The 54,371-nt window shown below is 53.4% G+C and carries 72 protein-coding genes and 1 pseudogene (2 of these 73 running past the window's edge); 59 read left to right on the top strand and 14 right to left on the bottom strand.

All coding sequences use genetic code 11. From position 1 onward, the window contains the following. Positions 1-1,035 carry the 3' portion of a tRNA/rRNA methyltransferase gene (locus tag L3069_RS16965; RefSeq protein WP_023300740.1) on the top strand. The gene continues 51 nt to the left of window position 1, outside the view, so the window shows 1,035 of its 1,086 coding nt (coding positions 52-1,086); the start codon falls outside the window, past its left edge; the stop codon is at positions 1,033-1,035. A gap of 39 nt (positions 1,036-1,074) precedes the next feature. On the opposite strand, the gene ung is transcribed toward L3069_RS16965, so the two are convergent. Continuing rightward, positions 1,075-1,764, bottom strand: a complete 690-nt coding sequence (ung, locus tag L3069_RS16960; RefSeq protein ID WP_038416527.1) for a uracil-DNA glycosylase — start codon at positions 1,762-1,764, stop codon at positions 1,075-1,077. Positions 1,765-2,078: 314 nt separating this feature from the next. Between ung and grcA the strand changes: the two genes are divergently transcribed. Beyond that, entirely contained in the window at positions 2,079-2,462 is a 384-nt protein-coding gene (grcA, locus tag L3069_RS16955) for an autonomous glycyl radical cofactor GrcA (protein WP_022649048.1), read from the top strand. A gap of 52 nt (positions 2,463-2,514) precedes the next feature. Here grcA and srmB read toward each other — a convergent pair whose 3' ends face one another. Then, a complete protein-coding gene (gene srmB / locus L3069_RS16950; RefSeq protein ID WP_022649047.1) occupies positions 2,515-3,843 on the bottom strand; it encodes an ATP-dependent RNA helicase SrmB in 1,329 nt (442 codons plus the stop codon). Positions 3,844-3,975: 132 nt separating this feature from the next. On the opposite strand from srmB, the gene L3069_RS16945 reads away from it, so the two are divergent. After that, positions 3,976-4,713, top strand: coding sequence for a tRNA1(Val) (adenine(37)-N6)-methyltransferase (locus L3069_RS16945; RefSeq protein WP_023306727.1), 738 nt, complete (start codon positions 3,976-3,978; stop codon positions 4,711-4,713). On the opposite strand, the gene nadB is transcribed toward L3069_RS16945, so the two are convergent. After that, complete coding sequence (gene nadB, locus L3069_RS16940; protein ID WP_038416526.1) at positions 4,698-6,317, bottom strand: L-aspartate oxidase; 1,620 nt, start codon at positions 6,315-6,317, stop codon at positions 4,698-4,700. The genes L3069_RS16945 and nadB overlap by 16 nt on opposite strands. A 425-nt stretch (positions 6,318-6,742) precedes the next feature. On the opposite strand from nadB, the gene rpoE reads away from it, so the two are divergent. The 7 genes from rpoE (at position 6,743) to L3069_RS16905 (ending at position 11,803) form a co-directional block, all read left to right on the top strand. Beyond that, positions 6,743-7,318 (top strand): RNA polymerase sigma factor RpoE, encoded by a 576-nt coding sequence (rpoE, locus tag L3069_RS16935; protein WP_006176728.1) that lies wholly within the window; start codon positions 6,743-6,745, stop codon positions 7,316-7,318. Positions 7,319-7,349: 31 nt separating this feature from the next. Next, positions 7,350-8,000, top strand: a complete 651-nt coding sequence (gene rseA, locus L3069_RS16930; protein WP_022649044.1) for an anti-sigma-E factor RseA — start codon at positions 7,350-7,352, stop codon at positions 7,998-8,000. Further along, positions 8,000-8,953 carry a sigma-E factor regulatory protein RseB gene (rseB, locus tag L3069_RS16925; protein ID WP_022649043.1) on the top strand — a complete coding sequence of 318 codons (954 nt, stop codon included), beginning with the start codon at positions 8,000-8,002 and terminating at the stop codon, positions 8,951-8,953. The genes rseA and rseB overlap by 1 nt, the downstream gene beginning before the upstream one ends. Further along, the gene (gene rseC, locus L3069_RS16920; RefSeq protein ID WP_022649042.1) at positions 8,950-9,426 is read left to right on the top strand and encodes a SoxR-reducing system protein RseC; all 477 of its coding nucleotides are present in this window, start codon (positions 8,950-8,952) and stop codon (positions 9,424-9,426) included. Before rseB ends, rseC begins: the two co-directional genes overlap by 4 nt. A gap of 431 nt (positions 9,427-9,857) precedes the next feature. Next, positions 9,858-11,087: a site-specific integrase gene (locus L3069_RS16915; protein WP_039270062.1), complete on the top strand. Its 1,230-nt coding sequence runs from the start codon at positions 9,858-9,860 to the stop codon at positions 11,085-11,087. Between the two features lie 117 nt (positions 11,088-11,204). Then, the gene (locus L3069_RS16910) at positions 11,205-11,351 is read left to right on the top strand and encodes a hypothetical protein (protein WP_169804636.1); all 147 of its coding nucleotides are present in this window, start codon (positions 11,205-11,207) and stop codon (positions 11,349-11,351) included. Further along, the gene (locus L3069_RS16905) at positions 11,336-11,803 is read left to right on the top strand and encodes a type II toxin-antitoxin system YafO family toxin (protein WP_039270064.1); all 468 of its coding nucleotides are present in this window, start codon (positions 11,336-11,338) and stop codon (positions 11,801-11,803) included. Before L3069_RS16910 ends, L3069_RS16905 begins: the two co-directional genes overlap by 16 nt. 78 nt (positions 11,804-11,881) lie before the next feature. On the opposite strand, the gene xis is transcribed toward L3069_RS16905, so the two are convergent. The 8 genes and pseudogenes from xis to L3069_RS16865 form a co-directional block, all read right to left on the bottom strand. Then, on the bottom strand, positions 11,882-12,166 hold the full coding sequence (xis, locus tag L3069_RS16900; protein WP_039270066.1) for an excisionase Xis: 285 nt from the start codon (positions 12,164-12,166) through the stop codon (positions 11,882-11,884). A 46-nt stretch (positions 12,167-12,212) separates the two neighbouring features. Beyond that, on the bottom strand, positions 12,213-12,455 hold the full coding sequence (locus L3069_RS16895; protein ID WP_017692869.1) for a DUF4060 family protein: 243 nt from the start codon (positions 12,453-12,455) through the stop codon (positions 12,213-12,215). Beyond that, positions 12,442-13,146, bottom strand: a complete 705-nt coding sequence (locus L3069_RS16890) for a hypothetical protein (RefSeq protein WP_039270068.1) — start codon at positions 13,144-13,146, stop codon at positions 12,442-12,444. Before L3069_RS16890 ends, L3069_RS16895 begins: the two co-directional genes overlap by 14 nt. A gap of 34 nt (positions 13,147-13,180) precedes the next feature. Next, positions 13,181-14,339, bottom strand: a pseudogene (locus L3069_RS16885) (RecT family recombinase); the annotation flags it as partial. Continuing rightward, positions 14,305-17,280: a RecE family exodeoxyribonuclease gene (locus L3069_RS16880; RefSeq protein ID WP_039270070.1), complete on the bottom strand. Its 2,976-nt coding sequence runs from the start codon at positions 17,278-17,280 to the stop codon at positions 14,305-14,307. The gene L3069_RS16880 and the pseudogene L3069_RS16885, both read right to left, overlap by 35 nt. A gap of 140 nt (positions 17,281-17,420) precedes the next feature. Beyond that, positions 17,421-17,582: a YdaE family protein gene (locus L3069_RS16875; protein ID WP_039270072.1), complete on the bottom strand. Its 162-nt coding sequence runs from the start codon at positions 17,580-17,582 to the stop codon at positions 17,421-17,423. Positions 17,583-17,589: 7 nt separating this feature from the next. Next, a complete protein-coding gene (locus tag L3069_RS16870) occupies positions 17,590-17,787 on the bottom strand; it encodes a DUF1482 family protein (RefSeq protein ID WP_039270074.1) in 198 nt (65 codons plus the stop codon). Then, positions 17,787-17,993 (bottom strand): hypothetical protein, encoded by a 207-nt coding sequence (locus L3069_RS16865; RefSeq protein ID WP_039270076.1) that lies wholly within the window; start codon positions 17,991-17,993, stop codon positions 17,787-17,789. The genes L3069_RS16870 and L3069_RS16865 overlap by 1 nt, the downstream gene beginning before the upstream one ends. A gap of 120 nt (positions 17,994-18,113) precedes the next feature. Here L3069_RS16865 and L3069_RS16860 point away from each other — a divergent pair, with 120 nt between their 5' ends. Then, entirely contained in the window at positions 18,114-18,329 is a 216-nt protein-coding gene (locus tag L3069_RS16860) for a hypothetical protein (protein ID WP_039270078.1), read from the top strand. Positions 18,330-18,728: 399 nt separating this feature from the next. On the opposite strand, the gene L3069_RS16855 is transcribed toward L3069_RS16860, so the two are convergent. Then, the gene (locus L3069_RS16855; RefSeq protein ID WP_017693529.1) at positions 18,729-19,142 is read right to left on the bottom strand and encodes a helix-turn-helix domain-containing protein; all 414 of its coding nucleotides are present in this window, start codon (positions 19,140-19,142) and stop codon (positions 18,729-18,731) included. A gap of 120 nt (positions 19,143-19,262) precedes the next feature. On the opposite strand from L3069_RS16855, the gene L3069_RS16850 reads away from it, so the two are divergent. The 23 genes from L3069_RS16850 (at position 19,263) to L3069_RS16740 (ending at position 32,414) form a co-directional block, all read left to right on the top strand. Continuing rightward, a complete protein-coding gene (locus L3069_RS16850; RefSeq protein ID WP_236901890.1) occupies positions 19,263-19,493 on the top strand; it encodes a helix-turn-helix domain-containing protein in 231 nt (76 codons plus the stop codon). A gap of 2 nt (positions 19,494-19,495) precedes the next feature. Beyond that, the gene (locus L3069_RS16845; RefSeq protein WP_039270083.1) at positions 19,496-20,038 is read left to right on the top strand and encodes a toxin YdaT domain-containing protein; all 543 of its coding nucleotides are present in this window, start codon (positions 19,496-19,498) and stop codon (positions 20,036-20,038) included. A 15-nt stretch (positions 20,039-20,053) separates the two neighbouring features. After that, a complete protein-coding gene (locus L3069_RS16840; protein ID WP_032665960.1) occupies positions 20,054-20,302 on the top strand; it encodes a hypothetical protein in 249 nt (82 codons plus the stop codon). A 173-nt stretch (positions 20,303-20,475) separates the two neighbouring features. Further along, entirely contained in the window at positions 20,476-21,468 is a 993-nt protein-coding gene (locus tag L3069_RS16835) for a replication protein (protein WP_039270085.1), read from the top strand. After that, on the top strand, positions 21,452-22,144 hold the full coding sequence (locus L3069_RS16830) for a replication protein P (protein WP_039270087.1): 693 nt from the start codon (positions 21,452-21,454) through the stop codon (positions 22,142-22,144). Before L3069_RS16835 ends, L3069_RS16830 begins: the two co-directional genes overlap by 17 nt. An 11-nt stretch (positions 22,145-22,155) precedes the next feature. Next, the gene (locus L3069_RS16825; RefSeq protein ID WP_039270089.1) at positions 22,156-22,842 is read left to right on the top strand and encodes a DUF1627 domain-containing protein; all 687 of its coding nucleotides are present in this window, start codon (positions 22,156-22,158) and stop codon (positions 22,840-22,842) included. Between the two features lie 3 nt (positions 22,843-22,845). Then, entirely contained in the window at positions 22,846-23,106 is a 261-nt protein-coding gene (locus L3069_RS16820; RefSeq protein WP_039270092.1) for a DUF977 family protein, read from the top strand. Further along, on the top strand, positions 23,103-23,570 hold the full coding sequence (locus L3069_RS16815; RefSeq protein WP_053337477.1) for a hypothetical protein: 468 nt from the start codon (positions 23,103-23,105) through the stop codon (positions 23,568-23,570). Before L3069_RS16820 ends, L3069_RS16815 begins: the two co-directional genes overlap by 4 nt. A 184-nt stretch (positions 23,571-23,754) precedes the next feature. Continuing rightward, a complete protein-coding gene (locus L3069_RS16810) occupies positions 23,755-24,213 on the top strand; it encodes a hypothetical protein (protein WP_053337476.1) in 459 nt (152 codons plus the stop codon). Further along, the gene (locus L3069_RS16805; protein ID WP_039270094.1) at positions 24,213-24,470 is read left to right on the top strand and encodes a hypothetical protein; all 258 of its coding nucleotides are present in this window, start codon (positions 24,213-24,215) and stop codon (positions 24,468-24,470) included. Before L3069_RS16810 ends, L3069_RS16805 begins: the two co-directional genes overlap by 1 nt. Next, the gene (locus tag L3069_RS16800) at positions 24,467-26,446 is read left to right on the top strand and encodes a DNA cytosine methyltransferase (RefSeq protein WP_039270096.1); all 1,980 of its coding nucleotides are present in this window, start codon (positions 24,467-24,469) and stop codon (positions 26,444-26,446) included. Before L3069_RS16805 ends, L3069_RS16800 begins: the two co-directional genes overlap by 4 nt. A gap of 143 nt (positions 26,447-26,589) precedes the next feature. Beyond that, positions 26,590-26,823, top strand: a complete 234-nt coding sequence (locus L3069_RS16795; protein ID WP_006811588.1) for a DinI family protein — start codon at positions 26,590-26,592, stop codon at positions 26,821-26,823. A 404-nt stretch (positions 26,824-27,227) separates the two neighbouring features. After that, the gene (locus L3069_RS16790) at positions 27,228-27,827 is read left to right on the top strand and encodes a DUF1367 family protein (protein WP_017693509.1); all 600 of its coding nucleotides are present in this window, start codon (positions 27,228-27,230) and stop codon (positions 27,825-27,827) included. 5 nt (positions 27,828-27,832) lie between these two features. Further along, a complete protein-coding gene (locus L3069_RS16785; RefSeq protein ID WP_039270100.1) occupies positions 27,833-28,033 on the top strand; it encodes a hypothetical protein in 201 nt (66 codons plus the stop codon). A gap of 2 nt (positions 28,034-28,035) precedes the next feature. Next, a complete protein-coding gene (locus L3069_RS16780) occupies positions 28,036-28,317 on the top strand; it encodes a hypothetical protein (protein WP_017692886.1) in 282 nt (93 codons plus the stop codon). After that, positions 28,314-28,670 (top strand): RusA family crossover junction endodeoxyribonuclease, encoded by a 357-nt coding sequence (locus L3069_RS16775; RefSeq protein WP_039270102.1) that lies wholly within the window; start codon positions 28,314-28,316, stop codon positions 28,668-28,670. The genes L3069_RS16780 and L3069_RS16775 overlap by 4 nt, the downstream gene beginning before the upstream one ends. Continuing rightward, positions 28,667-28,804, top strand: a complete 138-nt coding sequence (locus tag L3069_RS16770; protein ID WP_039270104.1) for a YlcG family protein — start codon at positions 28,667-28,669, stop codon at positions 28,802-28,804. Before L3069_RS16775 ends, L3069_RS16770 begins: the two co-directional genes overlap by 4 nt. Further along, entirely contained in the window at positions 28,804-29,619 is an 816-nt protein-coding gene (locus L3069_RS16765; protein WP_039270106.1) for an antitermination protein, read from the top strand. The genes L3069_RS16770 and L3069_RS16765 overlap by 1 nt, the downstream gene beginning before the upstream one ends. A 567-nt stretch (positions 29,620-30,186) precedes the next feature. After that, positions 30,187-30,570: a hypothetical protein gene (locus tag L3069_RS16760; protein ID WP_151548461.1), complete on the top strand. Its 384-nt coding sequence runs from the start codon at positions 30,187-30,189 to the stop codon at positions 30,568-30,570. 274 nt (positions 30,571-30,844) lie between these two features. Next, positions 30,845-31,234, top strand: coding sequence for a phage holin family protein (locus L3069_RS16755; RefSeq protein ID WP_023306759.1), 390 nt, complete (start codon positions 30,845-30,847; stop codon positions 31,232-31,234). Next, positions 31,224-31,502 carry a phage holin family protein gene (locus L3069_RS16750; protein WP_023306758.1) on the top strand — a complete coding sequence of 93 codons (279 nt, stop codon included), beginning with the start codon at positions 31,224-31,226 and terminating at the stop codon, positions 31,500-31,502. Before L3069_RS16755 ends, L3069_RS16750 begins: the two co-directional genes overlap by 11 nt. Continuing rightward, positions 31,502-32,131, top strand: a complete 630-nt coding sequence (locus tag L3069_RS16745) for a glycoside hydrolase family 19 protein (RefSeq protein ID WP_039270113.1) — start codon at positions 31,502-31,504, stop codon at positions 32,129-32,131. Before L3069_RS16750 ends, L3069_RS16745 begins: the two co-directional genes overlap by 1 nt. A gap of 7 nt (positions 32,132-32,138) precedes the next feature. Next, a complete protein-coding gene (locus tag L3069_RS16740) occupies positions 32,139-32,414 on the top strand; it encodes a hypothetical protein (protein ID WP_039272084.1) in 276 nt (91 codons plus the stop codon). A 213-nt stretch (positions 32,415-32,627) separates the two neighbouring features. On the opposite strand, the gene L3069_RS16735 is transcribed toward L3069_RS16740, so the two are convergent. Then, entirely contained in the window at positions 32,628-33,179 is a 552-nt protein-coding gene (locus L3069_RS16735; RefSeq protein ID WP_039270116.1) for an ATP-dependent Clp protease proteolytic subunit, read from the bottom strand. A gap of 441 nt (positions 33,180-33,620) precedes the next feature. Between L3069_RS16735 and L3069_RS16730 the strand changes: the two genes are divergently transcribed. Next, positions 33,621-33,782, top strand: coding sequence for a hypothetical protein (locus tag L3069_RS16730; protein WP_023303625.1), 162 nt, complete (start codon positions 33,621-33,623; stop codon positions 33,780-33,782). Here L3069_RS16730 and L3069_RS16725 read toward each other — a convergent pair. Then, complete coding sequence (locus tag L3069_RS16725) at positions 33,765-34,229, bottom strand: retropepsin-like aspartic protease (RefSeq protein ID WP_023330226.1); 465 nt, start codon at positions 34,227-34,229, stop codon at positions 33,765-33,767. The genes L3069_RS16730 and L3069_RS16725 overlap by 18 nt on opposite strands. Before the next feature lie 217 nt (positions 34,230-34,446). On the opposite strand from L3069_RS16725, the gene L3069_RS16720 reads away from it, so the two are divergent. The 24 genes from L3069_RS16720 to L3069_RS16605 form a co-directional block, all read left to right on the top strand. Next, positions 34,447-34,665 carry a hypothetical protein gene (locus L3069_RS16720; protein ID WP_039270119.1) on the top strand — a complete coding sequence of 73 codons (219 nt, stop codon included), beginning with the start codon at positions 34,447-34,449 and terminating at the stop codon, positions 34,663-34,665. A 165-nt stretch (positions 34,666-34,830) separates the two neighbouring features. Beyond that, positions 34,831-35,346 carry a hypothetical protein gene (locus tag L3069_RS16715; protein WP_039025437.1) on the top strand — a complete coding sequence of 172 codons (516 nt, stop codon included), beginning with the start codon at positions 34,831-34,833 and terminating at the stop codon, positions 35,344-35,346. After that, complete coding sequence (locus L3069_RS16710) at positions 35,346-36,830, top strand: hypothetical protein (protein ID WP_057059785.1); 1,485 nt, start codon at positions 35,346-35,348, stop codon at positions 36,828-36,830. Before L3069_RS16715 ends, L3069_RS16710 begins: the two co-directional genes overlap by 1 nt. 4 nt (positions 36,831-36,834) lie before the next feature. Next, complete coding sequence (locus tag L3069_RS16705; protein ID WP_022651637.1) at positions 36,835-38,238, top strand: DUF4055 domain-containing protein; 1,404 nt, start codon at positions 36,835-36,837, stop codon at positions 38,236-38,238. A 1-nt stretch (position 38,239) separates the two neighbouring features. Then, on the top strand, positions 38,240-39,346 hold the full coding sequence (locus tag L3069_RS16700) for a phage minor head protein (protein ID WP_039270131.1): 1,107 nt from the start codon (positions 38,240-38,242) through the stop codon (positions 39,344-39,346). 3 nt (positions 39,347-39,349) lie between these two features. After that, positions 39,350-39,559: a hypothetical protein gene (locus L3069_RS16695; protein ID WP_039270133.1), complete on the top strand. Its 210-nt coding sequence runs from the start codon at positions 39,350-39,352 to the stop codon at positions 39,557-39,559. 107 nt (positions 39,560-39,666) lie between these two features. Then, the gene (locus tag L3069_RS16690) at positions 39,667-40,419 is read left to right on the top strand and encodes a DUF6651 domain-containing protein (RefSeq protein ID WP_039270135.1); all 753 of its coding nucleotides are present in this window, start codon (positions 39,667-39,669) and stop codon (positions 40,417-40,419) included. Between the two features lie 17 nt (positions 40,420-40,436). Further along, positions 40,437-41,573, top strand: coding sequence for a P22 phage major capsid protein family protein (locus tag L3069_RS16685; protein ID WP_039270137.1), 1,137 nt, complete (start codon positions 40,437-40,439; stop codon positions 41,571-41,573). Between the two features lie 39 nt (positions 41,574-41,612). Then, positions 41,613-41,858, top strand: a complete 246-nt coding sequence (locus L3069_RS16680) for a hypothetical protein (protein WP_063843875.1) — start codon at positions 41,613-41,615, stop codon at positions 41,856-41,858. Between the two features lie 2 nt (positions 41,859-41,860). Further along, on the top strand, positions 41,861-42,343 hold the full coding sequence (locus tag L3069_RS16675; protein ID WP_039270141.1) for a DnaT-like ssDNA-binding protein: 483 nt from the start codon (positions 41,861-41,863) through the stop codon (positions 42,341-42,343). 1 nt (position 42,344) lies between these two features. Further along, positions 42,345-42,698, top strand: a complete 354-nt coding sequence (locus L3069_RS16670) for a hypothetical protein (RefSeq protein WP_039270143.1) — start codon at positions 42,345-42,347, stop codon at positions 42,696-42,698. A gap of 1 nt (position 42,699) precedes the next feature. Continuing rightward, complete coding sequence (locus L3069_RS16665) at positions 42,700-43,299, top strand: hypothetical protein (protein WP_039270145.1); 600 nt, start codon at positions 42,700-42,702, stop codon at positions 43,297-43,299. Next, positions 43,289-43,735, top strand: a complete 447-nt coding sequence (locus L3069_RS16660; RefSeq protein ID WP_025759418.1) for a phage tail terminator-like protein — start codon at positions 43,289-43,291, stop codon at positions 43,733-43,735. The genes L3069_RS16665 and L3069_RS16660 overlap by 11 nt, the downstream gene beginning before the upstream one ends. Before the next feature lie 46 nt (positions 43,736-43,781). Continuing rightward, a complete protein-coding gene (locus tag L3069_RS16655; protein ID WP_039270149.1) occupies positions 43,782-44,714 on the top strand; it encodes a phage tail tube protein in 933 nt (310 codons plus the stop codon). A 143-nt stretch (positions 44,715-44,857) separates the two neighbouring features. Then, positions 44,858-45,670: a DUF1983 domain-containing protein gene (locus L3069_RS16650; protein WP_053337475.1), complete on the top strand. Its 813-nt coding sequence runs from the start codon at positions 44,858-44,860 to the stop codon at positions 45,668-45,670. A gap of 64 nt (positions 45,671-45,734) precedes the next feature. After that, entirely contained in the window at positions 45,735-46,073 is a 339-nt protein-coding gene (locus tag L3069_RS16645; protein WP_039270151.1) for a phage tail assembly chaperone, read from the top strand. Between the two features lie 17 nt (positions 46,074-46,090). After that, the gene (locus L3069_RS16640; RefSeq protein ID WP_016247126.1) at positions 46,091-46,378 is read left to right on the top strand and encodes a DUF1799 domain-containing protein; all 288 of its coding nucleotides are present in this window, start codon (positions 46,091-46,093) and stop codon (positions 46,376-46,378) included. Next, positions 46,378-49,533, top strand: a complete 3,156-nt coding sequence (locus tag L3069_RS16635) for a phage tail tape measure protein (RefSeq protein WP_063843874.1) — start codon at positions 46,378-46,380, stop codon at positions 49,531-49,533. The genes L3069_RS16640 and L3069_RS16635 overlap by 1 nt, the downstream gene beginning before the upstream one ends. A 56-nt stretch (positions 49,534-49,589) precedes the next feature. Continuing rightward, the gene (locus L3069_RS16630) at positions 49,590-49,976 is read left to right on the top strand and encodes a hypothetical protein (protein WP_127365414.1); all 387 of its coding nucleotides are present in this window, start codon (positions 49,590-49,592) and stop codon (positions 49,974-49,976) included. Positions 49,977-50,063: 87 nt separating this feature from the next. Further along, positions 50,064-50,414 carry a phage tail protein gene (locus tag L3069_RS16625; RefSeq protein WP_039270157.1) on the top strand — a complete coding sequence of 117 codons (351 nt, stop codon included), beginning with the start codon at positions 50,064-50,066 and terminating at the stop codon, positions 50,412-50,414. Continuing rightward, a complete protein-coding gene (locus L3069_RS16620; RefSeq protein WP_039270158.1) occupies positions 50,414-51,184 on the top strand; it encodes a phage minor tail protein L in 771 nt (256 codons plus the stop codon). The genes L3069_RS16625 and L3069_RS16620 overlap by 1 nt, the downstream gene beginning before the upstream one ends. A 12-nt stretch (positions 51,185-51,196) precedes the next feature. Next, positions 51,197-51,928, top strand: a complete 732-nt coding sequence (locus L3069_RS16615) for a C40 family peptidase (RefSeq protein WP_032621517.1) — start codon at positions 51,197-51,199, stop codon at positions 51,926-51,928. Beyond that, on the top strand, positions 51,916-52,515 hold the full coding sequence (locus tag L3069_RS16610; RefSeq protein WP_039270163.1) for a tail assembly protein: 600 nt from the start codon (positions 51,916-51,918) through the stop codon (positions 52,513-52,515). The genes L3069_RS16615 and L3069_RS16610 overlap by 13 nt, the downstream gene beginning before the upstream one ends. 55 nt (positions 52,516-52,570) lie before the next feature. After that, on the top strand, positions 52,571-54,371 hold the 5' portion of the coding sequence (locus L3069_RS16605; protein WP_039270165.1) for a phage tail protein. It continues 2,054 nt past the right edge of the window; 1,801 of the gene's 3,855 nt are visible here — the first part of the coding sequence; the start codon lies at positions 52,571-52,573; the stop codon falls past the right edge of the window.

The raw sequence follows: 54,371 nt of genomic DNA, 5'->3' as shown, positions 1-54,371 counted from the left end.
CGCAGTGATGATGACTCTGATAAACGCACCCAAAATCCGCGTACCGGAAAAGGTGGCGGGCGTCCGGCGTCTTCTCGTGCAGACGGTGGCCGTCGCCCCGCCCGCGATGACAGAAATAACCGCGGCGATGACCGCAAACGTGATGACCGTAAGCGTGACGATCGCAAACGCGATGATTTTGTCCGCGACGGTGGATCGCCATGGCGTACCGTTTCGCGCGCGCCCGGTGAAGAGGCGACCGAAAAAGCCGATCACGGCGGTATCAGCGGAAAAAGCTTTATCGATCCGGAAGTGCTGCGTCGTCAGCGTGCGGAAGAAACCCGTGTCTACGGTGAGAACGCCTGTCAGGCCCTGTTCCAGAGCCGCCCGGAGTGTATCGTTCGCGCATGGTTTATCCAGAGCGTGACCCCGCGCTTTAAAGAAGCGCTGCGCTGGATGGCGGCGAACCGTAAAGCCTACCACGTGGTTGACGATGCCGAGCTGACAAAAGCGTCCGGGACTGAACACCACGGCGGCGTCTGCTTCCTGATCAAAAAACGTAACGGCACCACCGTGCAGCAGTGGGTCAGCCAGGCGGATGCCGATGACTGTGTGCTGGCGCTGGAAGATGTGGGTAACCCGCATAACCTGGGCGCTATGATGCGTAGCTGCGCGCACTTTGGCGTGAAAGGCGTTCTGTTGCAGGATGCCGCGCTGCTGGAATCCGGTGCGGCAATCCGTACCGCGGAAGGCGGTGCTGAGCATGTTCAGCCGATCACCGGCGACAGCGTGCTGGAGGCCCTTGAGCAATTCCGTAACGCGGGCTACACCATTGTCACCACCTCAAGCCGCGCCGCTACGCCGCTGTTTAAAGCGACGTTGCCGCGCAAAATGGTGCTGGTGTTAGGTCAGGAGCGCGATGGTCTGTCTGATGCGGCACTCTCCAGCGCTGACATGAGCGTTTCTATCGACGGCACTGGCAACGTTGAAAGCCTGAACGTATCCGTTGCGACCGGCGTGCTGCTGGCCGAATGGTGGCGTCAGAACAAGGCATAAGCCTTATATGTGCCGGGCCTGACCCGGCACATTCAAACCCTACTCACTCTCTGCCGGTAACACAGGCATCCAGTCAATCGGCTTTTCGCCACGCTTTTCCAGCCACTCATTCGTCAGAACAAAATGGTTACTGCCAAAGAAACCGCGATGCGCAGACAGCGGCGACGGGTGCGGTGCTTTCAGTACGTGATGGCGCTGACGATCGATAATCGCCCCTTTCTTTTGGGCATGTGAACCCCAGAGTAAAAACACGACGCCTTCACGATGCTCATTGATCAGGCTGATAACCTTATCGGTAAAGGTTTCCCATCCCAGACTGGCGTGGGAGTGTGCCTGACCCGCCCGGACGGTTAATACGGTATTCAGCAACAGCACGCCCTGGCGCGCCCAGCTTTCCAGATAACCGTGATTAGGGCGGGTGAAACCCGGAATCGTTCCTTCCAGCTCTTTATACATATTCAGCAGAGAAGGGGGAATGGCCACGCCCGGACGCACGGAAAATGCCAGTCCGTGAGCCTGCCCGGGACCATGGTACGGATCCTGCCCCAGTATAACCACCTTCACGTCGCTCAGTTCGGTGTAGCGAAAGGCGTTAAATACATCTTTCTGCGGTGGATAAATTATCTGGCCGGCCTGCCGTTCAGCCGCAACGGTACTGAGGGTATTAATAAAATAGGGCTGCTGCTTCTCTTCTGCCAGCACGTCATGCCAGGTTAAAGGTGTTGTCATCTCGCTCTCCTGCGAATTTCATTCTCTGCCTAGCTTACCTGCTAATGCCTGGTGAGCAAAATTACCCGCGGAAAAGCGGCTAAGTGTCTCAATTTATGTTGAAAACCAGGCAGGGTAAGTTGAATTGGTAAATCATTAAAATTGATCTAAAACAAAAAATTCAGACCACACTCTTTATGTGGTTAGTGATTTTGTTGATTTAAATCAATAAATCACCCGGGTCTGAATGTTATATATACACACAACAAACAATGGTTTTACCAATTGGCCGCAAAAGGCCAGCATCAGTTAATGTAGCCTAAGGGAGGCAACACATGATTACAGGTATCCAGATTACTAAAGCTGCAAATGACGATCTGCTGAACTCTTTCTGGCTGCTGGACAGCGAGAAAAATGAAGCGCGCTGTGTAGTAGCGAAAGCAGGTTTTGCGGAAGACGAAATCGTTCCGGTGAGCAAACTGGGCGAAATTGAATACCGTGAAATTCCAATGCAAGTGCAACCAGAAGTGCGCGTGGAAGGTGGTCAGCACCTGAACGTTAACGTCCTGCGTCGTGAAACGCTGATGGATGCTGTTGAGAACCCAGAAAAATACCCGCAGCTGACCATCCGTGTGTCTGGCTATGCGGTGCGTTTCAACTCTCTGACTCCGGAACAGCAGCGCGACGTTATCGCCCGTACCTTTACTGAAAGCCTGTAAGGTTTCAGCTTCGGGGGTGGAATAAAAAAGCCGGGAATGTCCCGGCTTTTTTTTACTCTTCAGTTTTTGTCTCTGGCGCAGCAGAACTTGGCTTACGGCGCTTACCAATATTTTTGGTATCGCGGTGGCGCTGCTTCACGCGCGGCTTCTCTTTTTCTTTCTCTTTTCTCTCAGCACGTTTCGCGAGCGCTTTCTTGGACGGTTTACCCGTCATTTTTTCACTCGGTGCACGTGTCGTCGGACGAAGTTCGTCAATCACACGAGCTTTTAGCGGCTCATCAACGTAGCGGCCAATTTTTTGGAGCAGCAGATGGTCGTGCGCTTCTACCAGAGAAATAGCAATCCCTTTGCGGCCCGCACGGCCGGTACGACCAATACGGTGCAGGTAAGTATCACCGCTGCGCGGCATATCAAAGTTGATCACATGGCTCACGTCCGGGATGTCGATCCCGCGCGCGGCAACGTCGGTTGCAACCAGCACATTCACGCGACCATCGGTCAGGCGCTTAATCCCTTCGGTACGCTTAACCTGTGCCATTTCACCTTCGAGATAGCAGTTGTTGATGCCAGCGTTGCGCAGCATTTCTGCCAGCTCATGCACGCGCTCGCGTTTACGTACGAAGACGATGGTACGGGTTGCTTCTTCCTGCTTCAGCAGATGTTTCAGCAACTCAACCTTATGCTCAAGGTTATCTGCGCGGTAGTACCACTGGTGGATCTTCTTACGCTCACGCGTCGATGGCGTAGCGGACACTTCCACCGGATCTTCCAGCAGACGTTCGGCGAAATCTTTAATGGCATCCCCTTCAAGGGTTGCCGAGAACAGCATTGTCTGGTTACGCCAGCGCGTTTCACCCGCGATGTGTTCGATATCCTGGGCAAAGCCCATGTCCAGCATGCGGTCAGCTTCATCGAGAATCAGCGTTTCCACCGCCCGGCAGTCGAAGTTCTCTTCTTTTATGTATTGCAGCAGACGGCCTGTCGTCGCGACAACGATATCCTGGTTTTCGCTGAACACTTCGGCGTGGTTCATATACGCTACGCCGCCGGTGATGGTCGCGATATCCAGATGGGTGTTCGCCGCCAGCTCACGCGCGTGTTCGGCAACCTGCATCGCCAGTTCACGGGTCGGGGTCAGGATCAAAATGCGCGGCGGCCCTGATTTTTTACGCGGAAAATCGAGCAAATGCTGCAACACAGGCAGCAAGTAGGCTGCTGTCTTCCCCGTGCCGGTTGGCGCAGAACCGAGCACATCGCGGCCCTCAAGCGCAGGCGGAATGGCCGCGGCCTGAATGGCGGTCGGGCGTGTAAAGCCTTTACTCTCAAGAGCATTGAGCAGGCTTTCATCGAGTTCAAGTTCGGAAAAAGTCGTTACAGTCATGTTCTACCTCTGTGTGGGGCGCTGATTATAGACGTTACGGCTGTAATCTTCATCTGTTTGTATGGATATCGCTTTTCGACCACTTCGCTTTCCCCTATGCTACTCCAGTTTCACACAGAAGGTTGCCCTGACATGTCTCAACTCAAAGCGCAGTTGCGCCGCGATGGTTTTACGTTTAAACAATTTTTTGTGGCGCACGATCGTTGCGCAATGAAAGTCGGTACAGACGGTATTTTACTGGGTGCATGGGCCCCTGTCGCAGGTGTAAAACGCATTCTGGATATTGGTACGGGCAGCGGACTTCAGGCGCTGATGCTGGCGCAGCGTACCGAAGAACACGTCACGATCGACGCCGTTGAGCTTGATCCTCAGGCGGCCCAGCAGGCAAGCGAAAACGCTGCCGATTCTCCGTGGGCAGAACGGATCAGGGTGGAATGCGCCGATGTCCTGACCTGGGCACCGGAGCAGACTGCGCGTTACGATTTGATCGTCAGCAATCCGCCGTATTTCACGCCAGGTGTGGAGTGTGGAACGCCGGAACGCGAGCAGGCACGTTACACCGGCTCGCTCGATCACAAGGCGCTACTGACCAGCGCGGCGGAACTCATCTCGGAAGAGGGATTTTTCTGCGTGGTCTTGCCCGAAAGCACGGGTAACACCTTCATTGAGATCGCTCGGGATATCGGCTGGAGTTTGCGTCTTCGTACCGATATTTCGGATACGGAAGGTCGCTTACCGCACCGTGTGTTGCTGGCGCTCTCGCCGAAAGAGGGGGAGTGCTTTACCGACAGGATGGTTATTCGCGGGCCAGACCAGCGTTATTCCGAAGATTACACTGCCCTGACCCAGGCCTTTTATCTGTTTATGTGAACCTGCGGCGTCAACACCGACGGGCCGGACGTTTCCAGCGGGTCGGGATAGTCCAGCGTATAATGCAGGCCACGACTCTCTTTGCGCATCATCGCACAGCGTACAATCAGCTCGGCAACCTGCACAAGGTTGCGCAGCTCCAGCAGATTATTGGAAACGCGGAAGTTGGCGTAATATTCATCAATTTCCTGCTGCAACATCATGATGCGGCGTAACGCGCGTTCCAGACGCTTCGTTGTGCGTACAATCCCGACATAATCCCACATGAGAAGCCGCAGCTCGTGCCAGTTATGCTGGATAACAACCAGTTCGTCCGGGTTCTCTACCCGACTTTCATCCCATGCTGGCAGGTGCGTTGTTGGACGTGCATAGGGCATGCGTTTGGTTATATCTTCCGCAGCCGACCACCCATACACAAGACACTCCAGCAATGAGTTTGATGCCATGCGATTCGCACCATGCAGGCCGGTGTAACTGACCTCGCCGATCGCATACAAACCATCCACGTCGGTACGACCATGATCGTCAACCATCACCCCGCCACAGGTATAGTGGGCGGCAGGCACAATCGGCACCGGATCGCGGGTTAAATCGATACCCAGACTCAGCAGCTTTTCATAAATCATCGGGAAGTGCTGGCGAATAAAGTCTGCCGGTTTATGGCTAATGTCCAGATACATACAGTCCACGCCAAGCCGCTTCATCTCGTGGTCAATGGCGCGGGCCACGATATCCCGCGGGGCAAGTTCACCTCGGGGGTCGAAGTCCGGCATAAACCTGGAACCGTCCGGTCGCTTGAGATACGCGCCTTCGCCGCGCAACGCTTCAGTTAACAGGAAGTTACGTGCCTGCGGGTGGAACAGGGCGGTAGGATGGAACTGATTAAACTCCATATTCGCTACGCGGCAGCCTGCGCGCCAGGCCATAGCGATACCGTCTCCGGAGGCGATATCCGGGTTAGTCGTGTACTGGTAAACCTTGGAGGCGCCGCCGGTCGCCAGCACAACGGCTTTAGCCTGGCAGGTTTCCACCTTCTCTTTATTCCGATTCCACACCCATGCGCCGACAACACGGCGCGTGCCGGGCAGGCCAATTTTATCGGAAATAATCAGGTCGACGGCGTTACTGCGCTCCAGCACCCGAATATTGGGATGGCTGAGGGCTTTGCTGACCAATGTGGTTTCAACCGCTTTTCCTGTTGCATCAGCAGCGTGCAGAATACGGCGATGGCTGTGCCCGCCTTCACGGGTCAGATGATAGCTCTCTTCACCATTAGGCTGAACCTGCGTATCAAACAGCACGCCCTGGTCGATAAGCCATTGCACGCAGTGGCGGGCATTGCTGGCGACAAACTCTGCGGCATGCTCATCCACGATCCCGGCACCGGCAATCAGAGTGTCTTCTACGTGTGAGGCAATGCTGTCCGTTTCATCAAACACGGCGGCAATACCGCCTTGTGCATAGAAGGTGGAACTTTCGCTCATCGGCCCTTTACTCAGCACGATTACGTTCTGATGTTCCGCCAGGCGCAGCGCGAGGGAGAGGCCAGCAGCACCGCTGCCGATAATCAGTACATCACAATGGAGTTCAGGCGTTGTATTCATGATGTTTGTTTAATTTACTAAACATGGTCTGGGCAGAATAGCATTGTGATGCGAGTTATCGCACGTTTTTTTTGAAGCGTGTTGCAATGACTAAACGGATGGCCGGAAGTTAAATCATCGCTAAATGACTGGAATTATTTTGCGAAGCAGATCGTTAGCTTCAGATTTTGTGGTGAAATAAAGCCTGTGTTGCGTTACTCTTCTGACGATAAAGTTAATGATTCTTGTCAGAAAGCGGGTGCGTATCGTGAACAGACTTATAATGAGAGAAAATGAACGGTCTGCGGCGCGATGAACAAAAACAAAGGCGTTACGGAACTTATTGAAGAACAGACGCTCTAATTCGGTGCTTGCTCAAAGTGCAATGTTGTTAGAGTGGCGTTTCGATAACGCGTGGAATTTGGTTTGGGGAGACATTACCTCGGATGAGCGAGCAGTTAACGGACCAGGTCCTGGTTGAACGGGTCCAGAAGGGAGATCAGAAAGCTTTTAACCTACTGGTGGTGCGCTACCAGCATAAGGTAGCGAGTCTGGTTTCCCGCTATGTACCGTCAGGCGATGTTCCTGATGTGGTACAAGAGTCTTTTATTAAGGCCTATCGCGCGCTGGATTCATTCCGGGGGGATAGTGCTTTTTATACCTGGCTGTATCGTATTGCAGTCAATACGGCTAAGAATTATTTGGTTGCTCAGGGGCGTCGTCCGCCTTCAAGTGATGTTGACGCTATCGATGCAGAAAACTTCGAAAGTGGCGGCGCGCTGAAAGAAATTTCGAACCCTGAGAACTTAATGTTGTCAGAAGAACTGAGACAAATCGTTTTTCGCACGATCGAGTCGCTCCCGGAAGATTTACGCATGGCAATTACGTTACGGGAGCTGGATGGCCTAAGCTATGAAGAGATAGCCGCCATCATGGATTGTCCGGTCGGCACGGTTCGTTCACGAATTTTCCGTGCGCGAGAAGCCATTGATAATAAAGTTCAACCGCTTATCAGGCGTTGACGATAGCGGGATACTGGAAAAGGTATTAGGCATGCAGAAAGAAAAACTTTCCGCTTTAATGGATGGTGAAATGCTGGATAGTGAGCTGCTCGATGAGTTGTCTCATTCTCCCGAAATGCAACAGACCTGGGAGAACTATCATCTTATCCGCGACACTCTGCGGGGTGATACCAGCGATGTTCTCCATTTCGATATCTCAGCACGCGTTATGGCGGCCATTGAGAACGAACCTGTTCATCAGACCACGCCGCTTATTCCTGAAGCGCAGCCTGCACCTCACCAATGGCAGAAAATGCCGTTCTGGCACAAGGTGCGTCCATGGGCCAGCCAGCTCACCCAGATGGGAGTCGCTGCGTGTGTATCGCTTGCAGTTATCGTTGGGGTCCAGCACTATAATACCCAGTCTGAAGCCAGTCAGCAGCCTGAAGCGCCAGTGTTCAATACGCTGCCGATGATGGGTAAAGCCAGTCCGGTTAGCCTGGGCGTACCGGCAGATGCCTCCGCAAGCGGCGGACAGCAACAGCAGGTACAGGAGCAGCGTCGTCGCATTAATGCGATGTTGCAGGATTACGAGTTGCAGCGTCGTCTGCACTCCGAGCAGCTTCAGTTTGAGCAGGCCCAAACCCAGCAGGCTGCTGTGCAGGTGCCAGGAAACCAAACTTTAGGAACGCAATCGCAGTAATGAAGCAACTTTGGTTCGCCATGTCTTTGATGGCGGGTAGCCTGTTCTTCTCTGCTAACGCCTCGGCTGATGTTTCATCCGGGGCGTTGTTGCAGCAAATGAATCTGGCCAGCCAGTCACTCAATTACGAGTTGGCATTTATTAGCATCAATAAGCAGGGTGTCGAATCGTTACGCTATCGCCACGCCCGCCTTGATAATCAGCCGCTCGCCCAGCTTTTACAGATGGATGGCCCGCGTCGGGAAGTGGTCCAGCGTGGGAACGAAATCAGTTATTTCGAGCCAGGCCTTGAGCCGTTTACGCTCAATGGTGACTACATCGTTGATTCCCTGCCATCGCTCATTTACACCGATTTTAAACGTCTCGCCCCCTACTATGATTTTATCTCGGTGGGGCGAACGCGTATTGCCGACAGGTTGTGCGAAGTGATCCGCGTAGTCGCGCGGGATGGGACACGTTACAGCTATATCGTCTGGATTGACGCAGAGACGAAGCTGCCGATGCGCGTTGATCTGCTCGATCGCGACGGTGAAACGCTGGAGCAGTTCCGCGTGATCTCCTTCGACGTGAACGGTCAGGTTGGCAACAGTATGCAGAATCTGGCCAAAGCCAGCCTGCCGCCTTTGCTTTCCGTACCTGCCGGCGATTCTGTCAATTTCAACTGGGTACCTTCCTGGATCCCGCAAGGATTCAGCGAAGTATCCAGCAGCCGTCGCCAGCTGCCGACTATCGAAACACCGGTTGAGTCGCGCCTCTATTCCGATGGGCTATTTAGCTTCTCGGTGAATATCAATCGCGCTACGGCGAACAGTTCCGAACAGATGCTCCGTACCGGTCGCCGGACGGTTAGCACGACGGTACGCGATAATGCGGAAATTACCATTGTTGGTGAATTACCGCCGCCAACAGCAAAACGTATTTCAGACAGCATTAAATTCAGGGCTGCGCAATGATTAAAGAGTGGGCGACGGTCGTATCCTGGCAGGATGGCGTAGCGCTTGTCAGCTGTGACGTTAAAGCATCATGCAGCAGCTGCGCTTCGCGAGCCGGTTGCGGCAGCCGCGTATTGAATAAGCTGGGGCCGCAAACGTCGCACACTATTGCTGTGTCGAGCGATCAGCCGCTGGTGGCAGGGCAAAAAGTGGAGCTCGGCATCGCTGAAGGCAGCCTGCTCACTTCCGCCATACTGGTTTACCTCTCTCCGCTCGCCGGACTGTTTGTGATGGGCGGGGTTTTCCAGATGCTGTTCGGCACAGATTTGGCCGCCATGTGCGGTGCCGCCTTGGGCGGTGTGGGCGGGTTCTGGCTTGCTAAAGGCGTTTCCCCAAGGCTTACCGCCCGGGAAGCCTGGCAGCCCGTCATTCTCAGCGTTGCACTGGCACCCGACCAACTTCGTGTTGAGACGCTCTCTTCTGAGGCCCGGTGATCTGCCGGGCTTTATTATTATTTACATCGCAATAAAGTAAACGCCGTCTCTTCGCGCTATACCTGACTCTAAGTGCATTTCCAGCAGACGAGGTTGTAGTGTAGAATGCTGCGTTTTCGCACTGAAAAACGTCAGGCTAAGAACAGCGGCCTCCAGGAATTCGTAAGGCATAATTATTTAACTATATGAAGAACATACGTAACTTTTCGATCATTGCTCACATCGATAATTGATACCCCGCCAGCCTCCGCAAACCTCCGACAAAAACGCCTCAAGATCCCCATCAAATCAGCCTTTCCAAAAATTATACTGTTTGCATGTACAGTCAACCTGCGACATCATAAGTCATGGTTTTTGTGTCCACCAGCGCGTCCATATCCTATGATGGACACATTACCTCCCGTTCTGATGGACACACGCAGGGATAAATCATGGCTATTTCAGATAGTTATCTAAAGTCGTGCCTTGGGCGCGAACGAGACAAAGTTGAAGAAAAGGCAGATCGGGATGGTCTGTGGGTGCGCATCTCCAAAAAGGGGGCCGTTACTTTTTTCTACCGATTCCGCTTCCTGGGCAAACAGGACAAGATGACGATCGGCAGCTATCCGGAGTTTGGATTAAAAGCCGCGCGCGATGAAGTCGCTAAGTGGGCTGCTATTCTTGCCCGTGGCGAAAATCCACGGATCAGGCAAAGCCTCGACAAAGCCAAGATTAGCAGTCAGTACACCTTCGAAGAGCTGTTTCGCGAATGGCATTCAATGGTGTGCGTTCAGAAAGAAACGGCAGGGCAGATTCTACGTACATTCGAACTGCACGTTTTCCCCAAGCTCGGGAAATACCCTGCGCATCAGCTCACGCTGCACAACTGGCTCACTGTCCTTGACCGATTGGCCCAGGGGTACAGCGAGATCACCCGGCGCGTAATCAGCAACGGCCGACAGTGTTATTCCTGGGCAGTGAAACGGCAGCTGCTTGAAGTTAACCCGCTGTCAGAAATGTCTGGGCGTGATTTCGGCATCCAGAAACAAATGGGTGAGCGAACCCTGGACCGCAAAGAACTGGCTATTGTCTGGCGAGCCATTGAGGATTCCCGCCTCATTGAGCGAAACAAGATCCTCTATAAATTGTCACTAATATGGGCGTGCAGGGTCGGCGAACTCCGGCAGGCTGAAGTAGCACATTTTGATTTTGAAGAAGGGATCTGGACTGTTCCATGGGAAAACCACAAGACAGGGCGGAAGACAAAGAAACCGATAATTCGACCTATCATCCCGGAAATGCTCCCGCTGATAAAACGGGCAATTGAGCTGGCGCCAGGACGCTTTGTTTTTTCAAAATATGAAGACAAGCCGATGAGCGAAGGCTTCCATATGAGCATCAGCAGCAACCTGGTTAAGTTCATGCTTAAGGCTTATAACGAGCAGGTCCCACATTTTACTATTCATGATCTGCGCAGGACTGCGCGAACGAATTTCTCCGAGCTAACCGAGCCGCATATCGCTGAGATAATGCTCGGGCACAAACTGCCTGGTGTGTGGTCGGTGTACGACAAGCACACCTATGTTGAGGAAATGAGAGTGGCATATAGTAAGTGGTGGGCCCGACTTATGAGCATCGTTGAGCCCGATATCCTGGAGTTCATGACACGTCAGGCTGGATGAATAAACAGGGACATTTTAGGACAACTTAAGACAACATAAGACAGTATGATGTTGACCCCGTATAACTGTGGTTATAAACTGACTCTACATCACTAAAGAGTGATATGGAGGAAGGGTATGACACAAAAACGCGAAGTTAGAACCAGTGACAAGCCGCGCCAGACTGTGCGTCGCTCAGCTGAGTATAAGGCGCGTCTGAGTGCAGCTTCTGCCATGCTGGCTGACAAAATGGAAGAGAAGCGTACTGCATGGGCTTCAAAATAAGCCGCTCCCAAGCGCTAACCGAAGTTATTACTCAGTTTCCAATCACTGAGCTTCCGATACAAGAATTCGAAGAGTATAAGCGGGAATGCATCAATTATGATGACGTTCCCGCTCCTGCCATTCAAATTCAACTGGCTCATCCCGCCCACATTGAAACTATTGGTCGTGACAAGCTCATGGAGCGTCCGGTCGAGGCTCGGGGTGAAGAGCTACATCATGTTCATATCTGGCAGGAAGGTTGTTGCTGGGAAGATGAGGATGGGCTTCTAGTGCAGTGGGCTTCAACAAGCGATAGTTACGTCGTCTATTCGTACTTTATTGACAGAGATAAGGATCATCACTTCTATGTCATTGACTATTGCAACGACAAAGCTCATGCGTTGATTGAAGACAAGCAACAAGTCGCAGAGTGGACCCGTCAAGCCCAAGAGTTCAGGATCCAAAATATTTAAAATTTGAAACCGCTGAAAGCCGATTGACTCAATCGGTTTTTTTATGCTTATCAATCAGCCCAGCAGTTTATTGAAGTTTCAAAAGTTCTCAGGTCGACGCAATTTTCCTAATTCATCCCTAACTAAATTCAGGTGAGACATCGGCTTGCGGGTAGCCCTGGACATCTCTTTTATCTGCCAGGCGGTGACTTTGGTTTTTAACCATTTGTTGGGGCCGCCCATATAGGCGCAATCCGGCTCAGGGAAAGGGTTCTCGTTTGGGGCTCTTTTCCTGTAGCGTTCGAGCGTACGCGGGGAAATACACAACTGGCCGCAGATATCTTTGGTGCTCATCAGCTCAAATTTATTCGTTGCTTTGCTCATCTTCGTTCTCCAATGGCCCCAACCGGGGCCATTTGATAATTCTTTATCAGGACGCCTGGCCGGGAAGGGCGCGCAAGCGGCGCATGCCTGTCATTGCCGTGGCCACATAGCTCGCCTTGCGGTTCACCACCTCAACCCAGACCTTCACGCCTTCAACCTTCACCGTGTACGTCTCTTTCATCTTGCTGCGCCCATAGTCGCCGTATCTTTGCTGGTGGGCTGCCAGAGCGATGTCGCATGCCTGACGCGCTAACGGGGACTGCTGGTTACCTCGGTTAATCAGTCGCATAGCCATCTCCTTCGATACGCTTAAACTCGATCACCCAGACCCATGGGTTTGCATACCAGCTGTCAGAACCGTAGATGGATTCCCACAGGTACTTAAATGCGCCCGTTGCCGTTGGTCTTCCGGTCATGTTGTGGCCTGCAATGCAGTCGTAACAGTCCTGGGAGTCAAAAAGTGCCTCCATATCGATGCCTTCTGCCTCTGCGTCCGTTTCGCTGATGCTATTCAGGCGCTCAACCCTTACCCCAGTGATTTCCAGCACAATGCGGGACGCCCAGCGCGGCATGTGGATGCTGGGTGTCCAGCGGACATCCTCAGCCGGCGGCACGTTCTCGTAATGAGTTGGAACATGCGCAGGGTAATTCGCGCGATAAAGTTTTAGATCCGGCGCGCTGGCTCCAGCCTCTGCCCACGTTTCCCGCACCCAAATGCGATCGCCGACAGCACCGTAAGGGCAGCAGTGCTCTTGAAAGAAAAGATGGCAATCGGAAATAAGTGAGTTACCTGGAACGAGGTCAGAAACGTGCACCATGCTTTCTAATTTTTTCGATGAAAACCAAAAATCTCCCGGTCGTGATTTCGATGGCTGCGGCTGCACCTTCATTATCCGGCGCGTCTGCGTCTTCCGGCCGTCGAGAATGGCGCGCACCATCTCAGCGTTAAAAATCATCCCGCGTTCGATAATTTTCGTCATGTTATTACCGGGAGGGCGGACCCTCCCGCCTCCCTTAGTCCACGTATTCCGGTTTCATGTCCGCCAGGGTGATGCTGAACTGATCGTGCAGCTCTTCGCCCAGGTGACGCTTTGAAGATGCGAGCACACGCTCGGCTTCCGCGAATCGCTCTGTCGCGTCTGGTTCTTCCGGAGAAGGTAGGGAGTTGATCGCCGCTTCCACCTTGTTACGTGCATCGACCAGGTAGTATCGCTTAACGGCTTTGTTTTTCAGCTCGGTGAACAGTGCGGATCCAAGCGTCGCTTTAGCCGTTTCGATGTCTGCACGGACCGCTTTGGCGCTATCCACATCCTGAGCGGCTTCAATGCGGTCGCGGAAATCCTGGGCTAGGGTGTCGATATTTACAGATGGCTCCTGAGGATCCTGCGTGTTTACTACATTTTCACCTTTGATATCAGCCAGGCTCATTTTCTGAACTGGTGCCGGGTTAATTTCCCTTTCGGTGGGCTGCTCAATCTCATCAGGCGTGTAAACGCCTAGGATCACGTGTGGGCAGTACAAGCGCGCCCAATATTTCACGCCGAGGTAGGCTATTTGCTGGTCCGGCTTTGAAACCCACAGCGGCGAATTTCGAGTAACCACCTGCGACAGGTAAAGAGGTTTATCCCAGGTGATTTCACTTTCCCCACGAAGAATGGCTCCGACTTCAACATAGAGTCCTTCTTCGTCTTCATCAGTCCAGTCGCGAACGCGTTCGGTCACGGTGTACTTACCATTCTTACCCATTTTTTCACGGGTCACTTCTTTGGTTTTGGTGCAACGTTCCCAGTCGCCGCCGTAGCGATAATGAAAACGGCCATGAATGGCACTGGAACTGGTAATTACAGCGTTAACAAGCTGCGCTTCGTAACCCAACTGGCCGTTGACGAGGTGAGTTTTTTGCGCCACCGCGTAAGGGTTCATGCCCCACTGCATGGCTTGCATAACAATCGCCATGCAATCCGCAGGCTTACCTGCCAGGTGAGCAGGTACTGTAACGACAGACTGGGCCATCAGCCCGGCGAAAGCCTGCAACTGACCCAATGCCTGAACGTTGAAAATTGAGTTGCTGGCAGAGATAGTGTTAGGAGCTTGCTGCTCAGCAGTTACGATATTCATGTTTTCCATCATCATTCCCCTTATGCCTGTGTACGCAGCGCTTCGAGGCGGCGCAGGTCGAAGTCGTTCAGTTCGTCGGTGTAGTCGGCAGTGATTGGTGCTGGCCATTCACCTGTGTCGAATCCGGTTGCGATAGCGCGCATCGCTTTGCGGTACTCGAGCATGCCCAGCTCCAGCAGTTCAGCGGATGCCTCGATGATGGCGATCCAGTGGTAGTTCTCGTCTTTGTTGACGAAAATCCAGAAGAATTGGTCCAGCGCCGCGGTTTCGCAGTACATGGCCGCGCTCAGGTGGTAGTCGCGGTCAATGATTTCCCGGTGCAGTCTGGCGCGCAGGCTTTCCTGCTTTACGTTCCACATGCTGATAGTTTTCAGGTCTGCGCCGATACGCACACCGTCCAGGTCGATCTCAAGGTCAGGGCGCACACGAACTTCCAGGCCCGTCTCCTCGTCAAAGCCGAAGTAACTCACCTCGACGGCGCGGCCCGGGTGGGTCAGCAGCATGCCGGCGGTCGGGTGAGCCAGAAGCGCTTTTTGAATATTCAGCGCGGTGCTCAGCTGCTGGCGGGTGACCAGCACTTTTCCTTCCGGATTCTCGCGCCAGGCATCCAGCAGCTCGTCGGCAAAAACAGCATCTGGTTTGACTGCTTTCACGGCCTGAATTAGATCGGACTTGGTGCCAGAAACTTTCAGCGGCTGTGGCTTCTGCGCTTCCTGCGCCACCATGTCAGGGTTGATGATCGCTAACTGCTCGAGCAGCGCGTCACGGCTACCGCTGGTTTTCACCTGCGGGGGCAGGGTGGCGTTGTACTCTTTGATGCAGGCTTTCATCGCGTTGGCGGTCTGCTTCTGGTCTGCGTCAATACGCTGGAAGTCAGCTGGCAGTGCCATATAGTTCTGCGCCGTTTCTTCCAGGTTAGCGCCCAGCGGCACCTGCGCGGGGAGGGTGGCGTTGTACTCTTCCAGTAATACCTTGATGTCGTCGGCAGACAGCAGCGCCGGCAGGCTGGCGTTGTACTCATCGATAAAGGCGCGCAGGGTCGCGGCTGTTGTGAATGCGCCTTCCGGGATAGCCGGTTCAATGCTGAATTCTGCGTCCAGCTGTTCAGGCTGCAACGCCAGCGCATGCACTAAGTTGCCCATGTCCAGCACTGCGGAACGCTCTTTGACGATGGTTTTCTCAACGTGGCGCGCATTGAAGTACATCAGCGATACGCGCGCATCTTTCACCTGGGTTGAGCTGATGCCGTTGGCAGCGTGGTAAACCTCGTTCGGAAGACCTTCATAGCGGCCTGGCTCGAAATAAGCAGGATATTCAACAGCTGGTTCTTCCTGATGCACTTCTGGTTCGTTTTGTACCGATTCTGGTTCGCTTTGAGTAGGTTCTGGCTCTTCCTGGCTGACAGAATCTGTTTTTTGGTGAACACCAGCCTGCTCCTGGTTAGTGAGGCTTGGTGCGGCTGCGGCCAGTAGCTCTGCCGGAACTACGGTAACTGCTTGCGTATCAGCTGCATCAGCGCCTTCGCCTGGTTGTACCGGATCAGTATTTTCGACTTTCTCTGGCTGAGTCGTTTCCATCTGCACATCGCTGGTGGTCTCCGCTGCGTTTTCCGTTTTTTCGGCTTCATTTGAGGCGTTTTGGTTGAGCAGGGCATCAATGGAAAATATGCCGTTGCCCATACTTGTGATTTTCGGTTGTCCTTTCGCTTCCTCGGCGCGGCGGCGCGCACCTTCTTCACGAATCCGTTGTAAATTCTCTTCGTGAGTAGTGGTGGCCACACGCTGGGTTATTTCCCATTTCGGATCTGTTGGGTCGCTAATACCCTCGACAAACTCACCACGTTCGGCTGCCAGCTGCTTGTCCACGTTTTCACGTGAAATACCTGGAGCGGCAGAAGGCAGCGGCATTAACTCTGTTGTCGAATTGAAATTTGTTGTCATCGTTCGATTAACAAATTCCAAGTGAGCAGCAGGCGTCTTGTGGATGTTCTCAGGAGCGATACGCACCAGGTTAAAAATTGCCGTCCGGTTAACCGCCAGAACGCCGGGCTGGTTGCGCAGAATGCTGCTCCATGATTTCCACGGCTCCTCTTTTTTAGCGACAATTTCCTTCGCGCGGCGCAGAACGCTGCCTGGTATTTCGTGTGGGTTGAAATCCATGGGAAGCAGGGCGCAGGCAATTTCAAGATCAAGAGAATCAAGCGTATGGTGTGCGCCTTCGCCACGATCAGTGACATATCCGCCGTCGGCGTTGGTACCGGAATCGGTGCGCTGAACATTGCTGATGCGGTTACCGGCGGCCCATTCGCGCGCCAGGATGCCACGGTCGATGTAATCAGTTTTGAACCACACCGTCAGGAACTGGATAACTGTTGCCAGTTCCGGTTTTTTACCGTCGACAGGGAAGGCTTTCTTAACGGCATTCACGACTTTATGGATATCGTGCTCAATGGCTTTTTTGAATGCTTCCACATTCTCAGCAGCCAGCAGCAGGTTTTGGGCGTACGCGTCATCAGTGTCCATCTCAAGGCGGACAATCTCGTTTTTCTGCCCAGCGTCGACGTGATAGAGATATTCACCATCACCGATGAACTGAGCCAGTACACGCTGACGGAATGGCAGGGTGGCAACGACGATCAGGTTCGGCTGCTCTGACTGCTGAGATTCTTCTGCGGTGCTGTCTTCAATATCTGCGTCGTCGACAGACTCATCTTCAGCCTGTTGTTTAACATTCCAGGTGCGCTGGTCTTCGGCCAGTTCATAACGATCGCACCAGGTGAAATCAACGTCGCCTTCTTCTGGCAGGTCGTTGTACACCGGGAAATCAGTGCGAATCGGTTTGGTGTAGTCCTTACCGCGACCCGTTTCGATGCCTGCGTCTTCCAGCTCAACATCGAGCGTCAGCGCAGCGCGCGCTTCGGATTTTGCAGTGAACCAAATCACTGCATCTTGCTTACCGGATTTCTGAGTGGCCTTGACCACATAAAAGAATTCCATGTGAGATCCTCATTTTTGGGTGTTAGAATCCCCGGGCCATTGATAGCGCCCATTGGGTGTCTTTTTTGGTTTGGTATAAATTCCGGTGTAACTTTGGTCGGTACCACCGGACGTAGATCCCGCCTTGCGCGGGTTTTACGTTAGCCTTCGTGAGCCATCTGGTCGTGCGAAGCGCAACGTCTGGAACAGTACTCTTTCTCTTTGCGCGCAAGCAGTGAGCCGTTGCGATAGAGAAGGGTGCTTTTGACCACCTCCTCGGGTTTAACCGGTTTGCCGCAGTATCCGCATTCGGTCTGCATCATCATCTCCTCAGAACTTAACTGTGGTTTCCGCTGGTACTTCTTCGTTGCGGACGATCCTTTCAACTGGATAGCAGTTACCTGACACCTTCTGGTCAATGGCTGCCTGCTCGCATTGCTGCTGGTCGTCGTAAACATCGAGAACAACATCCTGAAATTCACCATTGGTCATGCTGATGGTCAGGACGAGTGCGAATAACGAACCCATCAGTGCAGCCCCGTTCCGGCGGGAACCAGATGCGGCTCCATGCTGCGAGAGGCATAAGGGCGGCGAATGTGGCGCAGATTGCCCTGCGGCTCATGCCAGTAAGTGCCTTCGCTGTAGTTAAAAGAAACCAGCCATGCTGCGCCGGTACGTTGGTTGCGCATTTGAACGGCGCGACCGCTGTTTGGTACTGCTGGATTAGCTTTCATCTCAATCCCCTTAAGTAGTGCCTGTTTTGTTAACCCGCTCAGGCGGCGCGGGTTCCTTGCTTTCCACAGTCAAAGGAATTCGGTACTCTGTCATTTCCACAGTCAAAACAAGGAAATGTCATGAAATTCAAACTCATCTCAGGCAATCGCACGATTGATTCAGTTGCCTACGATTTGGCGCTTTCGATTGCCTCAAAAGAAACTTCAACAACCACTCCGGCCTTAGTGTTGGCGAAGGTCATGGAGCTGATGCCTGAATGCATCAAGCTTGTTTCCGAAAAAGCTTCCGAAGAAAGCAAGCTGAAGACCGGTAAAGTTCGGCCGCTTGTCCTTTAAGAGATCGGCCATATAGCTCGGTCATAACATCTTCCAGCGAGCCGCTTGCATAAATTGAGTGGCCGCTGTTCAAAACAATTCTCACCACCTCACCGCCCGCCCCACTATCGTAGGATTCAAGGTAGGTAACGCTTCTACTGTGAATCACAACAACACGATCATCATCGCCAGTTATTGTTGTTAATCGAAATTTACCTCTCATGGGTCCTCTCCTCATTTGCCCTTGTCGCCAGGCTGGCGGAACGTTTATCACCTGACAACGGTGCGCTTGTTGTCGATGAACTGAAGAGTACAACCAAAGGTTCGATAAGTAAAGCCTAAATGGAACTCAAAGTTCTATTTTGGGGTAAAAAAAGACACCGTAGAGGTGTCATGTTTTTGTACTGGGCGGGAATGGGGCTATTTCTTGAGATCGTTCATGATGTCGTAAACATCATTCTTGAGTAAGTCCATTTCTTTCACCACACCCCTGGTGTGGATGATCAAACGGAGCTTTTCAGCTTCAGGCAACTGATTAAAGAGAGATAACAGGGTTTGTTCCTGTTCATCAAGAACGCGAGGTAATGTCGGAAGCTCTTCTCCATTCTCCCCTTCTGTGCCCGGTTCCATAAAGAACCAGTACTCAGGCCTACCAGTTACGGCTGACAGCCTTTTAAGGCGATCGCCGCTTGCAGCTGCTGCACCATTCGCCCATTTACGCACTGAGGTATGTGAAAGCATCACGCGCCTGGCTAAATCAGCCATGCTCCAGCCGTTTTCCTCCATCACTTGATGGATTCTTTTGGCAAACACAGGGTGAGGAGTTTTATTCATATTTTCATTTTACAACCAATGGTTTTATAGTTCATCAGAACTATTGGTTTGATTTTTGTTGGAACCAAAAGTTTTAAATGTTATTCTCCTGCCACCATAAACGAACACGCAGGTCAACAAATGGATAACCAACTTAAAAACAAAATCAGTAGCCATATGACGCAAGTAGGCATTGGAGAATGCTTTGGCATTTCTTCACAGGCCGTCGGTAAGTGGCTTCGGAAAGGAAAGATACCTCACGGTCGTATTTTGCCACTCTGTCGGATTCTTGAGTGGCAGGTTACACCTCATGAAATCGACCCTGTGACATATCCAAATCCCACAGACGGGCTGCCAAAACAGGAGTCCTGAACATGCACGCCATTTCATATCAACAAAATACCGGATTACATCCGGGGGCGATGATAAATCGCAATCAGCCAGGCGCGGCAGATAAGCACGAACAGATCCGAGACGCCGTTCGTGCCTGGGCTGCGTCACTGGATAACCAGGATGTCGTTGCCTGGATCATCGTTGAGGAGTGGGAACGACAGGGCGGCGCCGGGCTGGAATTTCCCGAAGACCTGAGCCGTAAGCGTCAGAAACTCTTCCGCTGGCTCGATGGTGATACGGAGTATGCGCGCAAAAACATCAGCCAGCTGTCGCCCGCGATCATCGCCGTTCTACCGCTTGAGTTCCGTGGACGTCTGGTACCTCAGGACTGCTTTATGACGCGCTATGCAGCGATGGAGAAGGAGATCGGCGAAGCGAAACGCGCGGTGATTCTGAGGGCGCCGCAGCACCAGCTGGTGAAAGAGGTGAGGGAGGGCATTGAACACCTGCTGGCGCTTCTGCCTGGGGAGGCTGTTGTTCAGGTTCTGAGTGGTCTCGCAGTCATGGGCCCGGGCGTCATGTGAGGTGTGCAGTGAATCATGTCGAATTTATTGAAAAGCACGTTCGCGAAGAACTTATCCGGCAGGGCTTCACCGCAGCTGTGGCGCAGGGGGGGGGCATTTCAGGCCGTCGATATGTACAAGCGAATGTCTCAGGCAAGTCGTAAGGGGAGAATTTTCGATGATGTTTTGCGTCACGCGAAGTTATGGGCAGAAAAACAGACAGTGCCGGCAGATCGGTTTGAGTCGAAGCGCATCAAGCGCGGTAAGCAGCAGGGGCTGTTCTAAAAGGGTGAAAGCCGCGGTGAGGGGGCACCAACGGCTTTCGGGTGCAAAAACGGGACGTAATTGCGAGGTCATTATGACAAACGCATGTACTAAACACCAGGCTAAAGGGGCATAGCATGTCAAATGTCGCTTATGCCGATTTTGCGGCACGTAGTGCCATCAGGAGCAACCGGATGGAGAACCAGAAGACCGGGTTCATCCCGTTGTACCGGAGCGTACTGAAGAAGCCCTGGGCGAAAGATGTGTTCCTGCGCACGTTGTGGGAGAACCTTCTTTTGGGTGCTGCACGTCAGCCCTACACGGCGAACTTTAAAGGCCGTCAATGGCCCTTACAAACCGGACAACTGGTAACCACAACGGCCGATTTGGGGCTGAAATTATGCGACCGGGAAGGGAAGCCGAGTAGTCGTCACGCCGTGGACAGGATGCTTGATGTTTTCGAACGCGAAGGAATGATTTCTCGTTCTGGAGAGAAGCGAAAAGGCACTGTGATAACCATCACAAATTATGAGCAATATGCTCAAAAAATAGACGATTTACCCGCGCAATTCCCCGCGCATAACGGCGAGCATATCACCGCGCATGACGAAGCCAGTAGTGGCGCGGCTTGCGAGGGTCATGCCGCGCATTTACCCGCGCATAAGACCGCGCAATTCCCCGCGCATCATGAACAACAATATAATAACAACAATATAAATAATAAGATCTCTTCGTCTCGGAATTCTGAAGAATCCCGAAACGAGGCGACTCAAAAATTCCTCTCTCGTCACCCTGAAGCTGCCGACGGAATCTACACCCCGGCAGGAAAATCATGGGGTACTGCTGACGATCTCAAAGCCGCTCGCTGGATACACTCCCTGCGCCTGACGGTCAATGCCAGCCTGAGCGAACCGAAATGGGTCGAATGGGCTAACACAATCCGCCTGATGCGCGTCCAGGACAAACGTACGCACTTCGAGATTTGCGATCTGTTCAAGTGGGCCAACAAGGATGATTTCTGGAAAGACAACATCCTGAGCCCGTCAAGTCTGCGCAGGAAGTGGGACGACCTAACTACCAAGCGCCTGCGTAGCGGTGGACAGACAACGAAGACCACTGCCAAGGGCAAGGTCGATTTCAACAACACAGACTGGATCAACGGGGTGTTCGATGAAAAGTCTTTCTGAGCAGATGGTCAGCATAGACCGTGAAAATTTTGCGCGCATAGCACGCGGCATGCCTGAATTGCCGGATGCGCAGGACACGCCCGCTGAGCAGACCGCTGAAATCTTCAACGCGCTGTTTAGCGCCTTGCGTGCAACATTCCCGGCCAGCGTGCATAGCTTCAGCGACCAGTCTGAGTTTGACGAACTGCGCCGCCAGTGGGCTCAGGCATTTCGTGAAAACGGGATCACCACCATGGAACAGGTAAACGCCGGGCTGCGCATTGCACGTCGCCAGGAACGCCCGTTCCTGCCGTCGCCAGGTCAGTTCATCGCATGGTGTCGGGAAGGTAATGGCGCTCTCGGTATCACCGTTGACGATGTCATGTCCGAATACTGGCGCTGGCGAAAGCTGGTTTTTCGCTACCCGACCAGTGAGCAATACCCGTGGAGCCAGCCCGTGCTCTATCACATTTGCCTGGAACTGCGCAGACGCGGTACTGACGGCCAGCTCAGCGAGAAAGAACTTGTTCGCGTTGCTGGTGATCTACTCCACGACTGGGAAATGCGTGTTCTTGATGGAAAACCTGTTCCACCAGTACGCCGGGCACTAACCGCACCAGCTCAGGATCGAGGCCCGACTCCGGCGCAGATGCTAATGGCGAAATACAAACAGCGAAAAGACGCTGGACTGATTTGAGAGGCAATCACATGGAAACCGTAATTCAAGCACTGGAAAAAATGGGCCGGGCGACATACCGCGAAGTTGCTGCCCGTCTTGATATCGACCCGGTCGATGCGCTCACCATGTTACGTGAGCAGCGTGATCAGGGGTTGTGCGATTTTGGCGATGGCGGCTGGTTCCTCGGTACCGTGACAGGTAAGCCTCAGCAGCCAACGCTAAAGGCTCCTGTGAATCCGGCCCCGCGTCTGAAAGGTGAGGAGCCGGAACCCGTTGATCCTGATGTCGTCCGACAGCAGCTGCGTGAGCAGGGGGCAATGACGACAGTTTCGCTGGCTGCGGCCGTCAATCGCAATGCCCGCGGAATGGTCTCTGTTCTTCGCGCGCTGGAGCGCCAGGGCGTTGTGGTGAAGAACGGGAAGGGCAAAGGCGTTACCTGGTCCCTTGCTGTTGTTACAGAACCCGTTAAGCAAGAACCGGTACCGGAGGCACCTGCCGCGCCGGAAGAAGCAAAACCAGTCGAACAGATCGTGAGTGAAATCCCCTCGTTCACCGAAGGGCGCACCGCAGTCGAAGCGGTACCAGCGGTGCGGGACATTTCTCGCGAAATCCGCCGTACCAGAAACAAGCTGGAGCAACTGACCAAACTGCGTGACGCGGTTCGTGTTATTGGTCGCCACAAAAATCTCGTGCAGCAGCTGACAGGGAGGGAATAACCGATGGCCAGAAAGAAAACCGACAAAGAACGCGCCCTGATCATCAACCGAATTATCGAACTGGTGAAGGAGCAGGGGCGCATCACCACGAATGATGTCGTTGCGATGTTCAGCCTGCACCGGACCACAGCGGAGAAATATCTCCGCGTAGCGGTGGAGCAGGGTGGCCTGGTTCGCCACGGGCGATGCGGTATCTTCCGTGACCTGCGGGCAACAATCGACTTTGACCTGAAACGTTTTTCACACAGCAAGGCGGCAGCATGATCACCGAGAAAGACAACGTTTTTTATTGTGACTGCGGTTTCTCCTTTGAGAGGGGGCGCAGCGGTGCGCATAGCTGTGAAACTGGTTTGCGTAAGAAAATTGCCGAATCGGAAGCCAAGCTCGCTGCGCTGGCTGTGGAGAATGCGGGGCTGAAAAAAGTCTCGGCAACTGACAGCGAAACAATGCTGTTGGCTTTGGACGCATTCAACACACACGGCTCCACGAGGCCTGATGCGGGCTTAAAGCAGGCGATAAATTTCGTAATGCAACGTAGACAAACCCCGGCCACCGACGCTTTCCTAGCTGAAGTGAGGGCGCAGGGTGTTGAGATGTTTGCTGCACATAAGCGAGAGCGACAACAGGCTTTGCGTAGCCGAAGCATGAGGATGTCTGAAGAGGCTGCTGGCATGGCTGCTGATGCTGAGAACTTCGCCGACGAGCTTCGCAAGGGAGTGCAGTCATGAGCATGAAAACTGATATCAATGAACTCCCGCCTAACATTAGCTGTGGCGTCCGCCGGCGCTGGCACGCTCAACGTGGGCAACGAAATAGCCGTGGCGGGAGATATCAGCGCCTGCCGTCACGACAGAATTTAAGAAAATGGATTGCAAAGCGCTTGATTGCAGAAGTTTTAGCGGAGGCCGCCCAATGAGCACTACCCTAAACGAATGGCTCCAGAAGACAATCGCGGAGCTTGAAGAAGAGCGCGATTCTGTGCCCGGCGCTATAAACGAAGATGCGGCCATGGCGCTGGAGGCAATGAAACTGGCGCTGGCAATGCTCGAAGCTGAGCCTGTGGCGTGGCTTTGGACTCATCCAGAACGCGAAAATGACGTATCACTGACAACGCCACACAATGACGAGGATGCGGAAGATGCTATGGCGTGTGGCTGGTCTGTTCAACCTCTTTACACCGCCATGCTTCAGGGTGCCGGCGGCAACATTGGTAAACCGCTAACCATCAAACTACCAGACATCAGTTCAAAGGCCTTCTGGAGCGGTACCGGGAAGAATGAGACCTTCCACCCTGAAACCTACCGTCGCTGGGTGAAAGAAGCTATCGAAACCAGCTGTACCATCGCCCGTGTCGATGTGGAGGTGAAATAGTGGATCCTTTACTCCAGTACGCTTGCAGAAGGGTTACCGAACTGGAAACCCTTCTGCTGGTGGACGTGCAGGATACCGTCTGGCCTGCCGAAGTTGAAATGGTCTTCAGCCAGATTGAAAACGCCGGGGATCTCCCGGCACACCACCAGCGCCGCCTGAAACATCACATCAACCGGATGTGGCTTGAGAAAATGCCGGTACCGTCGATTATCGTTGCTGCCCGTTCGCTGGCCGCCGCCATGGAGGAATACGCGTGAGAGAAATTATTGTCGATAACTTTGCTGGCGGCGGCGGGGCGAGTACAGGCATTGAAATGGCTATCGGGCGCAGTGTGGATATTGCAATCAACCATGACCCGAACGCCGTTGCGATGCACACCACCAACCACCCGGACACGTTGCACTATTGCGAATCCGTCTACGAGGTCCGGCCAAAGATTGCGACCGCTGGACGCCCGGTTGCGCTGGCATGGTTTTCCCCCGATTGCCGTCACTTTTCGAAAGCCAAGGGTGCCAAACCAGTCGAAAAAGCTATTCGGGGACTGGCCTGGGTTGTTCTGCGCTGGGGGCTGGATGTTAAGCCGAGAGTGATGAAACTCGAGAACGTCGAAGAGTTCAAAACGTGGGGGCCGCTGCTCGCCGGGGAAATGCGGCCGGATCCTACCCGCGCTGGCGAAACTTTTGAGGCATTCATTGGCATGCTGACCACTGGCATATCAGAGGATCATCCTGCGCTGGCGGAATGCTGTGAATTTCTGAATATTTCGTTGGACAGCGAGGAGGCTGCACGCCTGGTAAAAGGCCTGGGCTATGCCGTTGAGTATCGCGAGCTTCGTGCCTGTGATTATGGTGCCCCGACGATCAGAAAGCGTTTCTTCATGGTTATGCGTTGTGATGGGAAGCCGATTGTATGGCCGGAACCAACGCACGGGGATCCGAAATCTCCAGCAGTGCAGGCTGGCAAGCTGGCACCGTGGCGAACAGCTGCTGAATGCATCGACTGGTCGATTGCCGCGCCGTCAATTTTTGGCCGTAAAAAGCCGCTGGCAGATAACACTCTGAAGCGGATCGCCCGGGGAATTCAGCGTTTCGTCCTGGACAATCCGACGCCGTTTATCGTGAAGTGTAACCACACCAGCACCCGTTCGGGCTATGACTGTTTCAGAGGCCAGAGCCTGAATGAGCCTTTACAGACCATCACAAAAAAACACGGCTACGCAATCGCAGTACCGCACCTGACGAAGTTCCGCACGGGAGCCACCGGGCAGGAAGTCACTGAACCGGTACCGACGATTACCGCAGGTACATCGAAGCGTCCGGGCGGCAACGGGCATGCACTGGGAATGGTAGAAGCCGCGCTTACACCTTTCCTGGCTGGTAACGGCGGCAGTGAATATCAGGCAAAGCCGCGCCCGCTGGAAAAGCCTGCGCATACAATCCTGAAACAGTCCCGGGCCTGCGTTGTTGCACCGGTTATCGTCCGGCAGTTCGGCGCCAGTACAGGACATCGGGCAGACGAACCCAGCGCGACAATCACTGCTGGTGGTGGCGGCAAATCGCAGCTGGTGATGCCCACACTCATTCAGATGGGCTATGGCGAACGCCCGGGGCAGGAGCCGCGTGTGCTGCAACTGGATAACCCGTTGGGTACCGTTACGGCAGGAGGCAATAAATTCGCCACTGTGAGCGCGTTCCTGGCGAAGCACTACGGCGGGAATTACCAGGGCGCTGGCGTGGGCATGGACGAACCGATGCACTCTGTGACAACCGTCGATCACCATGCTGCGGTAACCTCTCATCTGGTGAAGCTGCGTGGCACCTGCCGGGACGGGCAGCGCACCGACCAGCCAATGCCGACAATTACCGCTGGCGGCACGCATGTGGGGGAGGTGAAAACTATGCTTGCCGTGGACGGGTACGACGAGCAGCGCGCGCAGCAGGCGCTGGAGTTCCTGCGTGAATATTGTGGCCCGGACAGCACAGGCCTGGTGACGCTGGATGGGGTGGTTTATCGCATAGTCGATATTGGCATGCGCATGCTGCAACCGCATGAGCTATACCGGGCGCAGGGCTTCCCGGAGTGGTACATCATCGACCAGGATTTCCGGGGCGTGAAGTACGCGAAGGATAAGCAGGTGGCGCGTTGTGGAAATGCTGTTCCTCCGCCATTCGCCGAAGCGCTGGTGAGGGCAAATCTTCCTGAACTTTGCCAGTCGAAAGAGATAGCAGCTTAAAATCATCTGATTATTCAACCCGCTACGGCGGGTTTAATTTTTTCCTACTGGCATAAAATTAGCATTTTGTGCTCTTGTTGCGTTGACCATTTTTCCAGGTAGGTGTACTGTATAAAAACACAGTATATGCAAAGGAGGCCACCATGAAAGTTGAATTAACCATTGATCGCACAAAGAAACTTCCAGATGGAGCAATGCCAGCGCTGGAAAAAGAACTGCTAAAACGGCTCCGAAATCAGTTCGAGGATTGCAGTCTGGTTGTTCGTCGTGCTGGTTCGGATGGATTAAGCGTTTATGGTGGGGCAAAGGAAGCGAAGAAGACGGTTGAAGGGATCCTTCAGGAAACCTGGGAAAGTGCAGACGACTGGTTCTATTAAGGGTGTACACAGGGGTAGCGCGCATTTTCAGAATACCGCAATTTGCGAATCCCTTTGATGCTGCTGCCGACAATTTCTAATCGCGTCTGTATGTCGCTCAGGGGGATTCCGTGGAGGGTGTAGTTCAGTCAGATCTGCGAGTGACCATAACCGATGGGAAAGGAAGGGAGCTGCTGTCCTTCAAGTTGGGGGCGGAAGAGCGCTATATAATTTCCACCAAAGATAGCTCCATAACTCACAGAAAACTAAGCAGGGATGATCATTACTGGTCCAAAGAAACCATTATGGAAGTTGTAAGGGAAATGGCTTCTAAAAATTGACTTGTCACTACGTACGCAATCATAATTCTTGAGCTGGCCTGAACAACCAGCAACCTGACCGCGATGCGCCACGGAGTGAACACCATGGCGCAGTTACAACTCATTAAGCAGTCCTCAGGGATCCTGATCCCGGCTACGCCGGAGACCAGCGATTTGCTGCAATCAAAAATCAAGCTCGGCGCCGTGCTGGTGGCCGACTTCAAACAGGTACGCAATCCTGCGTTTCATCGTCGCTTCTTCGCTCTGCTGAATCTGGGCTTCGAATACTGGGAGCCTACCGGCGGCGCAATCTCCTCCAACGAGCGCAAGCTGGTTACCGGCTACGCTAAATTCCTGGCTTCCTATGGCGGAAACGAAGGCGCACTGCTCGATGCCGCTGAGCACTATCTTGAGCAGGTTGCGAGCCGCCGTGTAACAAACGGGATCAGTCTCTGTAAATCCTTCGATGCATACCGCGCCTGGGTGACGATTCAGGCCGGGCATTACGACGCCATAAAGCTTCCAGATGGCACCCTTCAGAAACATCCTCGCAGCATCTCATTCGCGAACATGGACGAAATTGAGTTCCAGCAGCTGTACAAGGCCGCGCTTGATGTCCTCTGGCGCTGGATATTATCCAAAGCATTCAGGGACCAGCGCGAGGCGGAGAACGCCGCTGCGCAACTCATGAGCTTTGCGGGGTGACGGGAATGAAGAAGACCTGGTTCCATCATACCGATTGCACAACCCAGCAGGCCGAAGACCTCATGGCGGAATACCAGCGCCGCGGCGTGAAGGTAGAGCGCAGCCTGAACTCCGATTATCTCACCTGGACCGTAAGCGCCCGGCTGCCTGAAGGCAATAAACCACCGCGTATAAATCGCCGGTGGCAAAACCGGATATGGGGGTGAGCATGGCAATTTATCGCAGCAAAAAATGGCTTGCCGCCGTCGGGCAGATCGAGCGCTGTGTTCTTTGTGGAGCATGGGGGACGCAGGTGGCACACCGGAACGAAGGGAAAGGCATGGGATTAAAAACCGATGACTGTGCGACAGCAGCTCTCTGCGTATGTTGTCATGACAGCATTGATAACGGGAATAAGCTTAACCGGGACGAGCGGCGGCAGCTTATGGACCGCGCGATAGTTCTGACAGTGATCGAAGTTGCCCGCCGCGGGCTGGTGGTGCCCGCATGAAAATTTACGAAATTACGCCGATTGGCAAACCCCGAATGACTCAGCGCGACCGATGGCATAAACGGCCAGCAACAGCAGCGTACTGGGCATACAAAGAACAGGTCAGGTTGCTGGGTGTCCATCTGCCAGAGTCCGGATATCACGTCACGTTCGTTATCCCCATGCCGAAGAGCTGGAGTAAGACAAAGCGGGCGCAATATGTCGGCCGGCCTCACCAGCAAAAGCCTGACAAAGACAACCTGGAAAAGGCTCTACTGGATGCGGTGTTTGACGAAGATAGCCATGTCTGGGACGGGCGGGTTACCAAAATCTGGGGAGAAACCGGGCAAATTATCATCGGGGAGGCCACATGAAGCCAGAAACGCTTGAGGTACTCCGCGCGCGCTGGCAGCGCCTTCGCATCTACCGCTTCCGGGGATCGGTGCTGGTGGATTACCGCATCCTTCGTAATTTTGTTCGCATCTATCATTCAGCAGGAGCCGCATAATGAACCTCGAAAACACCGTGAAATACCACTTCGCCAAGTCGACGCTTATTAGCGACTCTCCGCGCGCCACTGCTTCAGATTCACTGACCGGGACGGATGTTATGGCGGCCATGGGCATGACCCAAGAACGCGCTGGCATGGGATACAGTGCCTTCCTCGGAAAGATGGGTATCAGTTACAACGACCGGGCGAGGGCGATCGAGCTTCTAGCAGAGTATGCACTGACAAAATGCGATAGCGTAGCGGCGCTGCGCAAGCTTGACGACAGTGTTAAGCCGCTGGTGATGCACCAGTTGGCCGCCTTCGCTTTTGAAGATTATTCTCGCAGCGCCGCCAGCGTGAAACAGTGTGACTGCTGCTCGGGTCAGGGATTCATTGAGGCTGATGTTTTCACGATGAAATCGCACTACACCATGAAGCTTCCACAGTGGGCAAAAGACCTTAAGCAGTCGCCTAGTGATTTCGAAGTTAAACGCCAGGTGAAAGAGGTGGTGCGGGTTCTGTGTTCGGCCTGCAAAGGTAAGAAAGTTGTCAGTTGCGCCTGTAAAGACTGCCACGGGCGCGGTAAAGCAGTGAATCAGGTCCTCACTGAAAAGCAGGGCGTGCCGGTTCTGGCCGACTGTAAGCGTTGCGGCGGACGTGGATATGAGCGTATCCCCTCGACTGAGGCATATGCGGCTGTTTGCCGTATTACCGATGCGATATCCGTTGCCACCTGGGAGAAGTCCGTTAAACGGTTCTACGACCAGCTGATCACTAAATTTGACATTGAGGAAGCGTGGGCGGAGGCTCAGCTTAAACAGATAACAAAATAGCGATCGATAAAATAGCTCATTATTCTATAGTGAGCTATTTACTTTTCCGGAAACTGTGTTAATTTGGTTCTAACGATGGGCGTTGCATGTCCAGGGTATCGGCAAAGAATTTTCATTTTTCTGCCAGCTCACGATTGATAGCACTTCTTACAACAAGTCAGTAGGGAAGGCACAAATTGCCATCAATAAGCTACATTTCCTGTTGATAACTTTGTATATGCACGTATAATGCCGCGCCATCGATTACCTTTCAGGTAAAAAAAGCGGATTTAAAATTCGTGATAATTTGATAAAAAAGTAGTGTTTTTCTTCTTGTGCGAAGTCGAATCTTTAGGTAGGTTGGAGTTGTAGCGCATTCAAGGCTCTACTAAGGAAATTTAATTTGAACAAAATACAGCCAGCTATTGTTTATACAATGACCTTTTTTGCAATCCCTGTATGGGGAATTTGGCTGCTTTCGCTCGTTAAATAACCAAACAACCTCACTCTATCTGATTTTTAAAGATTTTTCTCACCTTATCCATATAGAATAGCCCTGGAACTAACGATCTGCGCAGACGTTGGGTTGTGTTAATCTGGATAAGGTGCCTGTCTATAGACGAAACTTCAAATACTGCTTCTGGAACAAAAGTATGGGCTCTGACCATTATGGTCGGGATAACTATTGCAATAGTTAGCTTTTTCGGCTCTCGCTTGGTTAACCAAGTTGACGAAATGGATAAGGCTCTACAGGCTACGAGAGAAGTACAGGCTTCCCAGACAGAAATTATCAAAGGTCAGCAGCGGGACATTGATAACAATGGGAAAGAAATCGAGCGACTGAGAAATCAAGTTGATCGCCTGAAGGATGACAATGCTGCTCTTAAAGCGAAGGCGGGTATCCCACTAACGCTGAACAACAAGCCACCTTCGGGTGGCTTTTTAGTTTCTAGGCAATGGAAATCGCTTTGAGTATGTGACGACATCCCGGTGAGACCAGGCACACCTCCCTGGCGCGGCAAAGCGATCCCCATTGTGATGAAGCTCAGCGGCGAGCTAGGGAATAGTTTTGCGGTGAATATTCTGGATAAGTAGCCACAAGGCGCGCGTAACCCAATCGGCAGCGCACCGATGGAAGCTGGTTCGACTCCAGCCTTCACAATCATTACTACAGGCTACCTTCGGGTGGCCTTTTTTGTTTCCCCTCAACCTTCTGAGAGGATCAACAGCAATAAGAGGGGGCTTAATGTCCGATCCATTAACCGGCACCGGCGCAGTTCTCGGCGGCGGCCTGCTGGGTTCAGTCCTGTACGGCGTCTTTACTCATACAGATTTCGGTGTGGTGTTTGGGGCGTTTGGTGGTGCGGTGTTCTACGTCGCAACAGCAACGAACCTGTCTCGTGCACGACTGGCTGGGTATTTTCTGACGTCGTTTATCGTTGGGGTGCTTGGGGCTGGATTTGTTGGCTCACTGCTAAATGCCGCATCGCGATATGAAAAACCGTTGGATGCACTAGGAGCAGTGATTCTGTCTGCCCTGTGTATCAAAATCCTAACTTATCTTAATAACCAGGATCTGAACAGCCTGTTCAGCTTTTTCTCGCGTTTACGCGGAGGAGGGGGAAATGGCAGGTGAGCTGACTGCATTCTTTAATGCATTTATCTGCGCGGTAATTGTTATCGTTCTGATGTTCTACCAGCGACATGGCGCCCGGCATCGTCCTTTCATCTCTATCATGGCGTATGTAACCGTACTGGTTTATGCCGTTATCCCGTTGCAGTTTATCTTCGGTCTCTATCGTGACTCCAGCTGGCTGGTGGTGGTGGCAAACCTCCTTATCTGCGCCGCCGTTATGAGGGCCCGGGGAAATCTGGCACGTCTGGTAGATCATCTGAGGCACTAATGAACCAAACACAATTTGAAAAGGCGGCAGGTATAAGCGCCGGTCTAGCCGTGCGCTGGTTTCACTATATCGATGCTGCAATGAAGGAATTCGGCATAACCGCGCCGCTCGATCAGGCCATGTTTATCGCGCAGATGGGCCATGAGTCCGGCGGTTTCACCCGGCTGGTGGAAAACCTGAACTATGCGGCAGAAAACCTGGTACCTACGTTCGGCAAGCATCGCATTACTGCACAGCAGGCCGCCGCACTTGGCAGAACGGCAACGCAACCGGCAAATCAGAAAGCGATAGCCAATCTGGTTTATGGCGGTGAGTGGGGCAAAAAGAACCTGGGCAACCAGGTTGCTGGTGATGGCTGGAAATATCGCGGTCGCGGCCTGAAGCAAATCACCGGGCTCAGCAATTACCGCAACTGTGGCCACGCGCTGAAGTTGGACCTTGTAACCCAGCCTGAATTGCTGGAACAGGATGAATATGCTGCGCGCTCCGCTGCATGGTTCTATTCGTCCCGCGGTTGCCTGCTTCATTCCGGCGATGTTGAGCGCGTTACGCTGCTTATCAACGGTGGACGTAATGGTCTGGATAAACGTCGCGCGCTGTTTAACCTGGCGAAATCAGTTCTGGTGTGAGGTGAATGTGGGTATCGAAACGATAATCGGGCTGGCCGCACTGGTCATTTCCGCCATTGCAGGCGCTTTTGGCCTGGGCCATATCCGCGGCACCAGCAAAGCGGAAGCTAAAGCCGATCAGCAACGCACTGAAGAGAAGGCCGCCGCCACTGAAGCAGTTGCAGAGCGCCGGGTTGAAGCAACGAAAGAGGCCAGCAATGTACAGCAGACTGTTAACCATATGCCTGGCAACGATGTTGATCGCGAGCTGCGGGACACGTGGAAGCGTCCCGGTGGTGGTTGATACCGCCTGTGACTGGGTAAAGCCAATCTACCTGACTGATCACGACATCGACGTTATGGACCGCCAGACGAAGAAAGACATCCTGACGCATAACAGATCTTGGCAGGTCAATTGCAAGAAAAAGATTCTTAATTGAACATTTATTTGACAATCGCAATGATTAAGCCCGACTATAATCTTAAAAATAATCGGGCTCTGAAAGGTTACTTTATGTCAACAATTAATCCACCAGGTAGCATTGGGTTCAACGATGCTAGCCTCCTGAATACCTTCAATAAGGCCGAGAGTTGCAGCTCTCTCAGGATTAAGAATGGAAGAAGTTCTGATCAGCTCACGCCAGTCAGTGAATTGTCCAGCGGAAACAGTTTCCTCGTTAAAGATAGAAACGAGGCGGTCAAGGTCGTGATCTAAACTAGATACCCATTCGCGCATTCGTTCGTGATCGACACTTTGCATTCCGCCGAAGTTCCACTGAAAGGGATGCAACAAAAATCTTGCTCCATGATTAGCAAAGCGCTTTATCCCAGCGAGGAAAATCGCATTAGCAATAGAATCTATATTGCTAATGTTGAAGCAATAAACTGGAATTGGAAGTGTTTTGATGAAATTGTAAGCGGTAAAGCCGGATGTTACGTCGCCGCCAGAGCTCGAAATGTGTAGGTTGATTCGGGTTGCCCCTTGAGCTATTGCTGACAAAATGTTGTTTTGAAGCAAGCTTACTGTGCTTGGATTGACTGGGCATAAAAAATGAACAGTATGAATCATAGAATTTTCCAGAGGTTATCCCGGATTGGGCAAATCTGTTATTGGTGCGAAAATTCCTAATTCAACATGAAATATTTTCAAGAAGCATAAGCCGCCTCAGGGCGGTTTTTTATTGCCGGGAGAAAGCCAATGAACCAATAAAGCGGATAGGCCGGAAAGGCAATGCAGCAGTCATGATGCTGCCCCGAGTCGCGTAATGGCGAGCAGGTATAGCAGACCGTTGTGAGGGTAAGTAAGGGAACATGCTCCGGTAAAGCAGCGCGAACGCCAGACACGCACCGGTTATAAGCGGCGATGAAGCGACAGCGTCTCAAGGGCATGAGCGTGGCCACTCCGGGTAGTGGCAGCCATTACAAAGCTCACCTGCTGGTGGGCTTGATAATGGTAAGTATTGTCTTCGGGCAGGCTTTGTAGATGTTAAGCGATTATTAAGAGGCAATCATGACTTTAGCTGAACGTGTAAAGAGAATTGAGAGCGAATTAAAAGATATTAAATCGCAACTCAATTCTGGTACCGATTCTAGGAAAACAGCAAAAGCAATGCCCTTATCCAGTCTTGCAAAAGAGGGAGGTATCCCTGGGGGGTTAGTTAAAAAATGTTAACTCAAATACTTGATTGGAAAAATCCATCGTAAGGGCGCCCATTTTAATTAGTTGCATTCCGAAAACGACCTGGAATTTTCTCCCGTTACTTACCAATGGCACTGAAGTCAATTCTGTTGAAAAAACTCTTTCGTCCTCAGTGAACGATATCACCGCATGCCGAACTGTAGTTTCTATTGTTGAGGTGGCTCCGCTTACAGTTGTTTTTTCCGCGACTGGGAGTTTTAAATTGTCAGCAAAGTCTGAATCCACATAGCAAAGATCTGCTCCGGTATCTATAAGTGCGTAGGCACCAGCCTTCAATCCATTTGGTTTATAAACGTTTATATCTTTTGGGCTACTTGGCCATATTGTCAATGGAACTACGGGAATTGCATGCTCCGTGGGGGTATCTGATACCGATCCATCAATAGGGGAAATAAATTTGATTTTTACTTTGGTGATCATCCTTATTCCTTCGAAGAGTTATTCAGCCATCCCTCTGCGCATATGTGCGCCAGTGTCCCACCACTGACGGGATGAATGCTTACCTTACCCAGGGTTAATGACAAGTAACACCCTGATATTCAAACAGTAGCCGCCATCGTGCGGTTTTTTATTGCCATCACCATGGGTAGGCTCATCGTAATGGCAATACCCTAACAAACGGATAAAGAGGCTCTCAATGTCCGACATTTACCAAATCACGCTAACCACCCAAACAGGCGAAACCTTCACGGGCAAGATGTCACGACGTCAGCCTGAGCTGGTTAACGGCTTTGTGCCGCTTGCGACAGAAACGGGCCAATGGCTGTATTTCGCTCCTGCCGATGTGAAGCGCGTGGAGTTCACGCCGGTTCCTACCGAGGAAGAAATCAATGGCGATGTGCAGACTGTCAGCTGAAATCAAAAGCAGGTGGTGGGTTCCTGTCTACCTCAGGACGCTGACAGTGTTCTGCCTGATGATGCGTTGCGAGCCTGATTACCAAAAGGTGAGAAACTTCCTCGTCAAGCATGGCATTAGCCAGAAGCTGAAGTATGAGCCTGTAAAGAAATAACGGAGTAACCAATGAGCAAACCAGATTGGGAGGCCATTGAATCGGCTTACCGGGCTGGTTCATTGTCAGTAAGGGCCATCGGCGAAAAGCATGGCGTTAACCATGCCACCATCCTGAAGAGAGCAAACAAAGAAGGATGGCAGCGCGACCTGACAGAAAAGGTCAGGGCGGCAACCAAGGCCAAGGTAACCAAGTCGGTAACCAAAGACGGTAACCAGTCACCAGTGGTTACTGATGAGCAGATTATTGACCAGGCCTCCGATGAGGCTGCCGCTGTAGTCATGGCTCATCGAGAAAGTCTGGCGGCATGGCGAGGCATCACTAATAAGCTGCGCGACTTCCTCGAAGATGCGGATATCACGGAAGAAAATCATGCCTCAATGTCACGTTCGATCACGGCCGGTGTCGATGCTCAAATCAAAGTTATAAACGCTGAGCGCAAGGCGTATAACCTCGACACCGAGGAAGGCAATAAGACGGTTGATGACCTGTCTAACCTGATGGATTCACTGTCTCAGGGGGCGTAATGAAACCTGAGCATCTGAAGCTGCTGTCCGACAAAGACTGGCGGCTGAACAACCTTTACTGGATCACCGACAAAGAGGGTAAGCCTACTCGCTTCAGGATGACGCCTGAGCAGCGGGAATACTTCGAGGGGATCCACACCCGCAACATCATCCTGAAAGCTCGCCAGCTAGGTTTCACCACTGAGGTGTGCATCATCCAGCTCGACGCGGCCCTGTTTGAGTCTGCGAAGTGCGCGCTGATTGCCCACACGTTGAATGACGCTAAGCGCCTGTTCCGCGAGAAAGTGAAGTACGCGTACGACAAGCTGCCTAAAGAAATAAAAGCTGCGAACCCGGCGAGCAATGACTCTTCAGGGGAGTTGGTATTTCAGAAGGGTGGGTCGTTATACGTCAGCACCTCATTTCGTGGTGGTACGCTGCGTTACCTGCACGTGTCCGAGTTTGGGAAGATATGCGCCAAGTTTCCTCATAAAGCCCGTGAAATCGTCACTGGTGCATTTGAGGCGGTATCAACCGGATGCTTTGCCACTATCGAAAGCACGGCAGAGGGGCGGGCGGGATATTTCTTCGATTACTGCCAGACGGCTGAGAAAGCGTTGCTTCAGGGTAAAACGTTATCCGCACTAGACTGGAAGTTTTTCTTCTTCTCCTGGTGGAAGAATCCGCAGTATGCAATCGACCCGGTAGAGCCTTTACCGCAGCGCCTGATTGATTACTTCGCCGAGATGGAAGCAAAGCATGGTGTAGTCGTCAACGAACGCCAGAAAGCCTGGTATCACGCCAAAGAGAAGACCCTCGGCGATGATATGAAGCGAGAGTACCCGACCATTCCGGCTGAGGCGTTCCAGCAGTCTGTCGAGGGCGCGTATTACGCCAAGCAATTCCGCTGGCTCTACACCAACAAGCGGATCGGCAAAATCCCGGATAACTCACACCTCCCGGTGCACACGTTCTGGGATATCGGTGTGGGTGACTCCACGGCAATCTGGTTCGTTCGCGAGGTCGGCGAAGAGTTCCATATCATCGACTACTACGAAAACTCTGGCGAGGGCCTGCGGCACTACATGAAGGTTCTGAAAGACCGAGGCTACACCTATGGTGAGCACTGGGGGCCGCACGATATCGACAACAGGGAGTTCGGTAGTGATGCCAAGTCCCGGCGTGAGATTGCACGTGAAGGTTATGAAATCGACGGGCATAAATACTCGTTGAAGTTCCTAGTGGTGCCAAAGGAATCAGTCGATACCGGCATTGAGTCGGTGCGTGAGATTCTGCCTCGCTGCGTATTTGATGAAGAGAAATGTGCTGAAGGGATCTCCCATCTTGAGGGATACCGCAAAGAGTGGGACGACAAGCGCGGCTGCTGGAAAGATAAGCCGCTACACGACAAAACATCACACGGTTCTGACGGTTTCCGCTATTTCGGGGTCGTGAAGACAAACCGTCGCAAACCAACCGGCAAAGTCACCAACCTACGGATGTAACTCCATGCCTGACATCTCAACACCCAATCTGGACTATGGGAACATGGTCGAGGCGTGGGATATCAACGATGCCCTGATGGGCGGCACGCTCTATATGCGACAGCTGGGCGAGCAATATCTACCGCGCTGGCCGAAAGAAGACAAAGAGGACTACAAAAAACGCCTCGCCGTGGCCACGCTTCTGCCAGCCTACGAAGAGACCATTAAGCAAAACATCGGGCGTGTATTCGCAGAGCCTATTAAGCTTGCCGAGAATGTGCCGGATCAGCTGCGAGAGTATGCGAAAAACTTCGACCTTGAAGGGACGCGCCTGGACGTATGGGCGCAGGCCTTCTTCGGTCTGGCGATGCAGTATGGCCTCTCCCACGCGCTGGTGGATTATCCCAGGGTGGACACCGAAAAGGTGAAAACCAAAGCTGAAGAGAAAGCTACCGGCGCGCGCCCCTATGTCACCATGCTCAATCCACGCCAGGTAATTGGCTGGAAGTCGAAAATGGTGGACGGCAAAGTGGTGCTGACTGCGCTGCGTATCAAAGAGGTTGTGGTCGAAGACGGCGACGACTTCGGGCAGACTAAGGTCGAGCAAATTCGGTACCTGACACCTGGAAAGGTGGAAATTTACCGCAAGGCCAAGGATGCTGACGGTGCCGCGAACTGGGCGCTATTCGAGGAGTGGCAGACATCCCGCCAGGATATCACTCTGGTCACGCTCTACACCAAACGCACCGGGTTTATGTGTGGTTCACCACCGCTTCTCAACATGGCTCTGCTGAATATCAAGCACTGGCAGAGTCAAAGCGAGCAGGACAACATCCTGCACGTCGCCAGAGTGCCGTTGCTCACGGTGTTCGGGCTGGAGGAGGGGCAAGAACTTGTGATTGGCTCATCCTCTGCCACTTCATTCTCCGATCGGCAAAGGCAGGGTCTGGAATACGTCGAGCACACAGGTTCCTCCATCGGTGCCGGCAAAGAGTCGCTGGCAGAGCTGGTGGAGCAGATGCGACAGGCGGGTGCGAAGCTGCTGCGCACCGAAAACACCTCAACTAAATCGGTAGACCAGACCTCTGAAGAGAAAATGCAGGAGCAGTCACCGCTCTACACCATGGCGACAAGCCTGGAAGATGCGATCGACAATATCCTGCAAATCATGGCTGAGTACATCGGTGAAGCGGAAGGCGGCAACGTTGATGTGCGCACCGAGCTTGATGTCGAGTCGAAAGAGTTTAATCCACCAGCGGCTATGGCCATTCAGTCGCTGCGCCAGGGCGGTGACCTTCGTCGTATCGATGCAATCAAAGCCCTGCAAAAACTCAACCTGATTGATGCCGACGCTGATCCCGATGTGGTTCTGAGCGAGTTGCTTGCTGAGTCAGCATCTCTGACTGAACCGCCGCCGGGTGAGGTGTGATATGGCTCGTTCGGTAAACGACAGGTTGCAGGACGAGACCATAGCTCACGGACTTTACGTGACGCGCTACGGTACGGGCGTTGCCCGACGAATGGTGACGCTGCTTAACAGGATGGATGCTGAACTGGCTGCCCGACTGCTTGTACTGCTGGAGGGTAAGCGCGCTGACACCTACAGCGCGCGTCGCCTTGCATCGCTACTGGCTGGTGTGCGGGATCTAAACCAGCAGGCCTACGAACCGGTCAATGCTGCTCTGATGCGCGAACTGACGCGTTACGCTGATTATGAGACCGGGTATCAGTTTGACCTGTTCAGCAGCCTTATTCCCGGTCAGGTGCTTAAGCACGTCCCGCTGCAAAGCATTGTCCCGGAACAGGTCTATGCTGCTGCGGTGGCGCAGCCGTTCCAGGGGAGGTTGCTGAAAGAGTGGGGCAAGAAACTCGAATCGGATCGGCTGGAAAAAATTACCAGTGCCGTACGCACAGGATTTCTTCAGGGAGAAACCGTCGAGCAGATTGTGAAGCGGGTCGCCGGCACGCCGCAACTTAAACGCCAGGACGGGGTTATCAATGCCTCACGTCGAGACCTTGCGGTAGTAACCCGCACGGCGGTGAACCATGTGGCCGCTACAGCGCGCCAGGAGTTCGCCCAAGCCAACAGCGATATCGTGAAGGCGAAACAGTGGTCTTCGACTCTGGACACCCACACCAGCCAGTGGTGCATCATCCGCGACCGCAAACTCTACTCGCTCGATGGCAAGCCGCTGGGCCATGCAATCCCATATCTGCGCGGGCCCGGCAAAATTCATTTCTGCTGTCGCTCATGCGAAATTCTGATCACTAAATCGTGGGAGGAATTGCAGATAGCCTCTGGCGAACTGAGCAGCGCCACACGCGCTTCGATGGATGGGCAGGTACCAGCGCATACCAGCTATGCCGATTGGCTTACCCGGCAACCGTACGCACGGCAGGAGCAGGTGCTGGGCGTCACCCGCGCCATGATGCTACGTGACGGCAAAATCACGGTGCCGGAGATGTTCAATGATGCCGGGGAGTTTCTTACCCTGGACGAACTGCGCCGCGTGGATGCGTCGGCGTTTGAGGAATAGCAGATGCGTAACGACGATTTTCACTGTGTGGGCGATGGGCGTGGCAAGCGACGGGTGTTCGTTAATGGCAACGAAGTTAAGAGCTGTGTATGGGCTGACGTTAAGCGAGGTATAGCCTGCATCCATCCACACCCGCTGCGGATTCACAAGCGAAAGCGCGATGAAGTCTATACCCGCAAACTGCGCGGCGTAATAACCGTCGAATTTATCTAACAGGCTGCCTTCGGGTGGCCTTTTTTATGCCTGCCGCTGAGCGGATGCGACGCGGTGACCGGGTCGGATGACCTATTACCAATGGCCGGAAGGCTGGAGCAAAAACAATGAAACTGAAACTTGATGCTAACGGAAATGTGGTCGTTGAAAACGGTATGCCTGTGTACATCCATGATGATGGCAAAGAAATCCCGTTCGACGCAGCCGCAGCGATGACCAAAATCACCTCCCTGAATGGTGAAGCTAAAACTCACCGTGAAGCGAAGGAGGCGGCGGAAGCCAGTCTCGCGAAATTCTCTGGCATCACCGATCCGACCAAGGCGCTCGAAGCCCTGGAGATGATGACCAAAATCGACCAGAAAAAACTGATCGACGCTGGCGCTGTTGACCAGGTTAAGGCTGAGATTACCAAGGTATTCCAGCAGCAGCTGGATGAAGCGAACGGCAAGACCAAACAGCTCGAAAGCCAGCTCTACGACGAGATGATCGGCGGCCGCTTCGGTGGCTCCAAATTCATTTCAGAGAAGATGGCGATCCCGGCTGAGTTCGTGCGTTCGTACTTCGGGCAGAACTTCAAAATCGAAGACGGCAAGGTCGTGGCCTTCGACGGTCAGGGCAATAAGGTGTTCTCTCGCACCAAGCCTGGCGAGCTGGCTAGCTTCGATGAAGCGCTGGAATCTCTGGTCGAGTCGCACCCGCAGAAAGACTACATCCTCAAATCGTCCGGCAACAGCGGCGGTGGTTCTCACCAGTCGCAGCATCAGGCCGGGCAAAAAACCATGAAACGCGATGCGTTTGATGCATTACCTCCAGCAGAGCAACAGGCTGTGATTGGCGGCGGCACAAGCATCGTTGATTAATCGAAAGGAATAAATACATGTCTAATACTTTGACTGGCCTGATCCCGACCATTTATACGGCGCTTAACCGCGTTTCACGTGAGCAGGTAGGTTTTATCCCGGCAGTGGCTCGTAACGCTAAGGCCGATGCTGCAGCTAAAGACCAGACCGTCACCGCGCCAGTGGCACCAAAAACCACCACGGTAGACATCACACCGGCACCGACCGCACCAAACGACGGAGATCAGAACATTGGTACCGTGGACGTGAAAATCACCAAATCCAAAATGGCCCCGGTCAAATGGAATGGTGAAGAGCAGCTTGCCATCGGGCCATCAGGCACTTATGACATTGTCCTGGCTGACCAGTTTTCTCAGGCGTTCCGCGCACTGAGCAACGAAATGGATGCTGACCTGGCATCGCTGGCTTATAAGTCTTCCCGCGCTGTTGGTGCTCCAAAAGATACACCGTTCAGTGTCAAAGACGACCTGTCTGATGCGGCGAACGCTCGGCAGGTGCTGACTGATAACGGCGCACCAACCACTGACCTGCGCATGGTACTGGGCGGCGAAGCGATGGCGTCAATCCGTGGTAAACAGTCCGTACTGTTCAAAGCGAACGAAGCCGGTACCGATCAGCTGCTGCGTGAAGGCATCATTGGTCGTGTGATGGGCTTTAACCTGCACGAATCCGCCAACATCAAGCGCACCGCGAAAAGCACGGCGGCGGGCTATAAGGTCAATGGCGAGAAGAAAGAGGGCGACATCATTATTGCTATCTCTGCTGGCACTGGCGGTATTGCTGCCGGGACCGCAGTGAAGTTCGATGGTGATGACAACCAGTACATGGTTGTAGCGGCAACCTCTTCAACTATCACCATCGGCGCACCTGGCCTGCGTCAGGATCTGGCAGATCAGGCAACTGTCACTGTGCTGAGCGAGTTCGTGCCAAACGTTGCCTTTGACCGTAACGCATTCCTGCTGGCTTGCCGTACCCCGGCCATGCCAAAAGGCGGCGATACCGCTGATGACGTGATGAACGTAACCGATCCGGTCTCTGGTATTACCTTCCAGATCGCGCTGTACCGCCAGTACCGTCAGGTACGTTACGAGGTTGGTGTGGCGTGGGGTGTGGCCTCCGTTCAGCCTGAACATTCCACCATCATCATGGGTTAACCCAGGGGGCTTCGGCCCCTTTGTTATTCAGGAGGCCCGATGGCCGGATTAACAAAAGAGCAGCGCGCGCAGCGTGAAGCGGAAAAGCTTGCAGATCAGCAGACTGCTGATAATAACCCTGCCCAGCAGGAACAGCAGCAGGAACAGCAGCAGGAACAGCCAGGTATTGAGCTGGTGGTCATGGTGCGTGATATCCCAGAGTTCCCCGGCGGTCCGCTGCGCGCTGATGTTCACCCTGCTGAAGTGGATAACTGGCTGGCGCTGGACTGGCGTCTGGAGGAATAACCATGCTGGTTGCCGATCCCCATTCGCCGGACTTTAACAGCTACGCCAGCGTGTCCGACCTGCGGGTCTTTGCCGCCGCGCGCGGATACACCATTCCTGCCGAAGATGGCGAGTGTAGCCAGATGCTGATGCAGTCGATGGACTTTCTGGAAGGAAGGTTCTGGCGTGGTCAGCGCTACAGCGCATCTCAGCCTCTATCCTGGCCGCGCTCCGGCGTACGCTTCGATGGCGTGGACCTGCCGGATGATGCTATTCCACAGCGCCTGATTGATGCCCAATGCCGCCTGGCTATCGAGTCGCAGGAGATTGATCTCACGCCGTCGGTCTCCGGTGGCGGCGCGGTCATAGCTGAGAGCGTACAGGGGGCCGTCTCTGTGCAGTACGAGCCGGGAACGAATAAGGCCACTCCTTCATTCCCCTGGTTCTATTCCTCGCTGCGCGGGCTTGTGGTGGGCGGCAACCAGGTCCGGATCGAAAGGGGGTAGCATGGCAATCGACTATCGCCGGATGCGCGCCACGGCAACGCGGCTGCTGACGGAGAACGGCAAAGCCTACCAACTGACTCGCGGCGGAACCATCACCCGCGATCAGTACGGGAAAGAGGTTATCACCGAGCCTATTACAGCGACCGTTACCGGCGTTATCACCGAATACTCCACGCGTGAAATCGACGGTTCACTAATTGCTACGGGCGATAAAAAATTGGCGGCCACGTTTGAAACGGAAGTGCGCATTGGCGACCTCATTGATATCGACGGCAAAAAGTGGCGCGTGGTTCAGCCGAATCCGGTTAAGCCCGCAGATGTGCTGATTTCCTATAACATCCAGCTAAGGACCTGATATGTCCAGTTCCGTAAATCAGCCGTTCCTGGCTGCCATTCAGTTATTCGTGGATAGCTCAAAGCAGGATATGGACGAGGTGGTGCGTAGGACAGGTATCAAAATACTCGGTCGGCTGGTGGAAATGTCACCGATTGGTAATCCCGATCTCTGGCAGGTGAACCAGACGGCATCGGCTTACAACACGGCGGTACGGGAGCATAACGCGGCACTGCGCCAAGACCCGGCCAATCTCACTAAAGCCGGACGCCTGAAGCACGGGCGAGCCGTCAACGACTCGATGGACATCAAAAAGCCTGAGGGTTATGTCGGTGGTCGGTTCAAGAACAACTGGTATGTGGGTTTCGACAGCCAGCCGACTCAGTCAAACGATACACCAGATGCTTCCGGCCAGGGATCAAATTCCCGTGGCATGGCGGTGCTTGAGGTATTCAGAGTGGGCCAGGTCAGCTCGATTTACTTCACCAATAACCTGCCATATGCGGCAGCGCTGGAAAACGGTCATTCCACCCAGGCGCCGGGCGGGATAGTGGGCATTACAGCTATCGACGCGGCGCAGCTGTTCCGAGAGGCAATGAGCGAGGTACGCAATGGTCGGTGATCAGTCCATGCGAATAGCTGACCTGCTGGAGAGCCGGGTAGCCATAATCTCGGCTTCTCTCGGCTTGCCGATCGCCTGGCCGAATATCGTATTCGATCCACCGGATGCGCCATACGCCCGTGTTTATGTTTTACCTGCACAAACTGTAGGTCAGGACATAGAAGGTCTGATGCGTACCTATCAGGGGATCTTGCAGGTAAACATCATTACTCCCGCAGGCTCAGGCGTGAGCCAGGCGAGAGGGCTTGCCCAGTCGGTGGCAGATGCATTCCCTGAAGGACTGCCGCTGGTGGACGGTGATCTGACGGTTTACATCAACGGGCCGCCGCAGGTGAGACAACCCATCCAGGACCGGCCAACCTCGGCGCCCAACGGTTCCAGTGGTTCCATAACCTACACCATCCCCGTCAGCATGCAGTACCGCGCTGACTACTGACCCGCCAGATGGCGGGTTTTTTATTACCTAAATTCAGGAGAGTGCTATGGCATTCGCAATCCCTAACGGCTCGCGTGTGAACGTGGCCAAGGCCTATCAAGCCCCAATCACCTTTACCGCAGCCTCTAACGCGACGGAATGCGAACTGACCGTTGCATCGGCCTCCGGCATTCTGGCTGGTGACGTAGTTCAGGTGAGTTCCGGCTGGTTAAAGCTCGATAACATGGTGCTGCGCGTAAAATCGGTGACCAGTAATAAAATCGTGCTGGAAGCATTCGATACTACCGACACCACCAAATTCCCGGCAGGCACTGGCGCGGGCACGCTGCGCAAAATCGACTCATGGATCACCATGCCTCAGGTGATGACACTATCAACTGAAGGTGGTGACCAGCAGACCATCAGCGTGCAGTTCCTGGAAGATGACAAAGCGCGAACCATCCCAACGTTTAAAAACGCGGTGGTTCAGGTTTATACCTTTGCACACGACCCTCAACTGGCGATCTACAAACGCCTCATTGACCTGGATGACTCCAGCGACACAACGGCAGTCTGGTTCCATAACCCACGCGGCAAAGCTGATCGTTTCTACTCAGCCAAAGTATCGTTCCAGCGCGTACCGCGCACGGAAATCAACGCCGTGGAAAGTAACGAGGCGCGCATGAACTTCGAATCGGACATGCAGATTTACCCGATCGCCGATTCATCCGTTACGCCGCTGGCGTTCCTGACCGACCTGCCGGCCACCAAATCGGTTGCCACAGGCACAGCGCTGGATCTGGCGGTGGTAATGAAGGGCGGCTCAGCACCTTACACCTACGTTTGGAAGAAAGGCAGCACCGCTATTCCGGGCAAAACCGCATCGACGTTCAACATTTCATCTGTCGCATCCGGTGATGCTGGCGTTTACACCTGTGAAGTCACCGACGCCGCGGGCAAAACCATCACCTCGGCTGCGTGTACTGTCACGGTCAACTAACCAATCTGGCCCGGTACGCCGGGCTTTTTTATGCGCATCGCACGCGCACATCAAAGAAAGTCTTTCAGCTGTGAGCCTGGGCAAACCGTTAACTTTCGGCGGCTTTTCCGTGCGACAGGCTCACGTCTAAAAGGAAAATTAAAATGTCAGAACCTTCAGTCGTCCCTTACGTAAAAACCACTCCCAAACCTTTTGGTGTGGACGTCGAATGGAAATGGCCGGGTGGCTGCGCGGTGCTAGAACTGCAATGCCTTCATGAAGATGGCCGACTTATGAAAGAACGCATCTTCTGGCCAGCTACCGTATGCCTTATTTCCGGCCTCAAAGCTGGTGAGAGATTGCAGGTGCGCCTGCGTCCAATTGCAGAAGATGGCTCAGCACGAGATTGGCGAGCCGGTGACTGGGTCGAAGGTGTTTCTTCTGTCGATGCCGGAGAAATTGTAGAGGCGCTGGACCATGAAATCCGCAACAGCGATGCATTCAAAGTCCTGAAAGATGGCTGGTCTTTCGAAAAGAACGGGGTGCTGATTATTAATAACGGCCAGGTGTTCGTTACCGATGCAAAGATCGACGATGCCGTATTGTCTAAGAGCTATAGCGTTAAAATGAACGTCGCCTACAAAGGTAAACCTCACGAAGCTGGCATGACCCTCAGAGTTGAAGATGGCCAGAGCAACGTTGAGTTTATGGCTGATCGCTATACGGTGCATGAAGCCGCTTCATCCATCATCGAGAACGCCGCCGCAACAAGCGCGAAGACGAAGATTAGGCTTGGCGATGAAATGAAACATGCCATCATTGATGCCGTGCGTGAAAGCGATTTGTTCGCATCCCTCCAGGCAAATATTGATGCGCAAACAGCGTCAGTAGCTGGCCTGCAACAGGCGATGAACGAAGCGGTCACCAATGCTATTAAAAACGCGCTGAAGCCCGGTGGCCTGCTTTACAACCGTTAACCTCCCATCACGCACTCGAATACTCGACCCGCTACGGCGGGTTTTTCTTTTCTAAGGAACCGAAATGACCAAATTTTCTCTGATCCCAAACCCTACGTTTTCCGTGACCGCCAGCATCCCACGCGCTGGCGCCGAAGACGGCAAGCTGACGTTTACTTTCCGCCATAAGACACTGGAAGAGCTGCGCTCTATGGACGAAAAGCTGCAAAAGTCCGCTGAAGGTAAAAAGGGTGCTATCGAGCCGCAGGCCGACTACCTCATGGAAATTGTCGAGGGGTGGGCGCTGCCGGACGAGTTCAACCGCGAGAACGTTATTGTCCTCCTGCGGAACTATCCACGCGCGTTCGACAGCATCGGTCTGGCATACACCAAAGAGCTGATGGGTATCCGCGAAAAAAACTGAGGCAGGTCGCCGCAGCGTTGTACACGCCGGGACCGACGCTCGCGGAGCTGAGCGCTTTTGGTTTGACGCCTGAGGACGTGGAGGAAGAGGTGGGGATCCTGCCCTCGGTGTGGAGGTCCTTCACCATCTTCTCTTCCCTGGCGACCCAGTGGCGAGTCGGCGCGAGCGGGGCGACCGGCCTTGATTACAACGTTCTCCCCTGGATGTTCGAGTTACACGGGGTTGAGGATGCGGCGGCCTGCATGGCTGACCTTCAAATTATGGAAAGCGAGGCTCTCAAGGTAATGCATAAGGAGACGAAATAATGACAGACCAGATCGCCTCGATTACTTTGCGGGCCGATGTTTCTGACCTGAAAACAGCCAGCAACGAACTGGATAAACTCGGCCAGGCGGCGGCCGGTGCTGTAGATAAAGCAGATGATCTGAATAGCGTGTTTCGCGCTGGCGCTGAATCTGCGAAGCAAGGCAGTGAAGGGCTCAAGGAGCAGCAGAACGCGCTCAAAGGGCTGCTGGAGAATATCGACCCGGTTACCAAGGCCTTAAACCGCCTGGATGAGCAGCAAGAATCGCTGCGGAAATTCCAGGCCAAAGGTTTCCTTGATACCGATACCTTTCAGGCTTACAACAAAATCCTGGATGACACCCGCCTCAAGCTGACCGACACCGGAGAAGCTGCGGCACGTGCTCAGGCCGAATTAGCCGCTACCCAGGCGGCAGAGAAGCAGTCCGCAGCGTTAAAGAACCTTCTTGGATCCATCGACCCGACTATCCGCGCGTTCAATTCACTGGATGAACAGCACGCACAGCTGGTGGCCCATTTCGAAGCAGGGCGCATTAACGGTGCTCAGTTCGAGCACTTCAACACAATCCTTAACCAGACGCGTGAGCGCCTCTCTGGTGTCGCTGACGTACTGCCAGAGGCGCTATCCCGGCAGGAAGCTGCTGCCCGGCGTGCTGGAATTTCCGTTGGCCAGTACAGCGCCGCGCTGCGCACTCTGCCGGCGCAGTTCACCGATATCGCGACACAGTTGGCTGGAGGCCAATCCCCTTTCCTGATCTTGCTCCAGCAAGGCGGGCAAATTAAGGATTCTTTTGGTGGATTAGGCCCAATGCTCCAGGCTTTGCGGGACGCATTGTTTGGGTTTAACGAAGAGAGCAGAGAAACATCCGAGTCGGCAGCAGGCATAAGTGACGCTGCTGAAGGACTTAACAACACCAGTGAGGCAGCGGAGAAGCTGGGGCGGGCGGGTGGCCTGTTAAATACCTTTAACCTTGCGATTGCTGGCTCGGTGGGTTTGCTGGCTCTTCTGGCTGGGGCTGCCTACAGTTCATCCCAGCAGTTCGACAATGTTGCCAGATCGCTCATTTTGATGGGCGGGGCTGGCTTTTCCTCCATGCAGCAACTGAACGACGCGGCAAAGGATGTTGCTGATAACGCTGGTGCTTCTTTGGCTGAGTCTGTTGATACCCTGGTCCAACTAAACGACACCGGGAAGTATACCGCCGACCAGATGACCAAAATTGCCAAATCCATTCTGGCTATGGGTGATGCAGGGCTGGATACGAAGGCTGCGCTGGCGGATTTTTCACGACTGGCAAACGATCCTATTAAAGCCCTGGCGAGCTTGAACCAGCAATATGGCTTTGTTGATGAAGCCATGATGAAGCACCTCATTACCCTGGAGAAAACGAAGGGGAAAACAGCAGCGGCAAACGAAGCTATAAGGCTTTTTGCCGACACCATGGAGGATCGCAGTAATAAAATTGTAGAGGCCACCGATAATATCGGGCAGGCGTGGAACGGGATTAAAGCTTTCTCCTCCGACATTTTCGGTCAAATCGGGGTTACCGTGCGCGCCTGGGGAAACCAGATCATCGATATCTTCGAACTGGTTAAGTCCTCGATCAAAGACTTGTTCCTCAATATCACCTCTCTGGACGCCAAGTTCACCAGCACCATCGCTGGCTGGGCAGACAAAATCCCGGGTGGCGGTGCGCTGGCTAATTTCCTCGGCATGGACGTTGAGGCAATGAAAAAGGCTGGAGCGGAAGCGGACAAAGAGATTGAGGCGAACAAAAAACGCTATAACGAGCTTTGGAAGCGCGTCACTGCGCCTAACGCACAGGCAAACTATGAGGCTGAAGCGCGAGGGTCTAACGTAAAAGGTGATGGCGGAACAAGTCGAGAATCAAGAGACGCAGTCTCGAAGCTTGCACAAGACTCAGCCAAAAAGACCAAAGAGGCAAAAGCCACGCTGGATGCTGGCGATCGCACTCTTGAGAACTACCGTGCCCAGGCCAGAACGTTAACTGAAACACTCGAAACGTTGCGCAAGACTGGGGAGACGCAGGTCAGATATACCGAATTCAGCAAACAGCAATCTCGCTTTGCTGAATTGGATGAGGCTGCCAAAACACGAGCGCTGACCGCCCAGGAGAAATCTCTACTGTCGAGCCGTGAGGCCATTCTGAACGCCGCCAAGGTGGTGGATCAGAAGAACAAGGAAGTAGAGGCGCAGCAGAAGATTAATGGCCTGGCGCAGCAGGCGAATAAATACGTCACGCAGATGTCGGAAAAGACAGAAGCGTTGCGAGGCAGCGCAGGCCTAAGCAGCCGTCAGAGCCAGCGCATGATGGAAGAGGCTCAGCTCCGCCAAGGCTGGCTCAACGGTGGTGGTAAGCTTGATGATGCTGGCTATGAGAAAGAACTGGCAGCCCTCAGAAATTATTACTCTGAAGAGGATAAGCTGCGCGGCGACTGGAAGTCTGGGGCTGTTGCTGGATGGAATGAATATCTGGATGCCGCTACCAACACCTATGACGCAGTGAAGAACGTGGCTAGTTCGACGCTGACAGGTCTATCTGACATGCTAACCAGCTTAATGACGACGGGAAAAGCCTCAATAAAAGAATTCGGCAAATCGATGCTGAAGATGATTGTTGAGGTGACAAACAGGCTGATGGTTGCCTATGCGGTGCAGGCTGCGATGGGCTGGATAAGCGGTGGCAGTGGCGGTGGCAGCACGCCTGGTGGTGCATATGCAAACGCCGCTGCTGGCGTAACCTTCAATGCTAAAGGTGGTGTCTATGACTCTCCTGGCCTCAGTAAATATGTGAACGGTGTTTACGACACTCCTCAGCATTTCACCTTCCAGGGCGCATCTAAGTTTGCGAAAGGCGGCGTCTTCGCAGAGGCTGGTGCTGAAGCAATCATGCCCCTAACTCGGGACTCTGCCGGGCGCTTGGGGGTACGTGCCCAGGGTGGCGGCGGGATGGCCCCGATTATCAATACCACTGTTAACGTAGATGCTGGTGGTTCGGTTACAACGCAAACTTCCAGTTCTGGTGATGCCATGGGGCGCGCGCTTGCCGAGGAAATGCAGAATGCCGCACTGCAGGTAGTTCAGAAACAGCTTAAACCGGGTGGCATGATCTACAACTTCAGCAAAGGCAGGTAGTGTTTACGTCACCCCCTGGTTAATATGTTGAAAACCATAATGATCAGGGGATGATTGTGTTAAATAAAATAATCAAGAAGATCCTAAGAACCATTGGGCTGTTGCTGCTTCTTCTTATTGTGATTTTTGTTGCAGCGGTGGTTAATAAACCAACCGAGCAAGAAAAAAAGCAAAAAGAAGCCAAGGAACTTGCAGATAAAAAATTAGATGAACTTCGTAATGCCTGTGAAGCTTACGTTAGAAAGTCAGTGATCAATAAAAGCACCCTGGATATGTCGGCGTTTGGCTCTAACAGATGGCTCGGCAATGACGGTAAGTTCTACGCGACGCAGGAATTTAGCGCTAAAAACAAATTTGGTCTTGAGCAGAAATTCAGAGCTGAATGCATTGAAGACAAGGATGGGAAAACTGATTACCGGCTTGTCGAAATGAATGGAAGTTAAACCGTTCTCAGTTTATTACAAAGTATCGCCCATACTTTGAACCGACACAGAGCCTCGCATACGCGGGGCTTTTTTTATGGAGTAAATATGGCAGTTGAAACATACAGCTGGCGCTCGCAGCTCGGTGCTGGGGCGATTGAATATAGTCAAACGGTGCGCGCGGCGCAGTTCGGTGATGGCTATGAGCAGGTTGCTGATAATGGCATTAACTCTACTGCTATTCAGGTGCCAATGAAGCATACCGGCACCGAGACGGAGGTGGACAGGATTCGTGATTTTCTCCTGGCTCATACCGTGAAGGCCTTCATCATCACGCCGCCCGGCGAAGCGAAGGGGCTTTATCGGGTAGTCGCCGATTCCGTTCGTAAAACGCAGATCAGCAGCAAAGTTGCTGAGTTGACGTTCACCATCAAACGGGCTTACGGAGTGTACGCATAATGGCATTAGTCGATCAGGCGGCGATGCTGGCACCAGGTGGCAGAGTCCGCCTGGTTGAAGTTGATGCCTCAGAGTTCAGTGGCGGTATTCACCGTTTCCACTACGCACCTTTCCCCCATACACCGGAAGAGATCGACGCTGCCAATGGTGATGAAGAAAAGCTCGGACCAAAGCCAATCGTATTCGGTGGGAATACCTACGATTTTTGGCCGTTTCAGGTTTCAGGCCTGGAGCTATCAACAGACCAGGCGGCGGAGCCGTCTCTTAGCGTTTCCAACCTCGACGGTCATATCACGGCGCTATGCCTGCAATATAAAGACATGGTTAATGCCAAAGTGAGCATTATCGACACCTATTCGGTTTACCTCGATGCCGTGAATTACCCTGGTGGGGTGAACCCGACCGCCGACCCGTCGATGTTCACGCTTCAGACCTTCTGGCTTGACACCAAAACCTCCGAAGACGACGAGGTAGTTACCTGGTCACTCAGCAGCCCGGCCGATTTGCAAAATCTGGTCATTCCTACACGGCAAATCACCTCTCTCTGCGAGTGGGCGCTGCGCGGGCAATACCGTAGCGGCGACGGCTGCACCTACAACGGCACGGCGTATTTTGATGCGAAGGGTAATCCTGTCGCTGACCCGGCGCTGGATGTGTGCGGCGGCTGCCTGAGTGACTGCCGTAAGCGGTTTGGTGCCGGGCTGGCAGAGCCTAATACCGCGACCCTTGATTTTGGGGGCTATCCAGCCACCGTGCTTTTTTCCCGATAACCGGACGTACCAATGAATAAAACCATAATGGCAGCTATCCGGGCGCATGCACTGGAGGAATCCCCGCGTGAGTGCTGTGGCTTCGTTATTCAGTCTGGCCGTCGCCAGCGCTACATTCCCGTGCCGAATACGCACGAAAATCCGACAGAGCATTTCCGCATCGACGGCGAGCACTGGGCTAACGCCGAAGATATCGGGACGATTATTCGCGTCATCCACTCCCACCCTGGCGACGGTGCCCGGCCTATTCCGTCCGATCTGGACCGACAACAGTGCAATAACTCCGGCGTGGTCTGGGGCATTTACGCGCCGGACAGCGATGAATACGCCGAGATAATGCCGGAGGCGGTGCCGCTTATTGGGCGTCCGTTTATCCTGGGCTCGAATGACTGCTGGGGGCTGATTATGGACTGGCACGCCATTCAGGGCGTCACGCTGAACGATTTTCGCGTCGATTACCCGTGGTGGGAAAGCCAGTACCCGGACAATCTCTATTTCGAAAACTGGGAGCGGGAAGGGTTTGTCGAATGCGACCCCGCGCCAGGCTGCATGGTAATCATGCAGGTTGAATCCGCTAAGTGGAACCACGCGGGCATCATCACTGAAGAAGGTGAACTGCTCCACCACCTTTACGGCCAGCCTTCCTGCATTACCCCGTATGCCCGAGGCTATTTCAAAGACCGCACGATGATCTGCGTTCGTCACAAAGACCTGCCGCAGGAGATAAAGCCATGGCGCGTTTAACCACCATTCGTCTGTATGGCGCACTGGGCGCCCGCTTCGGGCGTGTGCATAAACTGGCAGTGCAGACATCTGCCGAAGCGGTAAAAGCCCTATGTATCAACTTCGACGGGCTGGAAGACTATCTGATGAATGCCAAAAAAAATGGCATGACCTTCGCGGTGTTTCGCGGTAAGCGCAACATAGGCGTGCAGGACTTCCAGGAGTTGGCAGGCGATAGCGATATTCGCATAGCGCCAGTTATGGAAGGGGCGAAGAAGGCCGGCATGTTCCAGACAATCCTCGGCGCCGTGATGGTTGTTGCTGGTGTCATTACTGGAGTGGTAACCGGCTGGACGGGCGTAGGTTTGACATTTGGGGCTGGACTTATCATGTCGGGCGCGTCAATGATGGCCGGCGGTATTTACCAGATGCTTTCGCCCCAGCCCAAAGGGTTGCAGGGGCGAGACGACCCTGACAATAAACCCTCTTATGCCTTTGGTGGCTCAGTTAATACCCTTGCGATGGGAAACCCGGTCGCGCTTCTTTATGGTGAGCGCGAGATCGGCGGCGCTATCATCAGCGCTGGCATAGTCGCCGAAGACATCTGATAACTCCTTTCTGAATATCAAGCACCCAGTCGGGTGCTTTTTTTATGGATGTAATATGGAAGCGATCACTGGTGCAAAGGGTGGCAGCCAGAAGCAGCACACACCTGTAGAACAACCTGATTCGGCGCAGTCAATGGCGCGCTGCCGCATGCTGCTGGCGCTCGGGGAGGGTGAGTTTGCTGGTGGTCTGGATGCGACCAGCATTTTCCTGGACGGTACGCCGCTGGGAAACTCAGACGGAACGATGAACTTTGAAAACGTTTCCTGGGAATTTCGGCCAGGCACACAGACCCAGACGCCGATTCCGGGTTTCCCCGCAGTGGAGAACGAAACTACAGTCGGCGTATCGCTGACAAAAGCCACGCCCTGGACGCGCGCGCTGAGCAACACCCAGATTGACGCTGTGCTCGTTCGCATTGGTATTCCGGGTTTGCAGCAGCAGGAAAACGACGGGGATATTGTCGGCACTACCGTAAAGTACCATATCGATCTTGCTGTAGATGGTGGTGCGTTCTCTACGGTCATGACAAGAACCGTCACAGAGAAGCTCAGTTCGCTCTATGAACTCACCCATCGCATTAATCTTCCGAAAGCCAGTACGGGCTGGCAGATTCGCGTGGTTCGCGACACCGACGACAGCACCAGCCAGATGTTGCAGAACAAAACGCAGGTACAGGCGATCACTGAGGTTATTGATGCGCGCCTGCGTTATCCCCACACGGCGTTGCTGTATGTGTCGTTCAACGCCAAATCGTTCAATAATATCCCGAAGGTTTCCTGTAAACCTAAGGGGCGCATTATCCGCATCCCTTCGAATTACGATCCGATAGCCCGAACCTACAGCGGCACATGGGACGGGACGTTTAAGTGGGGCTGGACGAATAACCCGGCCTGGATTTGGTTCGATGTTCTGACAGAGCCGCGTTTCGGCCTTGGCCGCCGCGTGACGCCAGAAATGCTCGATAAGTGGGAGCTCTATCGCATCGCCCAGCGCTGCGACCAGAAGGTACCCGACGGGAAAGGAGGAAGCGGTACCGAGCCGCGCTTCATGTTTGACGTGTACATTCAGGCGCAGGCCGACGCCTGGCAGGTGATCAAGGATATCGCCGCAGGGTTCAATGGCATGACGTTCTGGGGCAACAATATGTTCAATGTTGTCTCGGACATGCCGGCGGATACGTCGAAGCTGCAAATCCTTACCCGCGCTTCGGTGGTGGGCAAACCGGTTTACTCGAGCGGCAGTGAAAAGACCCGCTTCTCCAGCGCGCTGATTAACTTCAGCGACCCTGACAATCACTATCAGGACCGCACAACAGCAGTGATGTTCCCGGACCTGGTTAAGCAGTTCAAGTTTAAGCAGACGCAGATCACCGCAATCGGCTGTACGCGCGAGAGCGAAGCACAGCGCCGTGGCGGGTGGGCGGTGTATTCCAACTCACTCGACCGGATTATTACGCTACAGACCGGGCTTGATGGCTTTGTATTCGTGCCGGGCACCGTATTTGCGTTTGCAGATGAACGCCTGTCAGGGCGCGTTTATGGCGGGCGTATCACCGGGTACAACGCAGGGCTTAAGGCCGTGACCACTGACCGGGGCACCAGCGCGGTGGCGGGCGATACGCTGATGATTCGCACCCAGGGCGGTACCGTTGAGAGCCGGGTGATACAGGCCGTAAACGGCACGCAGCTGATCGTGTCCACGCCGTTCACGGCGGCGCCATTACCTAATGCCGTATTCGTAATTGATGCTGGTCAGCTGCGCCTGCAGTATTTCAGGGTAACGAACCTAAAATTTGATGATGAGGAAAACACCTTCACCATCACTGGAGCGGAGTATAACACGTCGAAATATGACG

This window comes from Enterobacter cloacae complex sp. ECL411, assembly GCF_021869665.1.
In the GTDB taxonomy this organism is placed as follows: domain Bacteria; phylum Pseudomonadota; class Gammaproteobacteria; order Enterobacterales; family Enterobacteriaceae; genus Enterobacter; species Enterobacter intestinihominis.
The sequence above is the reverse complement of the archived record's forward strand: the minus strand, read 5'-3'. Positions and strand labels throughout refer to the sequence as shown.

Coding starts and splice junctions, on each gene's coding strand:
- L3069_RS16840 (WP_032665960.1), top strand. CDS start 20,054: ATGTCGAATTTATTGAAAAGCACGTTCGCGAAGAACTTATCCGGCAGG.
- L3069_RS16625 (WP_039270157.1), top strand. CDS start 50,064: ATGGCAGTTGAAACATACAGCTGGCGCTCGCAGCTCGGTGCTGGGGCG.
- L3069_RS16620 (WP_039270158.1), top strand. CDS start 50,414: ATGGCATTAGTCGATCAGGCGGCGATGCTGGCACCAGGTGGCAGAGTC.
- L3069_RS16680 (WP_063843875.1), top strand. CDS start 41,613: ATGGCCGGATTAACAAAAGAGCAGCGCGCGCAGCGTGAAGCGGAAAAG.
- grcA (WP_022649048.1), top strand. CDS start 2,079: ATGATTACAGGTATCCAGATTACTAAAGCTGCAAATGACGATCTGCTG.
- L3069_RS16635 (WP_063843874.1), top strand. CDS start 46,378: ATGACAGACCAGATCGCCTCGATTACTTTGCGGGCCGATGTTTCTGAC.
- L3069_RS16830 (WP_039270087.1), top strand. CDS start 21,452: ATGAAAAGTCTTTCTGAGCAGATGGTCAGCATAGACCGTGAAAATTTT.
- L3069_RS16915 (WP_039270062.1), top strand. CDS start 9,858: ATGGCTATTTCAGATAGTTATCTAAAGTCGTGCCTTGGGCGCGAACGA.
- L3069_RS16745 (WP_039270113.1), top strand. CDS start 31,502: ATGAACCAAACACAATTTGAAAAGGCGGCAGGTATAAGCGCCGGTCTA.
- L3069_RS16780 (WP_017692886.1), top strand. CDS start 28,036: ATGGCAATTTATCGCAGCAAAAAATGGCTTGCCGCCGTCGGGCAGATC.
- nadB (WP_038416526.1), bottom strand. CDS start 6,317: ATGAATACAACGCCTGAACTCCATTGTGATGTACTGATTATCGGCAGC.
- rseA (WP_022649044.1), top strand. CDS start 7,350: ATGCAGAAAGAAAAACTTTCCGCTTTAATGGATGGTGAAATGCTGGAT.
- L3069_RS16910 (WP_169804636.1), top strand. CDS start 11,205: ATGACACAAAAACGCGAAGTTAGAACCAGTGACAAGCCGCGCCAGACT.
- L3069_RS16610 (WP_039270163.1), top strand. CDS start 51,916: ATGGCGCGTTTAACCACCATTCGTCTGTATGGCGCACTGGGCGCCCGC.
- ung (WP_038416527.1), bottom strand. CDS start 1,764: ATGACAACACCTTTAACCTGGCATGACGTGCTGGCAGAAGAGAAGCAG.
- L3069_RS16855 (WP_017693529.1), bottom strand. CDS start 19,142: ATGAATAAAACTCCTCACCCTGTGTTTGCCAAAAGAATCCATCAAGTG.
- rseB (WP_022649043.1), top strand. CDS start 8,000: ATGAAGCAACTTTGGTTCGCCATGTCTTTGATGGCGGGTAGCCTGTTC.
- L3069_RS16905 (WP_039270064.1), top strand. CDS start 11,336: ATGGGCTTCAAAATAAGCCGCTCCCAAGCGCTAACCGAAGTTATTACT.
- L3069_RS16750 (WP_023306758.1), top strand. CDS start 31,224: ATGGCAGGTGAGCTGACTGCATTCTTTAATGCATTTATCTGCGCGGTA.
- L3069_RS16710 (WP_057059785.1), top strand. CDS start 35,346: ATGAAACCTGAGCATCTGAAGCTGCTGTCCGACAAAGACTGGCGGCTG.
- L3069_RS16945 (WP_023306727.1), top strand. CDS start 3,976: ATGTCTCAACTCAAAGCGCAGTTGCGCCGCGATGGTTTTACGTTTAAA.
- srmB (WP_022649047.1), bottom strand. CDS start 3,843: ATGACTGTAACGACTTTTTCCGAACTTGAACTCGATGAAAGCCTGCTC.
- rpoE (WP_006176728.1), top strand. CDS start 6,743: ATGAGCGAGCAGTTAACGGACCAGGTCCTGGTTGAACGGGTCCAGAAG.
- L3069_RS16890 (WP_039270068.1), bottom strand. CDS start 13,146: ATGACGAAAATTATCGAACGCGGGATGATTTTTAACGCTGAGATGGTG.
- L3069_RS16850 (WP_236901890.1), top strand. CDS start 19,263: ATGGATAACCAACTTAAAAACAAAATCAGTAGCCATATGACGCAAGTA.
- L3069_RS16775 (WP_039270102.1), top strand. CDS start 28,314: ATGAAAATTTACGAAATTACGCCGATTGGCAAACCCCGAATGACTCAG.
- L3069_RS16755 (WP_023306759.1), top strand. CDS start 30,845: ATGTCCGATCCATTAACCGGCACCGGCGCAGTTCTCGGCGGCGGCCTG.
- L3069_RS16870 (WP_039270074.1), bottom strand. CDS start 17,787: ATGGGTTCGTTATTCGCACTCGTCCTGACCATCAGCATGACCAATGGT.
- L3069_RS16865 (WP_039270076.1), bottom strand. CDS start 17,993: ATGAAAGCTAATCCAGCAGTACCAAACAGCGGTCGCGCCGTTCAAATG.
- L3069_RS16765 (WP_039270106.1), top strand. CDS start 28,804: ATGAACCTCGAAAACACCGTGAAATACCACTTCGCCAAGTCGACGCTT.
- L3069_RS16785 (WP_039270100.1), top strand. CDS start 27,833: ATGAAGAAGACCTGGTTCCATCATACCGATTGCACAACCCAGCAGGCC.
- L3069_RS16825 (WP_039270089.1), top strand. CDS start 22,156: ATGGAAACCGTAATTCAAGCACTGGAAAAAATGGGCCGGGCGACATAC.
- L3069_RS16655 (WP_039270149.1), top strand. CDS start 43,782: ATGGCATTCGCAATCCCTAACGGCTCGCGTGTGAACGTGGCCAAGGCC.
- L3069_RS16615 (WP_032621517.1), top strand. CDS start 51,197: ATGAATAAAACCATAATGGCAGCTATCCGGGCGCATGCACTGGAGGAA.
- L3069_RS16695 (WP_039270133.1), top strand. CDS start 39,350: ATGCGTAACGACGATTTTCACTGTGTGGGCGATGGGCGTGGCAAGCGA.
- L3069_RS16895 (WP_017692869.1), bottom strand. CDS start 12,455: ATGCGACTGATTAACCGAGGTAACCAGCAGTCCCCGTTAGCGCGTCAG.
- L3069_RS16660 (WP_025759418.1), top strand. CDS start 43,289: ATGGTCGGTGATCAGTCCATGCGAATAGCTGACCTGCTGGAGAGCCGG.
- L3069_RS16860 (WP_039270078.1), top strand. CDS start 18,114: ATGAAATTCAAACTCATCTCAGGCAATCGCACGATTGATTCAGTTGCC.
- rseC (WP_022649042.1), top strand. CDS start 8,950: ATGATTAAAGAGTGGGCGACGGTCGTATCCTGGCAGGATGGCGTAGCG.
- L3069_RS16690 (WP_039270135.1), top strand. CDS start 39,667: ATGAAACTGAAACTTGATGCTAACGGAAATGTGGTCGTTGAAAACGGT.
- L3069_RS16665 (WP_039270145.1), top strand. CDS start 42,700: ATGTCCAGTTCCGTAAATCAGCCGTTCCTGGCTGCCATTCAGTTATTC.
- L3069_RS16645 (WP_039270151.1), top strand. CDS start 45,735: ATGACCAAATTTTCTCTGATCCCAAACCCTACGTTTTCCGTGACCGCC.
- xis (WP_039270066.1), bottom strand. CDS start 12,166: ATGAGCAAAGCAACGAATAAATTTGAGCTGATGAGCACCAAAGATATC.
- L3069_RS16670 (WP_039270143.1), top strand. CDS start 42,345: ATGGCAATCGACTATCGCCGGATGCGCGCCACGGCAACGCGGCTGCTG.
- L3069_RS16705 (WP_022651637.1), top strand. CDS start 36,835: ATGCCTGACATCTCAACACCCAATCTGGACTATGGGAACATGGTCGAG.
- L3069_RS16835 (WP_039270085.1), top strand. CDS start 20,476: ATGGAGAACCAGAAGACCGGGTTCATCCCGTTGTACCGGAGCGTACTG.
- L3069_RS16845 (WP_039270083.1), top strand. CDS start 19,496: ATGCACGCCATTTCATATCAACAAAATACCGGATTACATCCGGGGGCG.
- L3069_RS16790 (WP_017693509.1), top strand. CDS start 27,228: ATGGCGCAGTTACAACTCATTAAGCAGTCCTCAGGGATCCTGATCCCG.
- L3069_RS16715 (WP_039025437.1), top strand. CDS start 34,831: ATGAGCAAACCAGATTGGGAGGCCATTGAATCGGCTTACCGGGCTGGT.
- L3069_RS16730 (WP_023303625.1), top strand. CDS start 33,621: ATGACTTTAGCTGAACGTGTAAAGAGAATTGAGAGCGAATTAAAAGAT.
- L3069_RS16770 (WP_039270104.1), top strand. CDS start 28,667: ATGAAGCCAGAAACGCTTGAGGTACTCCGCGCGCGCTGGCAGCGCCTT.
- L3069_RS16820 (WP_039270092.1), top strand. CDS start 22,846: ATGGCCAGAAAGAAAACCGACAAAGAACGCGCCCTGATCATCAACCGA.
- L3069_RS16700 (WP_039270131.1), top strand. CDS start 38,240: ATGGCTCGTTCGGTAAACGACAGGTTGCAGGACGAGACCATAGCTCAC.
- L3069_RS16875 (WP_039270072.1), bottom strand. CDS start 17,582: ATGATGCAGACCGAATGCGGATACTGCGGCAAACCGGTTAAACCCGAG.
- L3069_RS16795 (WP_006811588.1), top strand. CDS start 26,590: ATGAAAGTTGAATTAACCATTGATCGCACAAAGAAACTTCCAGATGGA.
- L3069_RS16725 (WP_023330226.1), bottom strand. CDS start 34,229: ATGATCACCAAAGTAAAAATCAAATTTATTTCCCCTATTGATGGATCG.
- L3069_RS16685 (WP_039270137.1), top strand. CDS start 40,437: ATGTCTAATACTTTGACTGGCCTGATCCCGACCATTTATACGGCGCTT.
- L3069_RS16720 (WP_039270119.1), top strand. CDS start 34,447: ATGTCCGACATTTACCAAATCACGCTAACCACCCAAACAGGCGAAACC.
- L3069_RS16880 (WP_039270070.1), bottom strand. CDS start 17,280: ATGGAATTCTTTTATGTGGTCAAGGCCACTCAGAAATCCGGTAAGCAA.
- L3069_RS16675 (WP_039270141.1), top strand. CDS start 41,861: ATGCTGGTTGCCGATCCCCATTCGCCGGACTTTAACAGCTACGCCAGC.
- L3069_RS16650 (WP_053337475.1), top strand. CDS start 44,858: ATGTCAGAACCTTCAGTCGTCCCTTACGTAAAAACCACTCCCAAACCT.
- L3069_RS16815 (WP_053337477.1), top strand. CDS start 23,103: ATGATCACCGAGAAAGACAACGTTTTTTATTGTGACTGCGGTTTCTCC.
- L3069_RS16810 (WP_053337476.1), top strand. CDS start 23,755: ATGAGCACTACCCTAAACGAATGGCTCCAGAAGACAATCGCGGAGCTT.
- L3069_RS16735 (WP_039270116.1), bottom strand. CDS start 33,179: ATGATTCATACTGTTCATTTTTTATGCCCAGTCAATCCAAGCACAGTA.